The sequence below is a fragment of the Pseudomonas tremae genome, assembly GCF_001401155.1.
In the GTDB taxonomy this organism is placed as follows: Bacteria; Pseudomonadota; Gammaproteobacteria; order Pseudomonadales; family Pseudomonadaceae; genus Aquipseudomonas; species Aquipseudomonas tremae.
Window position 1 is genome coordinate 225799 of the sequence record NZ_LJRO01000458.1, and the last position, 46947, is coordinate 272745.

37 protein-coding genes and 3 pseudogenes (1 of these 40 only partly in view) are annotated in these 46947 nt (G+C 58.3%); 12 read left to right on the forward strand and 28 right to left on the reverse strand.

Features of this window, described 5'->3' with window-relative positions; all coding sequences use genetic code 11:
• From ALO43_RS25220 to ALO43_RS30825, 17 genes are all read right to left on the reverse strand, one after another.
• A protein-coding gene (locus tag ALO43_RS25220) for an RraA family protein (protein WP_054998306.1) crosses the window boundary here: on the reverse strand, positions 1-70 show its beginning. It extends 554 nt beyond the left edge of the window; only the first 70 of its 624 coding nucleotides appear in the window; its start codon is at positions 68-70; the stop codon falls past the left edge of the window.
• Positions 67-846, reverse strand: coding sequence for an IucA/IucC family C-terminal-domain containing protein (locus ALO43_RS25225; protein ID WP_054998307.1), 780 nt, complete (start codon positions 844-846; stop codon positions 67-69). Before ALO43_RS25225 ends, ALO43_RS25220 begins: the two co-directional genes overlap by 4 nt.
• Entirely contained in the window at positions 843-1634 is a 792-nt protein-coding gene (locus tag ALO43_RS25230; RefSeq protein WP_054990935.1) for an ABC transporter ATP-binding protein, read from the reverse strand. The genes ALO43_RS25225 and ALO43_RS25230 overlap by 4 nt, the downstream gene beginning before the upstream one ends.
• A 10-nt stretch (positions 1635-1644) precedes the next feature.
• A complete protein-coding gene (locus ALO43_RS25235; protein WP_054998308.1) occupies positions 1645-2676 on the reverse strand; it encodes a FecCD family ABC transporter permease in 1032 nt (343 codons plus the stop codon).
• A complete protein-coding gene (locus ALO43_RS25240; RefSeq protein WP_054998309.1) occupies positions 2669-3658 on the reverse strand; it encodes a FecCD family ABC transporter permease in 990 nt (329 codons plus the stop codon). The genes ALO43_RS25235 and ALO43_RS25240 overlap by 8 nt, the downstream gene beginning before the upstream one ends.
• Positions 3655-4575, reverse strand: coding sequence for an ABC transporter substrate-binding protein (locus tag ALO43_RS25245; protein WP_054998310.1), 921 nt, complete (start codon positions 4573-4575; stop codon positions 3655-3657). The genes ALO43_RS25240 and ALO43_RS25245 overlap by 4 nt, the downstream gene beginning before the upstream one ends.
• The gene (locus ALO43_RS25250; protein WP_054998311.1) at positions 4565-6451 is read right to left on the reverse strand and encodes an IucA/IucC family protein; all 1887 of its coding nucleotides are present in this window, start codon (positions 6449-6451) and stop codon (positions 4565-4567) included. The genes ALO43_RS25245 and ALO43_RS25250 overlap by 11 nt, the downstream gene beginning before the upstream one ends.
• Positions 6452-6455: 4 nt before the next feature.
• Positions 6456-7229, reverse strand: coding sequence for an HpcH/HpaI aldolase family protein (locus ALO43_RS25255; RefSeq protein ID WP_054998363.1), 774 nt, complete (start codon positions 7227-7229; stop codon positions 6456-6458).
• A complete protein-coding gene (locus ALO43_RS25260) occupies positions 7229-9082 on the reverse strand; it encodes an IucA/IucC family protein (protein ID WP_054998364.1) in 1854 nt (617 codons plus the stop codon). The genes ALO43_RS25255 and ALO43_RS25260 overlap by 1 nt, the downstream gene beginning before the upstream one ends.
• Before the next feature lie 21 nt (positions 9083-9103).
• A complete protein-coding gene (locus tag ALO43_RS25265; protein ID WP_005886949.1) occupies positions 9104-10510 on the reverse strand; it encodes a DHA2 family efflux MFS transporter permease subunit in 1407 nt (468 codons plus the stop codon).
• Positions 10507-11715, reverse strand: a complete 1209-nt coding sequence (locus ALO43_RS25270; RefSeq protein WP_054998312.1) for a type III PLP-dependent enzyme — start codon at positions 11713-11715, stop codon at positions 10507-10509. Before ALO43_RS25270 ends, ALO43_RS25265 begins: the two co-directional genes overlap by 4 nt.
• Positions 11708-13498, reverse strand: coding sequence for an IucA/IucC family protein (locus tag ALO43_RS25275; protein ID WP_054998313.1), 1791 nt, complete (start codon positions 13496-13498; stop codon positions 11708-11710). Before ALO43_RS25275 ends, ALO43_RS25270 begins: the two co-directional genes overlap by 8 nt.
• A gap of 189 nt (positions 13499-13687) precedes the next feature.
• Entirely contained in the window at positions 13688-15064 is a 1377-nt protein-coding gene (locus ALO43_RS25280; protein WP_024671537.1) for a diaminobutyrate--2-oxoglutarate transaminase, read from the reverse strand.
• Between the two features lie 319 nt (positions 15065-15383).
• Positions 15384-17786, reverse strand: coding sequence for a TonB-dependent receptor (locus ALO43_RS25285; protein WP_024671536.1), 2403 nt, complete (start codon positions 17784-17786; stop codon positions 15384-15386).
• Positions 17787-17853: 67 nt separating this feature from the next.
• A complete protein-coding gene (locus ALO43_RS25290; protein ID WP_024671535.1) occupies positions 17854-18819 on the reverse strand; it encodes a FecR domain-containing protein in 966 nt (321 codons plus the stop codon).
• Positions 18816-19325, reverse strand: a complete 510-nt coding sequence (locus ALO43_RS25295; protein ID WP_005886962.1) for a sigma-70 family RNA polymerase sigma factor — start codon at positions 19323-19325, stop codon at positions 18816-18818. The genes ALO43_RS25290 and ALO43_RS25295 overlap by 4 nt, the downstream gene beginning before the upstream one ends.
• A 206-nt stretch (positions 19326-19531) precedes the next feature.
• Positions 19532-19684, reverse strand: coding sequence for a hypothetical protein (locus ALO43_RS30825; protein ID WP_162235625.1), 153 nt, complete (start codon positions 19682-19684; stop codon positions 19532-19534).
• Between ALO43_RS30825 and ALO43_RS25300 the strand changes: the two are divergent.
• A pseudogene (locus ALO43_RS25300) lies at positions 19633-20439 on the forward strand (helix-turn-helix transcriptional regulator); the annotation flags it as partial. The gene ALO43_RS30825 and the pseudogene ALO43_RS25300 overlap by 52 nt on opposite strands.
• A gap of 70 nt (positions 20440-20509) precedes the next feature.
• Here ALO43_RS25300 and ALO43_RS25305 read toward each other — a convergent pair.
• The 3 genes from ALO43_RS25305 to rpiB form a co-directional block, all read right to left on the reverse strand.
• The gene (locus tag ALO43_RS25305; RefSeq protein WP_054998314.1) at positions 20510-22870 is read right to left on the reverse strand and encodes a membrane-bound PQQ-dependent dehydrogenase, glucose/quinate/shikimate family; all 2361 of its coding nucleotides are present in this window, start codon (positions 22868-22870) and stop codon (positions 20510-20512) included.
• A 72-nt stretch (positions 22871-22942) separates the two neighbouring features.
• Positions 22943-23923, reverse strand: a complete 981-nt coding sequence (locus tag ALO43_RS25310; protein ID WP_005886971.1) for a sugar-binding transcriptional regulator — start codon at positions 23921-23923, stop codon at positions 22943-22945.
• Positions 23924-23986: 63 nt separating this feature from the next.
• Positions 23987-24448: a ribose 5-phosphate isomerase B gene (gene rpiB, locus ALO43_RS25315; protein WP_024671533.1), complete on the reverse strand. Its 462-nt coding sequence runs from the start codon at positions 24446-24448 to the stop codon at positions 23987-23989.
• 281 nt (positions 24449-24729) lie between these two features.
• On the opposite strand from rpiB, the gene ALO43_RS25320 reads away from it, so the two are divergent.
• The 7 genes from ALO43_RS25320 (at position 24730) to dhaL (ending at position 32029) form a co-directional block, all read left to right on the forward strand.
• The gene (locus ALO43_RS25320; protein WP_054998315.1) at positions 24730-26217 is read left to right on the forward strand and encodes a sugar ABC transporter ATP-binding protein; all 1488 of its coding nucleotides are present in this window, start codon (positions 24730-24732) and stop codon (positions 26215-26217) included.
• Positions 26214-27191, forward strand: a complete 978-nt coding sequence (locus ALO43_RS25325; RefSeq protein WP_005886979.1) for an ABC transporter permease — start codon at positions 26214-26216, stop codon at positions 27189-27191. The genes ALO43_RS25320 and ALO43_RS25325 overlap by 4 nt, the downstream gene beginning before the upstream one ends.
• Positions 27192-27243: 52 nt before the next feature.
• Positions 27244-28254 carry a substrate-binding domain-containing protein gene (locus ALO43_RS25330; protein ID WP_054998316.1) on the forward strand — a complete coding sequence of 337 codons (1011 nt, stop codon included), beginning with the start codon at positions 27244-27246 and terminating at the stop codon, positions 28252-28254.
• 178 nt (positions 28255-28432) lie between these two features.
• Complete coding sequence (locus tag ALO43_RS25335) at positions 28433-29188, forward strand: SDR family oxidoreductase (RefSeq protein ID WP_005886983.1); 756 nt, start codon at positions 28433-28435, stop codon at positions 29186-29188.
• Positions 29189-29217: 29 nt separating this feature from the next.
• A complete protein-coding gene (locus ALO43_RS25340) occupies positions 29218-30333 on the forward strand; it encodes an MDR/zinc-dependent alcohol dehydrogenase-like family protein (protein WP_024671530.1) in 1116 nt (371 codons plus the stop codon).
• A gap of 40 nt (positions 30334-30373) precedes the next feature.
• Positions 30374-31375, forward strand: coding sequence for a dihydroxyacetone kinase subunit DhaK (locus tag ALO43_RS25345; protein WP_005890848.1), 1002 nt, complete (start codon positions 30374-30376; stop codon positions 31373-31375).
• Positions 31376-31378: 3 nt separating this feature from the next.
• Positions 31379-32029, forward strand: coding sequence for a dihydroxyacetone kinase subunit DhaL (gene dhaL, locus ALO43_RS25350; RefSeq protein WP_005890849.1), 651 nt, complete (start codon positions 31379-31381; stop codon positions 32027-32029).
• 33 nt (positions 32030-32062) lie between these two features.
• Here the strand turns inward: dhaL and ALO43_RS25355 are convergent.
• The 3 genes and pseudogenes from ALO43_RS25355 to ALO43_RS25365 all read right to left on the reverse strand — a co-directional run.
• Positions 32063-32566: pseudogene (locus ALO43_RS25355) on the reverse strand (aromatic ring-hydroxylating dioxygenase subunit alpha); the annotation flags it as partial.
• 52 nt (positions 32567-32618) lie between these two features.
• Positions 32619-32987, reverse strand: a pseudogene (locus tag ALO43_RS25360) (metallophosphoesterase family protein); the annotation flags it as partial.
• Between the two features lie 37 nt (positions 32988-33024).
• Positions 33025-34080, reverse strand: coding sequence for a GGDEF domain-containing protein (locus ALO43_RS25365; protein WP_024671528.1), 1056 nt, complete (start codon positions 34078-34080; stop codon positions 33025-33027).
• A gap of 354 nt (positions 34081-34434) precedes the next feature.
• On the opposite strand from ALO43_RS25365, the gene yghX reads away from it, so the two are divergent.
• Entirely contained in the window at positions 34435-35322 is an 888-nt protein-coding gene (yghX, locus tag ALO43_RS25370; protein WP_024690573.1) for a YghX family hydrolase, read from the forward strand.
• A 116-nt stretch (positions 35323-35438) separates the two neighbouring features.
• Here the strand turns inward: yghX and ydiJ are convergent, their stop codons facing one another.
• Positions 35439-38486: a D-2-hydroxyglutarate dehydrogenase YdiJ gene (gene ydiJ, locus ALO43_RS25375; protein ID WP_053932590.1), complete on the reverse strand. Its 3048-nt coding sequence runs from the start codon at positions 38484-38486 to the stop codon at positions 35439-35441.
• A 153-nt stretch (positions 38487-38639) separates the two neighbouring features.
• Here ydiJ and ALO43_RS25380 point away from each other — a divergent pair, with 153 nt between their 5' ends.
• On the forward strand, positions 38640-39581 hold the full coding sequence (locus ALO43_RS25380) for a LysR substrate-binding domain-containing protein (protein ID WP_051126723.1): 942 nt from the start codon (positions 38640-38642) through the stop codon (positions 39579-39581).
• 7 nt (positions 39582-39588) lie between these two features.
• On the opposite strand, the gene ALO43_RS25385 is transcribed toward ALO43_RS25380, so the two are convergent.
• Together ALO43_RS25385 and ALO43_RS25390 are read right to left on the reverse strand one after the other, a co-directional pair.
• Positions 39589-40488: a polysaccharide deacetylase family protein gene (locus ALO43_RS25385; RefSeq protein WP_024671524.1), complete on the reverse strand. Its 900-nt coding sequence runs from the start codon at positions 40486-40488 to the stop codon at positions 39589-39591.
• Entirely contained in the window at positions 40485-41648 is a 1164-nt protein-coding gene (locus ALO43_RS25390; protein WP_005890866.1) for a GNAT family N-acetyltransferase/peptidase C39 family protein, read from the reverse strand. The genes ALO43_RS25385 and ALO43_RS25390 overlap by 4 nt, the downstream gene beginning before the upstream one ends.
• Positions 41649-41741: 93 nt before the next feature.
• On the opposite strand from ALO43_RS25390, the gene ALO43_RS25395 reads away from it, so the two are divergent.
• The gene (locus ALO43_RS25395; protein ID WP_054998317.1) at positions 41742-43328 is read left to right on the forward strand and encodes a RimK family protein; all 1587 of its coding nucleotides are present in this window, start codon (positions 41742-41744) and stop codon (positions 43326-43328) included.
• A 4-nt stretch (positions 43329-43332) separates the two neighbouring features.
• Complete coding sequence (locus ALO43_RS25400) at positions 43333-44262, forward strand: magnesium transporter CorA family protein (RefSeq protein WP_054998318.1); 930 nt, start codon at positions 43333-43335, stop codon at positions 44260-44262.
• Positions 44263-44826: 564 nt separating this feature from the next.
• On the opposite strand, the gene ALO43_RS30520 is transcribed toward ALO43_RS25400, so the two are convergent.
• Together ALO43_RS30520 and ALO43_RS25410 are read right to left on the reverse strand one after the other, a co-directional pair.
• Complete coding sequence (locus ALO43_RS30520) at positions 44827-44976, reverse strand: hypothetical protein (protein WP_155490481.1); 150 nt, start codon at positions 44974-44976, stop codon at positions 44827-44829.
• Positions 44973-46586 (reverse strand): hypothetical protein, encoded by a 1614-nt coding sequence (locus ALO43_RS25410; protein ID WP_054998320.1) that lies wholly within the window; start codon positions 46584-46586, stop codon positions 44973-44975. Before ALO43_RS25410 ends, ALO43_RS30520 begins: the two co-directional genes overlap by 4 nt.
• Between the last annotated feature and the right edge of the window lie 361 nt (positions 46587-46947).

The window sequence follows — 46947 nt, forward strand, 5'->3', positions numbered from 1 at the left end:
AGATGCCCTGAAATTGGGCTATGACCGCGTCACTGAGCTGTTGCTGACGGTGTGAAATCTGTTTGTTCATCGACATTTCTTTGGCCTCAACAACGGGCAGGTAGAGCAATATTCGACCGGGTTGCTGGCGTCGTAATAGAAGCAGCAGGTGCGCCGGAAACGGACAACCTTGCCTTCGGGTTCGAGCAATGTAGGGGGGCGTCTGAAGTGTTTCAGCGGGTTATAAGTCAGCCCGAACATTGCAGGGTCGGCCTGATTCAGCAGCCAGTCGAAATCGGCTTCGTAACGCTGGCGAATAATCGGGTCTTCAACCTTTTCCATGCGTTTGTCGTACAGCGAATAGACGCGTACGGCGGTGTTCTCCCAGAGAATGCGTCGAGAAATACCGCTGACCCGGTTGAAGGTTTCCCACAGCGGCTGGAGCATGTCGCGAAACAGCGTACTGGCGATCATTTCACGCCACGCTTCGCGCGTACCCGGTTGATAGCCAACAGGCGCAACGTCGAGCAGCGGCATCGAAGAGGTCCACAGGCCGTCATCGTGCGCGTATTCGATCAGGCTATTGTCCAGAGACAGGATCAAGCCTTTGTCGTAGATCGACATGGCGTACAGGCAGGCACCCGTGCTCAGGAAAGAAAAGCGCTTGGCCAGTAACGATGCTGTGATCGCCAGCGTCGGCGAGCCGATGATGGGGCCCAGTGTGGTCAGCAACTGCTCACAGGCCTCTTCGTCCAGCAATGCCCTTGCGGGCAGTGAGCGAGGGTCGCGCTCATCCGCCTGTTTTAGTCGCAGCCCGCCGGACAACAGCGCCCATTCTGCTTCGCTGAAGGCGTGTGCCAGAATCATTGCGGCAGTTCCCGGCCAAACGGAATGCACAACGGCGTACCGAAGAATGGGTCGGCGATGATCCGGCAGTTGAGGCCAAATACCTGCTTGACCAGCGCTTCGCTCAGGATATCGGCTGGGCGTCCTTGAGCAAATGCTGTGCGTTCGTGAACGGCGACCATGTGATCGGCATAGCGGCAGGCCAGGTTCAGATCATGCAGGACCATAACGATGGTCTTGCCCTCTTGGCGATTCAGGTCGCGCAACAGGTCCAGCACTTCGATCTGATGAGCGAGGTCCAGAAAGGTTGTCGGCTCGTCCAGCAGCACGATGTCGGTGTCCTGCGCCAGGGTCATGGCGATCCAGGCGCGTTGACGCTGGCCCCCAGACAATGCATCCACTGGGCGCTCGGCCAAGGCCTGCATGCCGGTCTGCAACAGGGCGCGTTCTACCATCGCTTCATCCTGTTCGGACCATTGCTGCATCCAGTTTTGATACGGGTAACGCCCCAGCGCAACCAACTGACGTACGCTGATGCCCTCAGGGGCACTGGGCATCTGCGGCAGAATCGCCAGTTCGCGGGCAACCGTGGCGGTGGATTTCTGATGGATATCCGCGCCATTGAGCACAACGGTGCCCTGCTGTGGCTTGAGCAACCGCGCCAGCGACTTGAGCAAGGTACTTTTCCCGCAGCCGTTGCTGCCGATCAGCACGGTGACCTTGTTCTCGGGCAATTGCAGATTGAGGCTGTCGATGATCACCTGGCGCTGGTAACTCAGGGTCAGGTCGTGGGTTGCGATTGACGCCATCCGTAATTCCTTAGTGCCGCTGGTTGATCAATAGGTAGAGAAAAAACGGTGTGCCCAGCACCGCGACAAAAATTCCTGCAGGCAGGTCCAGCGGCAGGAACAGCGTGCGTCCGGCCAGATCGGCGAGCATCAACAGATTGGCACCGATCAGGGCGGCCATCAGTGCCTGACCGGTAAACCCCGGTGGCATCAGGCGTTTGGCAATGTGCGGCGCAATCAGCCCGACAAAGGCAATTGCTCCGCCCCAAGCGACCGCGAGACCCGCCAGCGCCACGCTTACCAGTAACAAGCCGGCACGCAGCCATTGCACGCGCACGCCAATGCCTTGGGCAAGGTCGTCATCCAGTTGCTGCATGCGCACCTGACGAGCAAGCAGCACCAGCAGCGGCAGGGTCAGCAACAGCCAGCCGGCCAGGGCACGCGGCTCCGGCCAACTGGCACCATACACGCTCCCGGTCAGCCAGACGTAGGCCGACAAGGTGGTGGTCAGCGGGCTGAACACAAGAATGAAGGTGGTCACCGCCGCCAGCAGCGCCGACACCCCTACCCCGATCAACACCATGCGCAAGGGCGAAGCGCCCTGATTCCAGGCCAGCAGGTAGATGACCAGCGCCGCAAGGCCTGCGCCGGAAACAGCTGCAAGCGGCAGAAATTGCGCACCCAGGGCAGCCGAGAAAAATGACAGATACAACACCGCCGCCGCGCTGGCACCGCTGGTGATGCCCAGCAAGTCCGGTGAGGCCAGCGGGTTGCGAATGATGCTTTGCAGGATCAGCCCGGACACCGCAAGTGCGGCCCCCACCAGCGCGGCGAGCGCCAGACGCGGCATGCGCAGTTGCTCGACGATGAACACCAGGCTTGCGTCGGCATGGCCGGAAAACACACCCAGCAGAGTGGTTGGCGACAGATTGATCTTGCCCACGGCCAGCGACCCCATCGCCACCAGCGCCGTCAGCGCCACGGCAATGGTCAGGCGCCTGATTACGATCAGGTTGAACTGCCTGGAGAAGCCGCGATAACGCAGCGTCAGGTGCTTATCCATAACGTGCGCCTCGACGAACCAGTGCAATGAAAAATGGCGCGCCGAACAATGCGGTCATGACGCCCACCGGGACTTCCTGAGGCAATATAACGACCCGTGCCAGCGTATCGGCAAGCAGCAACAGCGTGGCACCCAGCAGCGCGCAGCCGGGCAGCAGCCAGCGATGATCGATGGACAGCGTCTTGCGTACCATGTGCGGCACCAGCAGCCCAATGAAACCGATGCTGCCTGCCAAGGCAACGGCACTACCGGCCAGAACGATGATCACCAGGCTCATCAGCAGTCGAATCAAACCGGTGCGCTGGCCCAGTGCGGTGGCGATGGCTTCGCCGGTGTTGAGCACATTGACCTGCCCGGCGAGTATCCATGCCCCGGCCAAAGCAAGCACGACGCAACCCAGCAGCGGTGCAGCGGTGGCCAGATCCCGTTCCGACAACGAGCCGGCCAGCCAGAACAGCACGGTGTCCAGACCGTCCTGATTGACTACCAGCAGTGCCTGACTGAAAGCGGTGAACAGCGCGGTGATCGCAGCACCCGCCAGCACGATACGTAACGGGTTGAGACTGCCCTGCCCCCGGTTGCCGATCACCCAGACAAGGGTCCCTGCCACTGCCGCCCCTGTAAACGCGCACCACAGCCATTGGCTCATCGAGGTCAGAGCAAACAGTGACGAACAGGCGATGATCGAGAACGTGGCCCCTGCATTGATGCCGAACAGCCCCGGCGAGGCCAAAGGGTTACGCGTCAGCGCCTGCATCAGCGCACCGGCAACCGCCAGGCTGGAGCCCACAGCAACGGCCATAAAGGTGCGCGTCAGTCGAGTGTCTAGCAAGACGTGCTGAACAGGGCTCAACACGTCTGGATGCCACAGGCTTGCAACGATCGCTGATGGTGAAATCCATATCGCCCCGGTCGCCAGACTTAACCCCATACACGCGACCAGCATCAACAGTCCCAGGCCCATCTTCATCACTGCCGTCATGAGGCGCTTTCCGCCATTGCCACTCGAGTTATTTCATCGAGCATGCGGTTGGCGCCGAGAATGCCTCCTGACAGGCTCCAGGCAACCGCATCGACGCGCCATACCTGTTTATCCTGCGCGGCGCGTAATTGCTGCCAGAACGGGTGCTGGACCAATTTGTCGTAATTTTGCTGCGCGGCCTTGCTGTCCGCACGCTGGAAGATAAAGAAAAGGTCGGCATCGACCACAGGGAGACTCTCTTTGCTGCTGAGTTTAAGGGAGACGCCGCTGGCCTGGCGGGCAGCGGGTGTCCAGTCAAAGCCCAGCTCGGTGAGCACCGAGCCGGCAAAACTGGCAGGCAGATAACTGCGGATATGGTCCTCGCGAATATCGAGCACCGACACAGTGATCGGCCAGCGACTGGCGAATTTTGCCTGTAGCTGGCCGCGTAACGTGGTTATACGTCGTTGCCATTCACCGAGCAGTTGCATGGCCTGCTGCTGGCGATTCATCGCCGCGCCCATCATTGCCAGCGTGCGCTTGAATTCGAACACTTCTTCCAGCATCAGGACCGGGCAGATCTGCTCCAGCAGCGGTGCGATGCGCTGATGGCGAAAGCGTGAAGCGACGATCAGGTCGGGCTTGAGCAGCACGATGTCTTCCAGGCTCGGCTGGGTTTCCAGGCCCACGTGCGGCACCGCTGCCAGCGCCGGGCGCAAGTAGCGGTACATCGGTTTTTCGCTCCAGGAGTCGACCACACCGCACGGCGTCACTCCCAGTGCCACGGCGCTGTCGGAGGCTCCCTGAAACAGAGTGACAATTCGCAAAGGCTCTGTGCGCAACGACGCTGCCCGGACAATGCCGGGCAGCGCCAGTACCCCCAGCAACAGGCGCAACACCGCGCGCCGCGAGGGGTGCAGGGTTCGGTCAGGTGTCACGGCGCAACCTGTGGAAGGGGTTGACCACCTGGCCTTTGCCGAACGGCATGCTGCCCGGTCCGCCAGCGCGCTCGATCATCGGTGTGAGCAGCAGTTTTTGTGGCCAGTTCGGTGCTTCGAACAGTTGATGCCTGATCATGGCACGTGCCTCGTCGTCGAATTCGATGGTGGTGATGAGATTATCCAGAACATCGCGCAGTACAGTCCACAACGCAGTTACCGGCAGCTCGTAAACCTGGGCAAGTGTATCCATGATTGCCCGCACGTTGACCTGAATACCCAAGGTCTGCAGCCAGAACAACAGGTCTTCGGGGCGGTCATGATAAAGGGTATTGGCATGACCTTTCTTGATTCGATATTCCGGGTCGTGCATGCCATTGCGCTCCAGCCAGGGCATGAAGATACGCAATGAGTCGTGGTCACGCAGCAACAGCCCCTGTGCCTGACCTGCTTTCCAGACCATCACCGCATTCTGGCCATGCACCTCGCCGAGCATACCAAGACGGAACATGCGCAGGTTGATGTCGAAGAAGCTGTGGCTCAGCTCACGAAACAGGGTCAGCACCGACGCCTGATTGCGTGGCAGGTCGCGGTAATCCATCCATTCATCGAAGAAGTGCCGATTACTGCCGGGCAATGGCGTGCCCAGCGCGGCCATTGGCAGCAGGCGGCAGTCCGGATCATCCAGCAAGGCCGGCGGGTAGCCGCGGACCATCGCCGACAGGTGCCGTGGCGCCTCGTCAAAAAGTGTGGCCTGCTGCGGCATGAACGCCCACCATTTACGTTCGTCGCACAGGTGCAGCGAGCGGCTCAGGGTTTCGTCCTTGTCTACCACCTCGCGCAGCAGTTTCTCGCTCAACTCGCCGTTGATCATCTTGACCGCAGGCAGGTACCGGGACGCTCCCAGGGAATAAATCGCCATCGGCAGCTTGAGGTAGTCGGCGCTGTCGAAGCACGGCGTCATCGAGCGCAGCGATGAGGTGGCATACACCGTTGCCGCGCTGAACGTCAGGCGCTGACACTCGCCTCTGGCAAATACTTCGCCCAATTGTGTCTCCAGAACATGCTCGAACTGCCAAGGATGGACCGGCAGCGCTACGTGACTGTGCGCGATACCACGTTGTTGCAGCTCCTGGTCGAGATCGGCTTGCAGGTTTTTCGGCAGCAGATAATGCGCCGGGAACGATGTGTTCACATCCCCTACTCCGCCCCCGCATTGCAGCAGGGCCTTGTCGACGGCAACCCAGTTCAGCGCGACCGGCTTGGCGAACTCTGCCTGATACTGTTGGTATTCCTGCTCGTTCAGGCCCTGTTTGGCCTTGGCCAGCGGGTGATAAGGTCGATCACGCAGCGACGCCCACTGTTCCATGGTGCGGAAAAACGTCGCACCGTCCTGGGCCATCAGGTTTTCGTGATCTACCTCATGATTCAGTGACAACGCGGTCTGCCAGACGCTGATGCGCAGAACATCTAGAAACAGTGCGATACCTTTTTCGTTTTCCTGACGCTCGCTGTCCTGCAGCTGGGTAGCCTTGCCGGCAAACACCCACTTGAGGAAGTCCTCCGGAGACAACTGCGTCCAGCGCTCATCCTGGCGGCCCAGTACCGGAGTGCCGGGCACCTTTTCCCATTGTTGAGTGATGCCGGGGCGCAACGCGATACTGATGAAGCGTTGCTCCGACGCATCGCAGCACCATTCCCAGACCTGTTGAGCCGGGCTTTGCTCTGCCAGTTGCGGCGGAGCCTCTGGGTGACGCGATTGCCAGTGAGCGGTGTCCTGCAGGCTCAATGGCTCGCGGCCAAAGAAGTCTTCAGCCAGCAGGCAATCGACCAGATCCTGCATGACCATGTCAGCGGCGAGTGAAGTGACATTCATCGGGTTATTTTCCTTCTGCTGAAATTTGGGTCAGGCGGGCATGCAGCGCACGAAAAGCGATGCCGCGCTCATCCCCGAGAACAAAAGCCTTGACCCCGCGGGCTAGCCAGCGGGCGGCATCGCCGGGTTGCCGGGGAATGGTGCAATAGGCAACGCCTGCTGCCTGGGCGGCCTGCCAGGTATCGGACAAGGCTTGTTGCACATCGGGCTGATCGATCTGCCAGGGCATGCCCAGTGACTGCGACAGATCGGCCGCACCTTCGAGAATCATGTCCAGCCCCGGCACAGCGGCGATCTCGGCAGCGCGGCGCACGCCTTCAGCGCTTTCGATCATCGCCACAACCATGATTTGCTGGTTGGCGGCTTCGACGTACTGCGCCAGGCTGTGTTTGCCGAACGAGCCGGGACGCCCGGCATTCAGGCTACGGCGGCCCAGCGGGTGGTACTTGCAGGCTGTGATGGCGTCCGCCAGTTGCTCCGGGCTCTCGATCATCGGCAAAACAATGCCCTGCGCGCCGCCATCGAGCAGGCGCAGCAGGGTTTTGGGATTAAGATCGGCGACCCGTACCAGCGGCGTAAGGCCGTAGCTTTCTGCCACACGGATCATGTTTTCCACGGTTTCCGGGTTGATCAGCACGTGCTCCATGTCGATGATCACGAAGTCGAAACCGGCCTCGGCGATCAGTTCGATGGCTGCCGGCACTGGAATCGAACTGATCAGTCCGTACACGGGTTGGCCGTTGCCGAGTTTGCTCTTGAGCGTATTGGTCCTCAGCATCATTGTGGCCTGTGCGCATGCAGCGGGTTGGGCACCGAGCGGAAACGCCGCTCGCCATCGCCCAGCAGGCGGCGCTTGGTCAGCTCTTCCACTTCATAGGTGGGCGCAAACACGTCGAACAGCGCAAAACGCTCACGGTGTTGCGGGTGCGCCTGCTGGTACTCGATGATCGCATCAGCGGTCATCTGCCAGAACACGGACTCGTCCAGCTGATATTGCTGGCGCAGGAAAATCGCCATTTCTGCCAGGCAGATGAAGAAGAAACAGTCGCAGGAAAAATCACGCACTGCATTCACGTCATCGGTGATGATGAACGAGTTGCGATTGAGCTTCGCGTGGCTTTCAGGCAACGGAACCAGTTCGGGACACAGTTCAGGGCGCCCCAGATGAGCCGGCGAATAACGTACGCCGTCATGGAAGTCCTTGAGGGCGATACGCTGCGGCCAGCCCTGCTTGACGATCAGCACGATGTTCTGGCCGTGGGACTCCATGCCGATGCCTTCGGCATAAAGCATGTGAATGATCGGTGGCACGGTAACTTGCAACAGTTGACGGGTCCATTCCTTGAGGCCGTACTGGCTGATCCAGGCATCAATGAAAGGTGCCTGCTCGCCGACGCCATAGCGGTTTTCCACATGGCTCAGGCCATTGAACGGTACCGCCTGTTCATCGTCCTTGAGGTACTGGTGCAGGCTTTCGCGCCATATCGCGCCCAGCGTGCCGTAAGTCTGCGCCGAACGTGACTCCGGCAGGTGGCGATAGTCGTAACTGACACCCGCTACTTCGCCAAGAATCACGAAGTCCAGCGCTTTTGCAGTGTTGTCAGTGGCGATCAAGTGGTGCAGCCAGTCAGTGATGATCGGCCCGTTCAGCACTGTGTGCCGCGCCAGGATCCGTGTGCTGGAGGTGTTGGTCATGCTCATCGCCAGCTTGACGTAGGGCCGCTTTGGCTGGCTGGCGTTGGCCAGCGTGCGGATCGATTGCTGCGCTTTGTAGAGGTCGGCCGAAGTGCCCAGATAAATCAGCTCGTCGCTGGCCAGTTCCGGGAAGAAGGTCGACACCGTCGTGTTGTCCCACTGCCACGGGTGGACCGGCATCAACTGATAGTCATCGATCGATTTGCCCCGCGCAGACAGTTCATTGGCAAACTCCTGCCATTGCTTCGCCCCCAGCTCGTCGCGAATAAACGCCTGCAAATCCATACGTCGCGAATGCCCAACCGAAGCGCTCGACCTGGCAACTGCCAGCCATACCACGGCGAAAGGTGTAGCAAATTCAGGCCCGTAATTGCGGTTGTCGGCCAGGGAAAATCCGATTCGCGACTTGTAGCACGGGTGGTAGCTATGGGCGTCCATGAAATGCTGTTCCAGCGCATCCACGTCCAGCTCATGGGCGGGTCTGTCGGGGTGATAACCCTGATTGCGCGCTTGCAAGTCCTTGAGCTGGGTCTGTTCTATTTCCTGAATGAAGCGCGCCAGATGCGGGCTGCCCTTGAACGGCGCGAGCAACTCGCTTAGGGCCAGGTGCAGGTCCGGTGTCGAGCGCTGGCCTGCACTGTCGAAGCGCTCAAGACTGGCGTGATCCAGACGGATCAGTTCGAAACTGGTGCTGAGCAGGCCTTTGCAGCGGTATTCCACGCCATCATCAAGCGGGACGACGAAGCGATGTTGATGCTCGCCCAGCGGCTCGCAACGGTAAGGCAGCGCTGCTTCGTACAGCAGGGTTTGCAGCAGTTGCCCGATAACCCGGCGCTGTACTTTTTCGTAACGCGCGGTGTCGATATCGGCCAGCCAGGCGCCGGTGGCCTTCGTAGTCGGTGCGGTGTGACGTTGCAGCGGTAATGGGGTCGCCATGTTCATACCTCGAACGGAAAATTATCGGGGTTCAAGCGCGTCGGGCCTGGCCTCGATGCGCTCGTCGTTAAGGGGGAAACGCCAGGCACAGGGCAGTGCCAGCAGGATCAGTACGCCGGTGACAATGAACACTTCACTGATGGCCGACGGCGTGGCGCTCGGCCCTGCCGAATTGAGGCGAAATTCCAGCCAGAGAGAGGCAATGACAATTGCCAGCGATGCAACAAGGCGGCGAGAGATGTTGTTCATCGCGGCGCCCTGAGTGACCATCGGTTCTGGCAATGCATTCAGCCCCGCAGTCGTCACCGGCATGTAGGAAAGCCCGAGGCCTGCGCCACGCACCATCATCAGCATGAACACTATGCCAATCGATGCATCGGCATTGAGCATGCCCAGCGCCAGAGTCGCCAAACCGGTGAGCAGCAGACCGATCGCGACCACCGCGCGCGGGCCGTGCCGGTCCAGCGCCTTGCCGCCCCACTGCCCGAACAGGCTGGCGAACGCAGCGGTGCACAGCAGAGCCAGGCCGGTCCAGATCGGGTTGTAACCGAGTACGCTCTGGACCAGCAGTGGCAGCAGCACCAGACACTCGAACATGCCCACCGATTGCACCACAGCAACGATCACGCTCAACCGGTAGCCGCGCAGGTTGAACAGACGCAGATTGAGCAGCGGCGCTTCACGACGCAGTTCCAAGCGGACAAAAGCAATCAGGCAGCCCACGGCGACCAGCGCCATGCCCTGATTGAGTGGGTCAAGCAGCGCTTCGGCGTGGTGCATGCGGCTGATGGCGATCATCAACAGGCCAATACCCGACGCAATCAGCAGGTAACCGATCAAATCAAACGGCTTGCGTTCGGCTGGCTCCGAGTCAGGCAGCACGCCGACGCCCATCAGCAATGCAAGCAGGCCGATGGGCACATTCATCAGGAACAGCGAGCGCCAGCTAAACCATTCCAGCAACAGGCTGCCGCACAGCGGACCGAGCGCAGGCGCAAGCATCACCGCTGCGCTCCACAGCCCGGTCACTCTGCCCCGTTCGTGCTTTTCGTAGACCGAGAAAATGATCGCCAGCGACAAGGGAATCAGCAGCCCGCTGGCTACACCCTGCACCACCCGAGCAGTGATCACCAACGCGATGGAGCTCGCCAGCGCACCCAGCAAAGAGCCACCAACGAACAGCGCCACACCCCAGAGGTAAAGGCGTTTGCGCCCGATGCGCTGACTGAGAAAGCTGGTCAGCGGCATGGTCATGCCCATACTGGTCATGAACCCGGCGACGATCCAGGTGGCCAGCAACGGGCCGATCTGAAACGCCTCCATAAAGGTTGGCAGCGCCGGGTTGAGCGAGCTGTTGCTAAGGCTGACCGTCAGGGTACCGAACAGTACGTTGATCACCACCCAGCTGCGGGGGACGTTCAGACTCATTTGCTGACCCGTTGGCCGTTACGCACGAAGTGCTGTAGCGGTCGTGGATGGCAGAGAAAGTCGGCGTGCGAGATGTTGTAGCCATAGGCACCCGCCATCGGCAGGACCAGCAGGTCGCCGATATTCACGTTCTTGAGGGGCTGGCGTCTGCTGAGCACATCCTTTGGCGTACACAACTGGCCGACGACGGTGTACGCCTGTTCGGACGGCGCCGCTGTCGGTGGTACGCTCGGTAAATGAATGACTGGATGATCGTGGCCTTGCGCGACCGGCAGACGAAACTGGTGAGTACCGCCCCGGCATACCAGAAAATGCTCGCCGTGGCTGGTTTTGCTGTCCAGCACCTCAATAACGTAGTAGCCGCAGTAGGCGCTGATGAAGCGTCCCGGCTCGAAACGCAGGATCGGCGCGTCGCTGTGCTCGGCCAGACGTTTTTCCAGGTAGCGACACAGGCGCTGCCAGTCGAACTGCTGACTGTTCAGGTAATCGACGCCAATGCCGCCACCGACGTTGAAATGGGTCAACTGATCAGGGTAGCGGGCCAGAGCTTTCCAGGCCTGCCAGCGCTGCAGGTAGAAGTCCAGCAACTGCTCGTGGCGTTCGACCGACATCTGATGTGACATTGCGTGTACATGAAAGCCTTTGAGCGTCAGGTGCGAGGCACTGTCCACAAGGCTTACGGCCTGGGCCAGGTCCGCCTCGTCGATACCGAACGGGGTTGCTGTACCGGCCATCGCCAGCTTGCTCGATTGCTCTGCCGGCAGGTGTGGATTGATACGGATGAACACCGGCTGCACGCGACCTGTCTCTTCAGCCAGATGTTGCAGACGCTGGATTTCGTTGAGGCTTTCAAGGTGAACGGCTTCAACCTTGTTGAGCAGCGCCGAACGCAGGTCCGAATCGAGTTTGCCAGGGCCGGAAAACACGTAGGGCTTGCGCGTCGGGCAAGCCATGACCCGCTCGATCTCGCCTCCTGAGGAAATCTCGAAACCGCTGACCAGCGGCGCCAGGGTTTCCAGCATCAACGCTTCGCTGTTGGCTTTGATCGCGTAATACAACTCCACGCCAGCGGGTAACGCCGCCATGACCTCGCGGACATGCTGCTGCAGCGCGTCCAGATCGTAAATGAACGTGGCCAATGGGTCGCTTTCGAGCCCTCGGACTTCGTGAATGGCGGCCAGCACGGTTTCCGGCAATTTATGCATAGCTAGCCTCCTTGTCCTTGCCCCACGGTGACGCAAGGCGCACGTAATTGGCCTCGCGATCAGCCTTGGCGGCCAGACGGACCTTGAGGTTGGTCTTGCAGGCAATCGACTGCCCCGCGATCAGTGCGTCCAGCTCTGGCGCAGGCAGCACCAACTCGTCACGGATGCTTTGTAACTGCTGTTCGACTTTGTGCCACATCAGCGGCGCCAGATGTGGTCGCTCCCAGCTCAGGGCCAGTACGGCTTCCGACAGGTTGTTGATCAGCAGGCAATACGTGATGCGGTTCCAGCCTTGTTCGCGGGTATAGAGCAACGACTGGCGAATGCGTGGGTGCAGGCCGACCTGAATCGCCTTGATGCCCAGTTCGTCGGTCAGCTTGACGCCTTCGAAGTCACGCAACAGCAACTGCTGCGGCTGGCCGTTATCGTGAATCAGTACTGCGTTCTGCAGATGCGGCTCCATTACCACGCCATGATTGAAGAACAACGCCATGACCGGGCGCAGCAACAGCGCCTGATAGGCGTCGAACCAGTTCAGCAGATGCTCGTCCTCAAGTTCGCCGCCGTTGAACGTCTGGAGAAAGTCATGCACCAGCGGGCGTGAGCGCAAATCGCGCGCAAACAGCGTGCCTGCCATGACGCTGCAATCAGCTCCGGAGCGACGGCAGAAATTCTCCCGCAGGATCGCGCCGGTCTGCTCTCGAAACCAGTGGCCGTCAGTCTCGCTAACCCCTTTTGGCGCCCAGCTCATCGAACCGGGTTCGGCGACGGTAGACAGTCCGCCCAGCGTATCCGGGCAGGTCTGCTGCAGGCGCTGAAACAAATCGTCGATGATCAGCGTGCTTTCCAGCTCGTACCAAGCGTTCTTCCTGACACAGTTGGTAATGCGCACATTCAGCGACCCCTTGATGAAGTAGTCGTGGCCCTCGATGTACCAGGTGCGCATGGATGCGGTCGGGCTGGCCAGCAAGCCGCTGGCGCCGAGATCCGAGATATCTCCCAGTTCGAGCAAACGCTGCACGCGACGGTCCTGCATGAACAGCTGCGCCTGCACCGGATGCATGCAGATCAACGCATGGCCGGGCCGGGCCCGTGACTGATCGGCAAAGCCTGCCATGACCTGCGCTTCACTCAGGCCATTGGCGGTGATCCGCAGCCCCTCCAGCGGGACTTCAAACAGGTGCAGCGCGGTCTGCGCCTGGAATTCCGGCGCGTAGGTTTCCTGTGCCAGGTGTGCAGGCCAGAGCCTGGCCTTGGGCGCCGGATGGTTAGGGTGGCCGAACCACAAGCCCTGCTCGCTGGCCAGATAGCCGCTCAATGGCGCCGGGTGCTGCCCCGTCATGTTGTGCGCCACGATGGCAGCGGTCAGGTGCTGGCTTTGCAGGACCTGGTCCAGCAGCTCATCATTGCTGGCCCGGGTCATGTGCTCGCACGCGCTGAGCAATTGCTGGACGAATTCGGCAAAAGCCAGGCAGCGCCAAGTGCTGTTGCCGTTCCGGGCGTAGACGTCGGAAAGGTAGCGATGACTGCCCAGACGGTCGCGGCGGTCAACCAGCACGAAGAACTGCTGTTGGTTGGGCAGGCTGATGGTGAGCGGAATGCCTTTCCATTGGCCGCCGTCGACGAAACTGCCTGGGGCAATACCCTGCATGCCCTCGGGCCACGTGTAATGAAGGCAGTTCTCGGGCAGTGCAAACTCCTTGATCAGGCAGTTGAGTAATGCACGAGTGGTTGCCAGCTCGCTCACCATGTTTGATAAAACGGTGCGATCGGTATTAGTCATGTCTGCTCCACAGTTGCTTTGCGCTGACTGTTTAAGTGACCTTGTAACTGGGTTGACGCCGCAACAAGTGACGGGGTGTCGATAACCGGACACTCGGACAACTTGTCGATAGAGACTGGCAGGTCGGCATGGCGACCATTGCGAGTCAATGAAGTAAGCACGATGAGTTTCCGCGGCCGAAAGTTGTCTTTATTTACGCAACTGAGACAGTGCAGCCTTCAGGGCTTCTTCAAAGCGCTGGATCACCAGTTGGCATTGCTCTTCGGTAATAATCAGCGGCGGCAATAACCGGATTACATTGCCATTCCGACCTCCGCGTTCAAGCAGCAACCCCTGTTTGAAACAGTGCTGCTGGATGACCACCGCCAATTCCGGGTCCATCGGGAAACTGCCGAGACGATCGGCCGGTTTCCGCTCGTCGACAATTTCGATGCCCAACATCAGCCCGCGTCCCCGCACCTGCCCCATGGCCGGGTAGCGTTGCTGCAAAATACCCAGTTGCTCCTTGAGCCATTGACCGCGCTTTGCGGCCTGAGCCGGCAGGTTTTGCCGTTGCAGCACCTCAAGTGTGGCAAGGCCGGTGGCCATCGCCATCTGATTGCCACGGAAGGTGCCTGCATGATTGCCCGGTGCCCAGGCATCGAACTCGCGTTTGAAACCGAGAACTGCCAGCGGCAAACCACCACCGACCGCCTTGGACATGACGATGACGTCGGGTTCGATTCCCGCGTGCTCGAAGGCAAACATCTTGCCGGTGCGACCAAAGCCTGCCTGTACTTCATCGAGAATCAGCAGAATGCCGTGCTTGCGGGTCACCTCGCGAATCTGTTGCAGCCACGCGGCTGGGGCTGGATTGACACCGCCCTCGCCCTGCACGGCCTCAAGAATCACGGCTGCAGGCAGCGACACGCCGCTCTCGACGTCTTCGATGAATTGCGTGAAGTAATAACTCAGTGCCTCCGCACCTGCCTCCCCGCCAATGCCCAGCGGGCAACGGTATTCATGCGGGTACGGCAGGAACTGCACGCCAGGCATCAGGTTGGCGACCGCATTTTTCGGCGCTGTGTTACCCGTCAGCGCCAAGGCACCGTGGGTCATGCCGTGGTATGCGCCGGAAAAGCTGATGATGTTGTGCCGCCCGGTGGCGGTTTTGGCCAGTTTGATGGCCGCTTCGACAGCATCGGCACCGGACGGTCCACAGAATTGCAGGCAGTAATCGCGACCTTGCCCCGGCAACAGGCCCAGCAGGGTTTCACTGAAGGCGTCCTTGACTGCTGTGGTCAGGTCCAGTGTGTGCATCGGCATGCCCGAGGTCAGGAAGCTGTCGAGACTGGCCATTATCGCTTCATGGTTGTGACCCAGCGCCAGTGTTCCCGCGCCAGCCAGGCAGTCGAGATAGGTGGTACCTTCTACATCCGTGACCCATACGCCATGTGCCTTGGCGATCGCCAGCGGCAACTTTCGCGGGTAACTTCTTACATTGGATTCAAACTTGCTTTGCCTGTCCAGATAATTGGCATTGGTTTTCTGCGACGAAGTAGAGTGCAATAAGCCATCATTCAACATCTGTTAACCCTCGCTAAATTCTGGATGCAAATTATTATCATTTCCGAAAAAGTGCAACCCGTTGTTTCGAAAAAAGATGAAATTTAAATGAACATGGCAACGTCTTTTTAACAAATAGCCGGGCACGCAAATACACCGATATTCATGTCGGTATAATTCAAAATGCCAGCATCAAAACAGCTGTTTTTTATAAGGCATTTATCTATTAAAAGAAGCCAATGGAATAACAGCAACGCTGTAAGGTTTTATTAATTGATCCTGTCACCCGGCCAGTCTAGTGTTTGTCCGGTACGGCCCTTCCCTGGGCCATTTGCTGAAATCAGAAGCCGATGGTCGCCGAGAGCAAGTAGGTTCTCGGCGTCGACAGCGTGAGGCCCGGCTCGCTGTCATCCGACGCTCCGGCCGAACTCCAGTAGTATTTGTTCATTACGTTCTCGACGTTGGCCCGCAGCGTGATGTCCTTCTGATCGACTTTGAAGGCATACCGTGCGCCTACGTCGAAACGTTCGGAAGAATCGATGCTTTTGCTGTTGGCCTGGTCCAGGTATTGCGAACTGGTGTAGATACCCCGTCCGGTCAGGGTTAGGCCCTGAACGCTCGGCACGTCCCATTCCGCACCCAGATTCACGTTGTACTCCGGGGTGGCCGGCGCACGGTTGCCATCAAACGTGCCGTTGACGGTGTTGGTCAGCTCGCTGTCGATGTACATCACGCCGCCCAGCAGGCGGAAGCCCTTGAGTGGTTCGCCGAACATGGTTAGCTCGACACCGTCGTTGCGGCGCTTGCCATTCGGGCCAAAGACCCTGGAAGCAGTGTTGGTTTCGTACGCTGGCTGCTTGATACGGAACACCGCAGCGGTGAAGGCGAACGACCCCAGGTCATACTTGGCCCCGACTTCGACCTGACGGCTGACGAATGGCGGGAATATCTGGTCTTCATTAATAGAGGTCGAAGGAGCGATCTTGCCCTGGCTCAGGCCTTCCATGTAGTTGGCGTACACCGACAGGTCGTCGGTGACCTTGTACAGAATGCCGCCGGATGGCGAGACCTTTTCCTCGTCGTAAGCAGTGTCACCTTTCACGCCGTTGGTCCAGTCGTCGACCTTGACGCGCTGCCAGCGCGCTCCGAGGGTCAGCAAGAGTCGGTCCTCAAAAAAGCCCAGCGTATCGGTCAATGCCACACCGCTGAACCGGTTTTCGGTATAGACCTTATCGTCCAGGCGTGTCGGATTGGCGGGCGTCGGGGTGTCGACCGGGTCATACAGATTGCTGGGTGAGGCTGCATAACGGGCGCCACCATTTTCGAAGTCCATATAGAAATAGCTGGCCGCCAGGTTCACTTCGTGACTTACCGGCCCGGTATTGAACCAGTTGCGCACTCCGGCGTTAGCCGTGCGTACGTTTTCGTCACGGGTGAAGTCGCGCGGCTGGACGCTGAAATCGCCCGCATCATTGGTAACCGATACTGCATGGCGAAGAAACTCGTGGTTACTTTTTCGAGCCCCTACGCCGCCATACAGCATGACCGAATCGCTGACATCATATTCGGCATTGATCGCGCCAAAAGTATCCCTGGTACGTGCCTTGCTCCATGACTGCGCGTAGTTGTCGCGTACGTCATTAGCATTGGGCACCTTGGCGTTGGCGCCGACCTGCACACGCTCCTGCGGGGCATCGGTATCGCGCTCGGTGTGACCGATGTCCGTTGACAGTCGCAACCGCTCGCCACGGAAGTCCAGACCCAGCACAGCCATGTCGCGATCGACGCTCTGGTGATCCCATTCCGTATCGCCAGACTGCTTCACGCCATTGAAACGAATCCCGAACTTGTCGTCTTCACCGAAGCGCCGGGCCACGTCCACAGCTGCACCCGCCTGCCCTTTGGAAGCATAACTGGTGGTAATTTCGGTAATGGGCTTGTCCGTCGCGCGCTTGGGAACCACGTTGATACCGCCACCAACACTGCCACGCGGAGAGATGCCATTGATCATCTGGCTAGGCCCCTTGAGGATGTCTACCCGGTCAGCCATTTCCATGTCGATGGTGTAGGTCGGCAGGATGCCGTACAGCCCGTTGTAGGAAACGTCACTGTTGAACAGGCTGAAGCCGCGAATGGTGAACTGTTCGTAACGCCCGCCTGCCGGGTTGGTGGAACGCACCGACGGGTCGCTGGCGATGAGGTCGCCCAGGGTACGGGCCTGCTGGTTTTTCACCGCCTCCCTGGTGTAGGTGGTCATGCTGAACGGCGTTTCCATGAAGTCCCTGGAACCGAGCATCCCTTGCGAGCCTTTGCGCGCAACCTGGCCGCCGGCATAGTCCTGACCGTCCGTGGAGCCGGTATCGCCCACAATCGAAGTGGGTGCGAGCTGCAGACCAGCACCCTGCGGCGCCGGAATCAGCGTGTATGCCTGATCGCCGACCGGCACCAGTTGCAGGCCGGAACCTTGCAGCAGGCGCGCAAAACCTTCTTCAACGGCGAAGTCGCCGCTCAAACCTGCACTGTTGCGGCCGTTCACCAGTGCAGGGTCTACCGACAGATTGACCCCGGCCTGACCGGCGAAACGGGTCAGCGCGGCACTCAGGCTACCTGCAGGGACTTCATAGGCGCGCTTGCCGGACGACTCCGCCCAACTTGCCGAAATGAACAATGGGCTGGAACTCAATGTCAGCAACAGGCTGAAATGCAACAGCGGACGCAAACGGTAGGGAGAAACTGCGGACATGGAAGGAAGCTCTCATATTTGTTCACTTACCTGAAATGACAGGCGAGACGAAAAAAAGGGACAGGCTTCACGCATTATTTTTTATAGGAATGTTTTTTCGAGGCACCAGCGTGACCCAATAGCGGGTCCGCATCTGGACGTCCACCGGCAAGCTGGCGGCAAGCAGTGAAAGTATCCGGTCAGTGTCGTCAACCCTGAAACTGCCGGTCACTCGCAAGGTTTCAAGCGCCGGTTCCCAGCGCAGCAAGCCGGGCCGATAACGACCAAGCTCAAGCAGGAAGTCGCCCAACGACTGATTTTGAGCGCTCAGTACACCGTCGCGCCAGCCAGGCAACATGGCATCGAAAGCACTGACAGGCCCTGCTCCGTTTTGCTGCAGGTTCAGCTGTTGCCGGGCGCGCAAAGTCAGTGAAGGCCCCTGTGCGGGATGTATCTGTACAGCACCGCTGACAACTGACACCTGGCAGTCGTTCTCGTTGAGCCGTATGCAGACTTCGCTCTGACTGACAACGATACGCCCGTAAGGCCCCTCGACAGTCAATGCTGCCCTGCCCGGCACCGTGAGTGACATTTCTCCACGCACTAGCTTGATTTGCCGGCCAGTCAGATCGACATTTACTGCGCTGTCAGTGTTCAGCTGCAACATACTGCCGTCAGCCAGCGATATGCGTTTGTGCTCACCAATCGAGGTTTGCAGGTCGGCGCGCCATACATCCAGCGGCAACTGTCGCCCCAGCAACCAGACCGCCGGAACCAGCGTGACGGCGCCCAGCGCTCTTTTCAGGGCTGCTCGCCGCGCCTTGTCAGGCCGATCGAGCGTCGCCATGGCCACATGGCTGGGCAGCCCCGAAAAACGTTGCCTGAGCTGTTGCGCCTTTTGCCAGGCGCGTTCGTTGCTGGTCGAGCTGTCGCGCCAGTGCTGCAACATGGCGTGATCTGCTTCGTTGGCACCGCCGGACTCCAGCAGGGCCAGCCATTGGGCTGCCCGGCGTACGACCTCGCGTTCTTCGTTCGAAGGCGCGGAGCGAATCACCAGTCCACCAGCAGACAGTGCTCGTAGGCTTGCGCCATGTAGCGTTTGACAGTGCGTTCGGACACCTGCAGGCGCTCGGCAATTTCGCGGTACCCCAGGCCTTCGAGCTGACTCCAGAGAAATGCACGACGTACCACGGCCGGCAGGCCATCGAGCAGCTCGTCCAGCGCCTGAAGGGTTTCGAGCAGCAGCCAGCGCTGCTCGGGAGACGGCACGCTTTCTTCAGGCAATTGCGCCAGAGCCTCCAGGTACGCCTGCTCAAGACTGCGTCGGGTGTAGAAGTTGCTTAGCAGGCGTTTGCCCACGGTCAGCAAATAAGCGCGCGGCTCCTGCATGTCGGCGATCTGCTGCGAGCTGGACAGCACGCGCAGGAACGTATCCTGACTCAGGTCCGCAGCATCCCAGGCATTGCCCATGCGTTTACGCAGCCAGCTTTCGAGCCAGCCATGATGGTCGCGGTACAGAGAATGCAGGGTTTGCGGAGACAGGGTCGCTGTGTCAATCATGACAAGAGCCTTGAGCGGTGAGTGCGCCAAATGAGACTGATTCTAATTAGTGTTATATCCCGAGTCCATGCTCTTTTTTGCAGAATGCCCATTGCCGTTGCGGAAAACAGGCGTCATTGGACCGCAAGGCGTTGATTCGCGGCGTGTAAGAGCGATCTTTTGAGCCAAAGAAAGATATGCCGCAGGCCCCTGCCGAGCTGCTTGATCTACGCTGAGGCCTGCGCAAAGCTTTGCTCGGCGGCATTGAACTCGGTCAGCAAATGCCTGCGCTCTTCGGCGTAAAGAATCGACAGGTTGTTCAGCGTCAGTGGCCAGTTCTGCTCAAGCGTGTGTACAAGGTGTTCAAGGGTGGTTTGCATCCAGCCCGCAACACTTCGAATACAGCGATGATCCGGCCTTTTACAGGCAACTGGCCCGCCTGGTGTCCTGCACCGGCTGTGCGACCTTCGCCGGTCAGATGCATGAACTGGCCAATGCTCAGGTTCTGATCCATGGAATCGACCTCAGCGAATGGACGCTGGACCTGCATGAAAACGACGTCATCGACATCAAGGTGCTCGTGACTGCCGGACTGCAAAAGGAGCTTCCAGCTGCCCTGAATAATCTATTGCTGCCGAGCATCCTGCACATGCAGGACCTGCGTCTGATACAGCTCAAGAGCCCTCCAAGCAAGCAGCACCCGCAGCGCAGCACTCATCAGTGCAACCTCGTTTCCAGTAGCGCAGACCGCCGCCGAGTGATCTGCTTTCATCGGCTGATGACCGAGCGTGCGTTTTCGCTGGCAGAGCTTTCAGTGCTCAAGAGCCTTTCCGGCATGCTGCCGCTGCTCGGGCAACATGCGCAGAGCCTTGCGCAGCAGGCAAGCCTGCAATACACCGGGAGCGAGACCGAGGCAGGTTCTCTGGATCCGGTTTTCAGCATCAAGCTGGCGCAGGAAGCCGTGACACTTTCGGCACGGGAACAGGAGGTTTGCATAGGGTTGCTGACAGGCGGCACAGTGTCCCAGATGGCTCAGCGACTGAAGGTCAAGAACAGCTCGGTGGAGACCTACCTAAAGCGCGCCACCGCCAAACTGGGTGTCAGCGGCAGGCACGGCCTTGCCCGGTGGATAGCTGAACGTTTAAAGGTACGCCAAGGGTCCAGGGAGGCCCGCAAAGGCCTCTCTCACCGAGCTGATTCAGTTTTCAGTCCAAGCGAAACGCAATCACGCTGTCGCCCAGTGTCGTGCCCAGCGAACCGTGCCCGCCAGCGGCGATAATCACATATTGCTTGCCGTCGCTCCCTCGGTAGGTCGACGGCGTGGCTTGACCGCCGGCCGGCAATTCGTGCTCCCACAGCAATTCGCCGGTATTGACGTCGTAGGCACGAATGAAGTCATCCGCAGTTGCCCCGTGAAATATCACCCCTCCTGCCGTGAGCAATGGTCCGCCATGCGCAACCATGCCCATCGGAAAGCCGATGGGGAAACGCTCCTGCATAAAAGTAGTCTTGAGGTTTTTGGTGGTGCCCACCCGGCGTATCCACTCGGTCTTGCCAGTGCTCAGGTCCACACCGGCCATGCTTCCCCACGGTGGCGCGTTACAGGGGATGCCAAGCCCGGACGCAAGCCGGGAAATACGAACGGCGTAGTCACCCTCGAAATTTTCGTTCCAGTACGGCTTGCCTTCTTGAGTGAACAGACGTTTTTCTCCCGCATCCCCGGGGCGCTTGATCAGGTTATAGACGTACGCCAGATGCACCGGCGCGGCCACCAGCAGCTGGCGGTCAGGGTCGACGGCAACCGCCCCCCAGTTGAACACCCCAATGTTGCCGGGGTATATCAATGAGCCCGACTCGGTGGCTGGCGTCCACGGATTGCCGTCATAGCGAAGCTTGTTATAGGTGATCCGGCAGGCCATCTGGTCAAAAGGCGTCACCCCCCACATGGACTTCTCGGTCAGTGCGGGTGGAATGAAATTGAGTCGGGAAACCGGCTGGGTCGCTGCGAAGCGCTCGCCCGCCACGCCCCCGCCAGTGCCGACCCGCACCTCATCGACAGGCACAATCGGTATGCCTGTCAGTCGATTGAGCACGAAGATGTTGCCGACTTTGGTGGGCAATACCACTGCCGGTTGCCTGCTGTCTTCGGGACCCAGCTCCAGGAGCGAAGGCTGCGATGGGTTATCGCGGTCCCAGAGGTCATTGTGCGAGGTCTGGAATTTCCAGCGAAATGCGCCTGTGTGCAGGTCCAGCGCAACCAGCGCGTCCCGGTATTTCTCGGTATTGCTGCCCGGGTCCCTGCGGGTGCCGGTTTCATCCGGCGAAGCATTGCCAAACGGCACGTACACCAGGCCATTCTTGACATCGGCACTCAGGGTCGCCCAAGCGACCGGCGTGTCCTGGGGATATTGGCGATCAGTTGCCAACGGTCGGGTGTCGTCCGGATTCTGCGGGTCGAAGTTCCAGACCAATTGGCCCGTCAACACGTTAAAGGCGCGAATTACTCCGGACGGATTGCCGGAATCGTAACCGTTGTCCATGACCGAGCTGCCAATCACGATCAGGTCGCCTGCAATCAATGGCGCGGAGGTCTGCATCAGTGCGTGCGGGCGAAGGGTGCCCATGCTGACGCCGAGATCGATGACTCCATCGGCGCCGAAATCGCTGCAACGTTGGCCGGTGTCCGCATCAAGAGCCACCAGCTTCGCGTCGGCGGTGGCCGTGATAATGCGCTTTCCGCACTGAGTCGGCTGATTCGAGCTGCTAGCGGAATAATAGCTGACGCCGCGGCAGGTCTGGTGTTGCTGCAGGTAAGAGCGGGTCTTCTCTGGCACATACTTCCATGCCAACGCTCCGGTCTGCGGGTTCAGCGCATGCACCTCGTTATGCGCGGTACACACGTATACCCGGTCATTGACCTTCAGCGGGGTGGCCTCAAAGGTGTACTCGCCCGCATCCTTGTCCGCATCGCGCAGGTCGCCGGTGTGATACTCCCAGGCAACAGACAGCTTGCCGACTGTCTGAGCGGTTATCTGATCAAGACCAGAGAATCGTTGTCCGGCATTGGTGCCGCCATAAGCTACCCAATCATCCCCTGCCGTTTCAGTACTGCGTGCCGCTGCTGTCGTATTGATCTGGCCCTTGAACGGGTACGGATCATAGATCATAAGTACAACGACGATAATGAACATGACGCCCAGCGTGCCGCCCAGAAACGGATGAAAACGACGGTTATCGAGGGCTGTTTGGGCTTTATAGAGAGGGCGGACCACCCAAGGCATTGCCAGCCACAACCCGATCAGTGCAAACAGGTCGCCGCGGGGAATCCACTGCCATTTGTCGAAGCCGACTTCGTAGACGATCCAGACCAGAACCCCCCACATGAGCGACGCATACAGGGTGAGCGCCGATTTTCTTTTGCAGAACAGCAGAACAGCTGTCGCCAGCAGCCCCAGAGCAATGATCGAGTAGGCCGGGGAGCCTCCAACGGCCACTAGCTGGGCGCCCATGTAGAGAAGAATCAAGCTCAGTATCGCCAGTGCGACACCTGTCACTTTCAGAATCATTGCCGTCGCCCTGTCTTGTTATGAAGTCCCTATTTGCAGTGCTTGCGACAGCCCGTAATTGTGAATGGTTCATCACCCTTTGCGCGTTGCGTCATCCAGCGCAAGGATGGTATGCGCATTGGTGACCGTCGTGGCCAGTGTGTTGATCACTCCCGAGCGCAGTGCCCCCAGCGTGGCGGCAGCCTTGGTATTTTCACTGGCAATGGCCACAACATCCGGAATGCGTAACAGCTCCTGAACGGTCAGCCCTATCACCCTGCCCTGTATAGCGTTGACCGCAGGCTGCCCGTGAATATCAATAAAGTCATAACCCATCATGTCTCCCACGGTGCCGGATAACCTGGCCTGGGCGATTTCCTGCGGCGAGAACCAGCCCATGCGCACCATGTTGCTGTTTTCGCTCATGTCACCGATACCGATCAGGGCCATATCGGCCCGGCGCGCCCGATCGAGGGTCGAGCGCACCGTATCGTTGCTGATCAGCACGCTGCGCAACTCCGGGTTGGCGACCAGCGCCGGGGCGTAAAGGCTTTCACTTTCGCCGCCGAAACGCAGCGCCAGGCGACGGCAGATGTGGTCCGGGTTCATGTATTCGCCTGCTTTGAGCGAACCGCCAATGGCGCAGACAAATGTGCAATTGCGCGTCACCGGCAAAAACACGTTGTCTGCCACTGCGCCCACGTTGCGGCCCATTCCTACCGCGACAATCATGCCGTCGCTCAGGGTTTTGTTGAGGTAATTGGCCACCAGGCTGGCCACCGCCGAGCGCTGGGTATCCGGATCGCTGTGATCAACCGCGATCAGCGCACGATCAAGCTCGAAGCGCTCCACCAGCGCCTGTTCAAGTTCGTTATTCATGGCTGGATGCTGCAGCACCCGCACCTCGACAATACCTTCATCGCGTGCACGCTTGAGCAGACGGCTGACTTTCGCGCGTGACAGGTCGAAACGTTTGGCGATGGCTTCCTGAGTGACGTTCTCAAGGTAGTAAAGCATTGCGACTTCGGTCATCAGATCGATATCGCTGGCCATGCGCTGGGTACTGTCACTCATGTGGAGAGGCTTCCGTTTCGGCATCAAAGGCGCATTCTCCCTACTCCCGCCCTGTCTCGTCCACTACTGATGGCCGTCACGCTCGATGGCATTGATGCGCTCGACCTTGGCTCCGGAGCGTGCAGCCTCGAACTCCGATTCCAGAAATGATTTGACGATGCTTTTCGCCAGCTCCGCACCGATCACCCGCGCACCGACCGAGAGAATTTGCGCATCGTTGCTTTTGCGCGCGCGCTCGGCCGAATAGGTGTCATGGGCCTGAGCGGCACGAATGCCGAACACCTTGTTGGCGGATATGGCCATACCTATTCCGGTACCGCAAACCAGTACACCGAGCCTTTGCTGGCCGGCATTGATGGCCGTTGCGACTGCCAGGGCGATGTCCGGATAAAGCACCGGCGCGGTTGAGTGGGTGCCGAAATCGGTTACCGGGTAACCCAGTGACTCGATATGGCGTTTCAACAGTTCTTTGAGTTCGTAACCCGCTTCGTCACATCCGATAGCCACCGGGAAAGGTGTGTTCATGGCGTCTGGCTCCGCTGCCGTGGTCGCTCAAGCTCGACCAAATGTTCATTCGGTGAAATTCCGATCAGTTATTTCTCGGGCATTACGGTCAGCCTGTCAAGCGAGATTTGCGTGAATACAGCGCTATAGTCGCAAAGACAAGTCAATCGCGGACTTTTCACACGCTATGAAACTTTTAAGTGAAAGAGATTGACTGATCAGAATTTCATTTGATACACATATGCTCACTGAGCAACACTTCAGTTCATCTAATAAGAAATTCACAGCACGAGGACACGCCGATGGCCAAGCCATTACTGCTCCAGGCTGAACAGGTCACTAAGGCCTATGCCGGCATACCTGCCCTGCGTGACGGCCGTCTTTCGCTGCGCGCTGGCAGCGTGCATGCCCTGTGCGGCGGGAATGGCGCGGGCAAATCGACCTTCCTCAGCATCCTCATGGGCATCACTCAGCGCGACTCAGGCACCATCCTGCTCAACGGCGAACCGGTGCAGTTCAATCGCCCCGGCGAGGCTCTCGCTGCAGGCGTCGCGATGATCACCCAAGAGCTTGAACCCATCCCCTTCATGACCGTCGCGGAAAACATCTGGCTGGGCCGCGAACCTCGCAGGGCGGGTTGCATCGTCGATAGCAAGGCGCTTAATCGACGCACCCGCGAGCTGCTGGAAGAACTCGAATTCGACGTCGACGCCACCAGCCCCATGTACCGCCTGAGTGTGGCGCAGATACAGCTGGTGGAAATCGCCAAGGCATTCAGCCATGACTGTCAGGTGATGATCATGGACGAGCCCACCTCGGCCATCGGCGAGCGCGAGGCGCAAACCCTGTTCAAGGCTATCCGCCGACTGACCGCACGGGGCGCGGGGATTATCTATGTATCCCACCGCCTCAGCGAACTGGCGCAAATCGCCGATGATTACAGCATCTTTCGCGACGGAGCCTTTGTCGAAAGCGGGCGCATGGCCGATATCGATCGCGCACACCTGGTGCGAGGCATTGTCGGCCAGGAGCTGCAGCGTATCGATCACAAGGCAGGGCGGGACTGCGCCGCCGAATGCTGCCTGGACGTAGACAGCCTGAGCCGGAACGGCGAATTCCAGGACATCAGCCTGCAACTGCGTCACGGCGAGATTCTGGGCATCTACGGCCTGATGGGCTCCGGACGCAGCGAATTCCTCAATTGCATCTACGGCCTGACCACGCCTGACGCAGGTCGCGTGACCCTGCAGGGCAAACCCATGCCGATCGGCCTGCCCAAAGCGACTATTCGGGCCGGCATGTCTCTGGTTACTGAGGACCGCAAAGACAGCGGCCTGGTACTCAGCGGCAGCATCCTCTCGAATATCGCGCTGTCGGCTTACCGGCAACTGTCGAGCTGGTCGCTGATCAATGCGCGCAAGGAACAGCAGCTGGCAGAAGACATGGTCAAGCGCCTGCAGATCAAGACAACCTCGCTGGACCTGCCCGTCTCATCCATGAGCGGAGGCAACCAGCAGAAAGTGGTGCTAGCCAAATGCCTCTCCACGCAGCCGGTATGCCTGCTCTGTGACGAACCGACCCGAGGCATCGACGAAGGCGCCAAACAGGAGATCTATCACCTGCTGGACCAGTTCGTGCGCGCGGGCGGGGCCGCCATTGTGGTGTCTTCAGAGGCCCCGGAGCTGTTGCGCCTGAGTGACCGTATCGCCGTATTCAAAGGTGGCAGGCTGGTGACCATCAGCAGCGATGCCGATCTTTCCCAGGAAGCCCTGCTGAGTCTCGCCTCATGAATAGCAAAACCATCATTGCGCCCGCCACTGCCGAACCGCGCAGCCTGCTGCGTCTGTCCCTGGACCGTTTCGGACTGCCACTGGTGTTCATCCTGCTCTGCCTGGTGATGACCTTTGCCAGCGAGTACTTCATGACCTGGCGAAACTGGATGGACATCCTGCGCCAGACGTCGATCAACGGCATTCTCGCGGTCGGCATGACCTACGTGATCCTGACCAAGGGCATTGACCTGTCAGTGGGCTCGATTCTGGCCTTCGCCGGGTTGTGCAGCGCACTGGTGGCCACCCAGGGCTATGGCCTGCTGGCGGCGGTCAGCGCCGGGATGTTCGCTGGTGCGATGCTGGGAGTGGTCAACGGCTTTATGGTCGCCAACCTCTCGATCCCGCCATTCGTGGCCACGCTGGGCATGCTCAGCATTGCGCGCGGCATGACGTTCATTCTCAACGACGGCAGCCCGGTCACCGACCTGCCTGAAGAGTATCTGGCGCTGGGCATCGGCAAGCTTGGCCCGATCGGTGTGCCGATCATCATCTTCGCTGTGGTTGCGCTGATCTTCTGGATGGTGCTGCGCTACACCACCTACGGTCGCTATGTGTATGCCGTTGGCGGCAACGAAAAGAGCGCGCGCACCTCCGGGATCGGCGTGCGCAAGGTGATGTTTTCAGTCTACGTGGTGTCCGGGCTGCTGGCGGGGCTGGCAGGTGTGGTGTTGTCGGCACGGACCACGTCCGCCCTGCCCCAGGCCGGCATGTCCTACGAACTGGACGCCATTGCAGCGGTGGTCATCGGCGGCACCAGCCTGTCCGGGGGCACTGGCAGCATCGTCGGCACGCTGTTCGGCGCCCTGCTGATCGGCGTCATCAACAACGGCCTCAACCTGCTGGGTGTGTCTTCCTATTACCAACAGGTAGCCAAGGGCCTGATCATCGTGTTCGCAGTACTGATCGACGTGTGGCGCAAGAAAAAACGCTAGCTGCTTTTCCTCTGAATGACCGACTGACTAAAACAATAACGAGGTGCTCATCATGAAATTCGGTAAATCCCTCGCCGCTGTCGCGGCGCTCTCCCTGCTTGCCAGCAGTATCACCCTGGCCGCCGATGGCAAGACCTACAAGATCGGTGCGGCGGTTTATGGCCTCAAGGGGCAGTTCATGCAGAACTGGGTCCGCGAGCTCAAGCAGCATCCGGCGGTCAAGGACGGCACCGTGCAGATCACCGTATTCGATGGCAACTACGATGCGCTGACCCAGAACAACCAGATCGAAACCATGATCACTCAGCATTACGACGCGATCATTTTCGTACCCATCGACACCAAGGCAGGAATCGGCACCGTGACCCGGGCGATGGAGAGCGACATCCCGGTCATCGCCTCGAATACACGTGTCGCCAGCGCCAAGGTGCCTTACGTCGGTAACGACGATGTCGAGGGCGGGCGGCTTCAGGCGCAGGCAATGGTCGACAAGCTCAAGGGCAAAGGCAACGTGGTGATCATCCAGGGGCCGATTGGGCAGTCGGCACAGATCGACCGCGAAAAGGGCGAGATGGAGGTACTCAAGCAACACCCTGACATCAAGATCATCGAGATGAAAACCGCAAACTGGTCGCGCGCCGAAGCCTTGGCACTGACTGAAGACTGGCTCAACGCTCACCCGAACGGCGGCATCTCGGGGATTATTTCGCAGAACGACGACATGGCGCTCGGCGCCCTGCAGGCGGTCAAGTCCCGCAACCTGAAGCCTGAAGACGTGCCTATCACCTCCATCGACGGCATGCCTGATGCGATTCAGGCGGCTAAAAAGAACGAAATCACCACATTCCTGCAGGACGCCCAAGCCCAGTCCCAGGGCGCGCTTGACGTCGCCCTTCGTGCATTGGCCGGCAAGGACTACAGGCCGAAGTCGGTGATCTGGGATCGCTACGCCAAGGACGTGAAATGGGGTGACGGAACCGACAAGAACTACATCCTGCCCTGGGTGCCGGTCACCGATGCCAACGCCGATGCGCTGTACAAACAGGTCAGTGGCGGCAAGTAACTCAAGCGTCCTGGCGCAGATCTGTGACGCAGAGCGTCACGAAAGGCATTCCCACGCGCCAGCGTGAGAGCGCAGTTCTGGATGCTCTGCGTCCGATCTTGAGTGTGCGGTAAAGCATGGATTTGTGACGCAGAGCGTCCCGAATCATCAATCAACCAGTGCTAAAGGAGTAATTTTCATGTCCGAGTTCTGGAACAAGGCGTTCGATCTCAAGGGGCGCTGTGCTGTCATCACCGGCGGAGCCGCCGGCATCGGTCTGGCCTGCGCGCGCCTGTTGGTCGAGCATGGCGCTCGTGTGGCGCTGCTGGACCGTGACCCTGCGGTGGCTGAAGTGGCTGCCAACCTCGGCAGCGGCCACATCGGTATCGCAGTCGATCTGCGCCAGCTCGATCAGGTCAACAGCACTATCGACACTGTATTCGAGCATTTCAAACGTCTCGATTATCTGGTCAACAGCGCTGGCGTCGCGCTGCTCGACAAGGCTGTCGATGTTACCGAAGACGCCTGGGACACCACCCTCGACATCAACCTCAAGGCCAGCTTCTTCGTTGCTCAGGCGTGCGCCCGACACATGCTGGTCCAAGGCAACGGACGTATTGTCAACCTCGCCTCCCAGGCCGCCGTCATTGGTCTTGACCGACATGTCGCCTACTGCGCAAGCAAGGCTGCGGTGGTCGGCATGACCAAGGTTCTGGCGATGGAGTGGGCACCGCATATCAACGTCAACGCGATCTCCCCCACCATCGTCGAAACCGCGCTGGGCAAGAAAGCCTGGGCCGGTGAAGTCGGCGAGCGCGCCAAAACACAGATCCCGGCGGGACGCTTCGCTCAACCAGAAGAAATAGCCGGGCTGGCACTGTACCTGCTCAGCGACGCGGCCAGCATGATCACCGGTGAAAACGTAGTGATCGACGGCGGCTACAGCATCCAGTAACTCACTTTTCTGTTGCGAGGTTTCTCGTCATGTCCACTGTTACCGAACGCACTGCCGAACAGCTTTCCCCCGTCATACCGACCACCATGCAGGCGGTGGTCTGCTATGGACCGGAAGATTACCGACTGGAAACCGTCGACGTGCCGACGCCTGGCCCTGATGAAATCCTCACCAAGGTCGAGCTATGCGGGATTTGCATGGGCGACATCAAGACCTATCGCGGTGCGCCATCGTTCTGGGGCGATGCCGAGCAGCCGCGCTACGTCAAACCACCGATGATTCCGGGCCATGAGTTCGTCTGCCGAGTGGTTGCACTCGGACCGGGAGCGGAAAAGCGTGGTGTGCAGGTCGGTGACCGGGTTATTTCCGAACAGATTGTGCCGTGCTGGGGCTGCCGCTTCTGCAACCACGGTCAGTACTGGATGTGTCAGAAGCACGACCTCTACGGCTTCCAGAACAACGTACAGGGCGCAATGGCGCAGTACATGATTTTCACCAAAGAGGGCATCGTCCACAAAGTCCCGGACTCTATTGCCCCGGACGAAGCCATTCTGATCGAACCCCTCGCCTGCTCCCTGCACGCAGCCGAACGGGCCGACGTCGATTTCGATGACATCGTGGTCGTAGCCGGGGCTGGTACGCTGGGGCTCGGGATCATCGGGGCGGTTCGCATGCGCAATCCGAAAAAACTCATCGTGCTCGACATGAAACCGGAACGCGCCGCCCTGGCGTTACGCATGGGTGCTGACGAAGTGTGGAACCCGGCCGAAGTCGACGTGCTGGCGAAAATCCGCGAAATCACCGACGGCTACGGCTGCGATATCTATATAGAAGCCACGGGGCACCACAAGGCCGTCAATCAGGGCCTGGCGATGCTGCGCAAACTGGGACGTTTCGTCGAGTTCAGTGTGTTCAACGACGAAGCCACGGTGGACTGGTCGATCATCGGCGACCGAAAGGAGCTGGACGTGCTGGGCTCGCATCTGGGGCCTTACATGTACCCGCGGGCCATCGATTTTATCGGCAACCGCAAGATCGACATGCGCGACGTGGTCACGCACAAGTTCGCCCTGGCGGACTTCAAGGAAGCCTTTGCTGTCATGGAGCGCGGCGACAAGTCATTAAAAGTGGTACTGGAGCCCTGATCCGCATGCGTCTCATAAAAACAACACAGGAAAACGCGTTATGAATCGAGTGATCAATGATCCGGACCAAGTGGTCGAGGACATGCTGCGCGGTATTCTGGTGGCACATCCTGAACTGTCCCAATGCGACAACAACCCGCGTGTCATCGGTAAAGCCGTGCCCTCCCCGCAGGGCCACGTCGGTATTGTGACCGGAGGCGGTTCTGGCCACGAACCGGCTTTTCTGGGCTACGTCGGCCCCGGTCTGGTTGATGCCGTCGCGGTCGGCGAGATTTTCTCCTCACCCACCGCAAAAAGCTTCTTCGACGCTTTTCGGGCTGCAGATCACGGCGCGGGTATAGCCTGCCTGTATGGCAACTATGCTGGCGACAACATGAACGTCAAGCTGGCGATGAAAATGGCCGCCAGCAAAGACCTGCAAGTTCGTACCGTGGTTGCCAACGACGACGTGGCGTCGGCGCCGAAAGCCGAGATTGCCAAGCGCCGCGGCGTGGCCGGGGAAATCTTCATGTGGAAGGTCGGCGGAGCTGCCGCCGCAAAAGGCTACGACCTGAGTGGTGTTATCCGCGTCGCCCAGAAGGCCGTCGACCAGTGTCGTTCAATCGGCATCGGCCTGACGCCCTGCACCATCGCAGCTGTCGGCAAGCCGAACTTCCAGATTCCGGACGGCAAGATGGAACTGGGCATCGGGCACCACGGCGAGCCGGGCATAGAAGTCATTTCCATCGAGTCGGCCGCTGCGATGGCCGAGCGCATGCTGGCGCCCATCCTCGCCGACCGCGACTTCAGCGCCGATGAGGCTGTTGTGGTGCTGGTCTCCGGGCTGGGCGCAACGCCGGTCATGGAGCTGTACATCTTTTATGCCGAAGTGGAAAGCCAGTTGAAAGCCAAGGGCCTGAAGATTCATCGCTGCTACGTCGGCAACTACTTCACCTCGCTGGAGATGATGGGCGTGACCCTCACCCTGCTGGGCCTGGACGATGAACTGAAAACCCTGATCGATCATCCCTGCCGCTCCATCGGCATGACCCAGGCGGAGTAGACCATGAGCCAGCATTTCTCCACACACGAAGGTACGGCGATTGTTGCAGACCTGGTGAGCGTGATCGTCGCCAACCGCGAATACCTGAGCGAAGTCGACGGTGCTATCGGCGATGGTGATCACGGGATCAACATGGCCAAAGGCTTTGCCCATTGCGGCCGAACCCTCGAAGGACGTCAACTGACCTTCGCCGAAGCGCTGGACGAACTGACCCTCAGCCTGATGGAAGGCATCGGCGGCTCGATGGGGCCGCTGTATGGCAGCCTGTTTATCGGCATGGCCGATCAGGTGCGCAACTGCGAGCAAATCGATGCAGCCACCTTTGCCCGACTGCTGCGCGGCGGGCTCACTTCATTGCAGGACATTACCGAAGCCGGAGTCGGCGACAAATGCCTGATGGACAGCTTGATTCCGGCAGTAGAAGCCTTCGAACAGGCTCACGCCTCGCACGCCTCATTCAACGAAGCCCTGGACGACATGAAACGCGCTGCAACGCAGGGGCGCGACTCGACAAAGGACCTGGTGGCAAAAATCGGGCGAGCGAGCCGGCTCGGCGAACGTTCTGTCGGTGTGCTGGATGCCGGGGCGGTGTCTTGCTGCCTGATACTGACGCAACTGGCAGACTCCGTGCAGCCAAGGCTGAAAGACAGTTGAAATACTTGGCCTTCAAAGCTCGAATCGAATCCGTCACTCGCGCCGCTGCGCTTCCGGCAACGCCTCGCCGCGTCTGACTGCGGCGAGCAGTTGCTCGACGCCAACGGGAATGGCATCGGCGGGCACGTTGCAGGCTTTGAAGTTAGCCACATTGTCGAGACCTTCTCGATGCGACCGAATGATATTCACATCCTGCTGAATCACGATGTGCGTATACAGGTGGATAACCGGACGCAGCATTCGCAGCACCCACCTTGGCAGCGGAAAACGATAGGCGATGTACGTGTATACACGCGATTGGCGTTCACTGATCGGGGTGATCTGGCTAACGATCAAGAAGCCTGAACGCGCCCCCCACAGGTAGTCACAAAAAGTCACATTGGGGGCTACAAAACGATCCGTGTGTACCAGCGGCTCGGCATCCGTATTGGTCAGCCACTGCATCATCCCGATCTTATCGCCTTCGTCGTGATAGGCCACTTCGATACTCTGCGCCTTGCAGGCAAGCGCCGCCTCCATTGCACGGCCGCTGCTTGAGCTGTCCTCTGCACGTTCATTCATGAGCTGACTTCATGACACTGTTCATCAGTCAGGCGAAGGTAAAAGGCCCTTCGAAATTGCCAATCGGCACCCAGTGGGTAATCAGTCCTATATCACTTTTCCAGTGATGCAGCAACAGTGCAGGCGGCTCTATGTATGAGGCGTCGCAAGCGTCCGGGTGAAGTTGCAAGGCGATGGCCGTGGTCGTGCTGGGCGCGGTACACATCAGCGTTCCGCCAAAACGAAGCTGCATGAAGCGGTGAATATGCCCGCAGACAATTCGCTCGACCGCAGGGTATCGCGCCACGATCTCGGCCAGCCTTTCGCCGCGCTCACAGCGGTAGGCATCGATGCAGGTGATACCGCTTGAGAACGGTGGCTGGTGCATCATGATCAATGTCGGTTTGTCGGACTCCAGCGAAACACGCTGGCGGAGGTTGCCTTGAGTTGTAGGCTCATCCGGCAACCATAACCCGATTTCTACCCTGCTGTTTACCGCTGTAAAGCGAAGTGTCTGCACGATTGAGCGCGACCTCGAAGGTTTCTCCCATCGCTATTGCGGCTACCGCCAGAGTTGCGGTGACTGCAATAGCACGATCTTCTACATGACCGGCTTCTTCGCAGATGCGCTGCCAGATACGCTCCGCCACCCTTAGCGCATCAGCGGGCGAGGTGTCGGGCATGAGCACCAGAAATTCCTCGCCTCCCCAGCGGGCGGCCATATCGCTGTTGCGCACGCTCGAACTGATGATGTCCGCAACCCGCCGCAAAACCACGTCGCCGGTCTCGTGACCGTGATGATCATTGATCTGTTTGAAGTGATCAATGTCCAGCAGGATCAACGAAGCCGAAAGCCCTCTGCGTCTTGCCTCAAGCTCGCGCACGCGGTGCAGCACTCTCCTGCGGGTAAACAGGTTGGTAAGGCTGTCACGATTGGCGATATGAAACAGGCTCAGTTGCATGGAAGAGGTGAAACGCACTGACAATGCGGTGGCATAAATCGACAGTATGGTCGCGACCAGCACATTGACGATACCGAACGCATCGAGCATGTTCGGCGTCAGGCCAGTCCCCTGCCCCATGTAGCGGCGAAAGGTAAAGCACCCCACCAGCGACAGCAGGATCGCCAGGCTATAGGCAATGCGCCTGACGGCGGCCAGTTGAAAGGTGAAGGCAATCACCGGGATCACGCAAAACATATAGAAGCTGAAATTGCTTTCCCATCCCAGCTCCCACGTCGCGAGCAGCGCATGACCAATTATCTCCAGGCACATCAATTGCCCGGCCTGGCGATAGCGCTGCCTTTTGATCAGGTAAAGGCAATTGACGTAGATCAGTGTGCTGACGATGTTCGCCACCCACAGAACCTTCATGCCCAGCCCCAGAAACACCACGAGCAGAACGCAGTGAATGCCCAGGGCGAAGTATAAGATCGGCGTGATGTGTTTCCAGAACTGGATCGCTGTGTCCTTGAACAGCTGGGTGCGGTCTTCCGCCGGGAGGGTCATCATCACGTTATCTCGAAATGCAGGTGGAATATGACCATGAGCGTAAGGTTGAGATCATGATGTATTGTCGGCCTGAACCGCCGCCGCATGATACAGCGGCTCGATAATATGTTGGGCTGCACGGTAGAAACGCCTCGGGCAGAAACGCCTCGGCATGCCTAAAGTGAGTCGAATGGACACCACTCAGCGCAAGTAGTGCAATCGAATGACTGGCTTTTCCGGTTTGTGGGCAAATTTGCAGTGGCGATTCCGGTTTTCCGGAAATACTATCGGGGCTGGGGATTGTGTTGATCGTGCAATGCTCCTCAGCCCGTGAGCGCGCGGGTCGTCCGGAATGATTCAGAAGGATACGTACCGATGGAACGTCTCACTGCGAAAGATTTTGCACCTGAACTGCTCGAGCTTTACGACTATTACGCGCACGGCAAGATCAACAGGCGCGAGTTTCTTGACCGGGCGGCGCTGTTCTCGCTGGGCGGTCTGACCGCAGGCGCGTTGCTTGCCTCACTCAGCCCTGACTATGCGCTGGCCACACAGATCGAATTTACCGACCCGGACATCATTGCCGAATATGTCTCCTACCCTTCCCCCAAGGGTCATGGACAAGTTCGGGGCTACTTGGTGCGTCCTGCAAAAGCTACCGGCAAAGTACCTGGCGTGGTGGTGGCGCATGAGAATCGCGGTTTGAACCCCTATATAGAAGACGTCGCACGTCGCGTGGCCAAAGCCGGGTTCATCGCCCTGGCACCGGACGGTCTTTCATCGGTTGGTGGCTACCCGGGCAACGATGACAAGGGCCGAGAATTGCAGCAGAAAGTCGATCCCGAAAAGCTCATGAACGACTTTTTTGCCGCCATAGAATGGCTGATGACGCACGACGCGACCACCGGCAAAGTCGGCATCACCGGGTTTTGTTACGGCGGTGGCGTCACCAATGCAGCAGCGGTCGCTTACCCGGAGCTTGGGGCTGCGGTCTCGTTCTACGGACGCCAGCCAAACGCTGAAGACGTGGTGAAGATCAAGGCACCGGTCATGATTCACTATGGCGAGCTGGACACCCGCATCAACGAAGGCTGGCCGCCGTACGAGAAGGCATTGAAGGCGGCAGGCACGACCTACGAAGCGTACATCTATCCAGGCGCCAACCACGGCTTCCACAATGACTCCACCCCCCGCTATGACGAGGCAGCCGCCAAGTTGGCATGGGAGCGGACACTGAGTTGGTTCAACAAGTACCTGGTGTGAGGGCTCATCCTGAACAGGCGGCGCAGCACTGATATGTAACGCAGAGCGTCACGCAAGGCATTCCCACGCTGGAGCGTGCGGAACGATAACCTCAGGTGCGACGCTCTGCGTCAGGGTTACAGTGCCCTCATCCGCTCCAGCATCACTTGCAACGGATGCTGCACCACTTTGCCATCCTGACGTTTGACCTGGCTGCGGCATGAATAGCCGTCGGCGACCAGTCGGCCGTCACCGCCGTGACGCGCCACCAATGGCTGCCAGGACTGGCGGTAGATAGTCTCGCTGGTCCTGGCGTTTCTGGTTTCATGCCCATAGGTGCCCGACATACCACAGCAGCCGCTGGCCAAAACCTCCAGCTTCAGGCCGGCGCGGGCAAAGACTTTCTGCCAGAGGCCGACGCTGCCTGGTTCATTGGTTTTTTCGGTGCAGTGCGGCAGGAAGTAATAAGTCTCGTCCGAGATAGCATCGGCTTGCTCTTCAAGCTCGGTTGCGAGCCATTCCTGCGGCAGCATGACGCTTGGCACGTTCTCGCTGCCCAGAGTCTTGCTGTATTCCTGGCGATAGACCAGGGTCATGGCCGGGTCCAGGCCAATCAGCGGGATGCCGTAGTTCGCCAGCTTGCCCAGCGACTGGCTGTTGAAGCTCGCCGCCTTCTCGAATGCCCCCAGAAAACCCTGCACCTGCAGAGGTTTGCCATTTGGCGCAAACGGGGCAAGATAAACCTGATAACCCAGCCGCGAAATCAGCTCGAGCCAGTCAGCGGCCAGCGGCGTTTCGAAATAACGGGTAAACGCATCCTGCACCAGCACCACCGTACGTTTGCGCTCTTGATCGGTCAGCGCGGCCAGCCGCTGGGGCGTGGCTATGCCGACGTTCCAGCGCGCGCAGGCGGCGCGGAAGTCCATCAGGCTCAGCAATGGACTGTCGACCATACCGGCAACGTGCTCAAGCAGGTAGCGCACGGGCCTTGCACGCATGATGGCGTTGTACAACTTCGGAAAGCGCGCCAGATGCGGGATGCTGAATTCCAGCGAGCCAATCAGGTAATCCTTGATCGGTCGCAGATAGCGGCTGTGGTAAAGCTCCAGAAAACGCGAACGGAATTCCGGCACATTGACCTTTACCGGGCATTGCCCCGCGCAGGACTTGCAGGCCAGGCAACCGGCCATTGCGTCATAGACTTCGTGGGAAAAATCCTTCTGCCCCGCGACTCTGGCTACGCTATTGACGGTCCGCTCGGCCAGACTTTTCAGCACATTGGCAGTACGCGCCCTGGCGCTGGCGGTCAAGACGTCTACATCCTGCTCGCCTTGCAGACGCAACCACTCCCTGACGAGTGAAGCACGGCCCTTGGGTGAGTGAACGCGGTCACGAGTGGCCTTCCACGACGGGCACATGGCGTCGTCGGTGTCATAGTTGTAACAGGCGCCATTGCCGTTGCAATGCAGCGCGCTGTCGTAGCTCTTCCAGACCCGCTCGTCGATCCTGCGATCCAGGTCACCGCGCAACGTCACTTCGTCCACCAGCGTCAACCGTGCATCAGGAACCGTTGCAGGCGTGGCGATTTTTCCGGGATTAAGCTGGTTATGGGGGTCGCAAGCCGCCTTGAGCGCCTGCAGCGAGGGGTATAGCTCGCCGAAATATTCCGGCACGTATTGTGAGCGCAGGCCCTTGCCGTGCTCGCCCCACAACAGACCGCCGTAGCGCTTGGTCAAGGCGGCAACAGCGTCGGAGATCGGCCGAATCAACGCAGCCTGCGCCGGGTCTTTCATGTCCAGAATCGGCCGCACGTGCAGTACTCCCGCATCCACATGGCCAAACATGCCGTATTGCAGGTCATGACTGTCCAGCAATGCGCGAAACTCCTGAATGTAGTCGGCCAGATTTTCCGGTGGCACGGCGGTGTCTTCCACAAACGGCTGCGGCCGTGCTTCACCTTTGACGTTGCCGAGCAACCCCACGGAGCGCTTGCGCATGGCATAGACCCGATTCACCGCAGCACTGCCGATGGCCAGCGTATGGCCCAGGCGCACTACCGAAGTATCTGCCTGCAAGTGTTCGACGAAGGCATGGACACGCTGTTCCACTTCGCTCGATTCGTCGCCACTGAACTCGATCAGGTTGATGCCCAGTGTGGGCGTTGCAGGGTCCTGAGGAAAATACTCAGCCACGCCGTGCCAGACGATGTCCTGCATCGCCAGCATCAGCACCTTGGAGTCCACCGTTTCAATGGACAGCGGCTTGTGCGCCATCAAGGCTTTGGCGTCGCGCAAAGCGTCCATGAAGCCTGCGTAACGCACGTTGACCAGAATCGAGTGCCTGGGGATCGGCAGCACGTTGAGCCGAGCCTCGACAATGAACCCCAACGAACCTTCGGACCCACACAACACGCTGTTCAGGTTGAAGCGCCCGTCGCCTTCGCGCAGGTGCGCCAGGTCGTAACCGGTCAGGCAACGGTTAAGCGGTGGGAACACATCTTTGATCAACTGCGCCTGGGTATCGGCGATCTGCTGCGCGCAACGATACACATCACCGGCCCGGTCCGTGCGCGCCTGCTCACTGGCCAATTGTTCGGCATCGATTGCCTGGCTGTGAACGTACGATCCGCCGAGCAACACGGTGGTCAACTCCAGCACATGGTCACGGGTTTTGCCGTAGGTGCAACTGCCCTGCCCGCTGGCATCGGTATTGATCATGCCGCCCAGCGTGGCCCGGTTGGAAGTCGACAGTTCAGGGGCGAAAAACAACCCGTGCGGTTTGAGCGCCGCATTCAACTGATCCTTGACTACGCCGGTCTGCACCCGCACCCAGCGCTCCTCGACGTTTATTTCGAGGATGTTGTTCATGTGCCGCGACAGATCGACCACCACGCCGTCGGTAAGCGACTGGCCATTGGTGCCGGTGCCACCGCCACGCGGGGTCAGCACCACCTGTTTGTGCTCGGGCCGCGCTGCCAGCCGGGCGACGATCGCCACGTCATGACTGTCCATCGGGAACACTGCCGCCTGCGGCAGGCGCTGATAGATGGAGTTATCGGTAGCCAGCACCGTGCGCGATCCATGATCCCTGGCGATTTCGCCGCGAAAGCCCCCCTCGGTCAGGGCATCGAGAAAACGGTCGTAGGCACCGCCCTGTGCGGAGGTCGGTTTCAACAGCGCAATCATGGTGGTCTTCCTGCTGGCTAGGCGTTTTATATGCAAAGCACGTATGCTTCCAAACGCTCGAATACGTGGCGTCATCAACGGTTACCGGGATTCTCCCGCCTGTCATCCTCCAGCGCAAACGTAAAACCTGCCGCTTTTTCATGAGTGTTATGAATGAACACCCGAAGACTGACACCCTCCATGTCACTCCTGCTCGCTTTCGAGGCCGCCGCTAGGCATGGCAGCTTTACCAAGGCCGCAGACGAACTTTCACTGACCCAAAGCGCAGTCAGCCGCCAGGTACAGGCGCTGGAAGCGCAACTGGATGTCGAGCTGTTCAAGCGTGACGGCAGGCGTATCGAGCTGACCACCGCAGGCGCTTTGTATCAGCACGAATTAGCCGCAGCGCTGGGCCGCATCCGCAGCGCGACCTTACAGACCATCGCCCACAAATCCGAGGGCGGTACGCTGCACTTGGCCGTGCTGCCGACATTCGGCTCCAAATGGCTGCTGCCACGGATGAATGATTTCTATACTCGCCACCCGGGTTACGTGGTGCATATCCACTCGCGGATCGTCAACGCCGACCTGACACCGGTGGCCAGTGAAATGAACGCGATCATCTGCGCGGGCCATGGCAACTGGCCGGGTTACATTGCCCATATGCTGGTCAGCGAAAAGCTGGTGGTCATCGCCAGCCCGAAGGCACTGCCCGGCTACCGGTCCATGAGTACGGCCGAGGTAGCCCTGCAGTCGTTGCTGAGCGTCGTTTCCCGGCCCAATGCCTGGTCGGACTGGTTCGACAGCAACCAACTGGCTCACCACGTCATGCGTCCCGGCCCGAGCTTCGAGCTGACCTCGCACCTGATTCAAGCCGTGACAGCGGGGATCGGCATCGCGCTGGTGCCACGCATTCTGGTGCAGGACGAGATCAGCAGCGGTGAGCTGGTCACGCTGTTCGAGCCGCTGGACAGTGGGCGCAATTATTACCTTGCGTACGCCACGCGCTTTCAGAACCTGCCGTCGCTGTGCGTGTTCAGAGACTGGCTGCTGTCGACGCCCTTTCCAGACACGTTGTTTCAGGATGGTCGGGCGCGCAAGAACACTCTTTCTTGAGCGGTCTTCAGTGAGCGTTGCGGTCCCAGATCCAGTTCCATACGCCGGGTAAGCGCACAGGCTGATCGGCGTTCTTTACGGTGCGAGCCAAGGCAGCGCGCTGCAATTGGGTGCTGTCATCGTAAAACGGCTTGGCGGCCAGTCGAACGCCAGTCTGTGCGGCGCTGTCGACCAGTATCTGCAAATATTCTCGCGCATGCCTCGCGGTATAGCGGTTCAGGTCATGAAAGGTCACCACCACGGGAATTACGCCGTCTACCGCGGGCAATTCTCCGGCAGCAATACGCTCGCGAACCTGGGAAAGCTGGCTGACCAGGTTCGAACGACGCCGCAGGCTGAAGTTGTAACCCCAGATTTTGCCGTCGTTGGCGCTCAGGTCGGTCAGCAACACATGCAGGTCATGCCGCTGATAAGCGCTGAAAGTGCGCTTGTCGTAGTTCCAGAACGGCGGCCGCAGCAAGACAGTCGGTGCGCCGGTGATAGAGGCCATGATGGCGCAGCCCTTGGTCAGGGATTGCTCCAGTTCGTCATCGCTCAACGAACGATGATTGGTGTGGTGCGGCGTGGCGGTATGGAAACCCAGCAGATGCCCTTGCTCATGCTCGCGCTGCATGATCGCCCGGCCCTGATCGCTGTTGCCCGCACCGGTGGCGCCGGTCTGCACGAAAAATATGGCCTTGATGCCCGGTTGCACAGGGTTGTCGGCCAGGCTGTCGAGCACGGTGATACTCGGGTTGTAAAATGTCGAAGCACTCGGGCCGTCGTCGAAGGTCAGCAAAAACCGCACAGGAGGCTGCTGACGCAACTTCTCGGCAGTGCCTGCCGTCAGCGGGACCGGCGCACTGATGCAGGCAGACAGACTCACAGCGATGCCGAAGATCCACAGGGTTCTGAAAAGCGGTTTCATCGGGGGGCTGGGTCCTTTGAGTGGGCTGCTGAAGCCTTGTGTAACGCAGGCGAATGATCATCCACAGGCGGCGCAAATACAATCACTGCAGCCCTGAGTTTGTCGGCCCCGAAACAACTCATACGGTTGAAGTCGGCATGACTGACCGGCATATGCTGGCAGTCGATTGCCTGACGATGCAGGCTGTGATCGATATCGGGGTCATGCAGGTAGACAAAGTCGCTGTCGCAATCGGTGACCATTACCCAATGCGGGGCCTTGGAGCGCGTCAGGCGATAGCTGCTGATCAGCACCAACGGCTTGCCGCCGCCTGCAAGCACCCCCGGCAAATTCAGCGAGCGGTTGGGCAACGACTGCACACCTGCCGCGTCAAGCTCGCGACAAAACTGTTCGTGAACCAGGCGGATCACCTGCTTCTTGTTATCACTGCGCACCCCGGCCAGAAACAACGGGCCCGACATAGACACCAGCAGCTTCACTGCAAAGCCGCGCCGCCATGCAGCCAGCGCAAGCCCCTGTGGGCTGCAGCCGCCATGCCCAGAGGTCATGAACACCGTGGTAGCCTCGCGCCAGATCTGCAACTCTTCAGCGCGCCCCATCAAGCGCGCTGGCTGCAAGGCTTTCATGGCCATCAACAGACAGGCCGGGCCACAGGTGAAATCCAGCGTTTGCTGGTAGTAAGGCACCGAGCGACTGTCGTGCCTGACGTGTTCGACGATGCGCTTCTCGTAACGCAACGCCGGAGCATGATCCTGATAGTAGTCGTCCACCTGAGCGAAGCGCCGGTACCCGCTGCGCTCGTACAGTGCGATGGCTGCGGCGTTGTCAGGTCGCACTTCGAGGCGCAAATAGGCGCAATCGCGCTCGACGGCCTGTTGCTCGGCGCGCTGCAATAACTGCTTGCCCAGACCCTGCCCTCTCGCAGAGTCGGCAATCGCCAGTGAATAAAGACGCCCCAGCGAAGTGCCGCGATGGAACAGCACCAGCGCGTAACCGGCAAGTTGCCCGGCGTGCTCTGCGACGATCAGGCACGCGTTCGCTCGGCGGATCATCCACTGAAAGCTGCGTGCCGTCAGTCGATCGCCTTCAAAGCAGCTGTCCTCCAGAACCAGCAGCGCATCGACATCACCTGCCACTGCACCACGAAATATAAAGTCCATCTGCACCGCCGTAAAAGTTGTGTAACGAAACGGGACATTTCAAAAAGCACATGCTTAATAGAAAGGACTTGTTTCCCATCGGACCTATTACACATGTCAGCGGCACAGGTGAAGATGAACGAAGTATCGACCCAACTTGCACATTCAGCAACATCCAACCGTGCATTTCCAATAACTTCCTTTGCAGCGCAGAGGCCACTGTTGATTATTGTCGAACGGCTTGAAGACTGGGCATCCTACTTCCCCAGCGAGGATCTGATCAGCGCGCAGGACTACTTTGAAAAACCGCTCGAGTCCACCGCAGGCAAGCGCGTGCAGGTCATAAACCTGTGCCGGAGCTACAAGTACCTCGGCCACGGTTATTACTGTTCGCTGCTGGCCGAGGCTCGGCAGCACCATGTTATTCCGTCGGTCAAAACCATCAGTGAACTGACCCGCAAATCCGTCTACGGCCTGGCACTCGATAACTTGGACAAGTGCCTGGAAACAGCACTTCTGGATCACCCCTATAACGACACGGACGGGTTTACCCTGACACTGTATTTCGGTCAGACCACACTTGAACCATTGAAAGACCTGGCCCGCCAAGTGTTTGAAGCCTTTCCCTGTCCAATCCTGATGGTCGAGTTTCGCAAACGCGACACGTGGCACATTGCAGGCATCAAAGCCGGCGCCCTGCCGCGTTTGCGTGATGATCAGCAGGATGAGTTTGCCGCTGCACTGGACGGCTTCAGCCGCAAGATCTGGCGGCAACCCAGCTCGCGCCGCCTGGCGCGCTATGACCTGGCCATTCTCCACGACCCGCATGAGCAGTTGCCTCCCTCTAACGCGCTGGCGCTGTCCAACTTCATTCGCGTCGGTCAGCGCCTGGGCATTGACGTCGAGCTGATCGAAAAGAAGGACTACGCCCGCCTGGCCGAGTACGACGCCCTGCTGATCCGTGAAACCACCAGCGTCGACAACCACACCTACCGGTTTGCCAAAAAGGCCGAAAGCGAGGGCCTGGTGGTCATGGATGATTCCACGTCAATTCTGCGCTGCACCAACAAGGTGTACCTGACAGACCTGCTCAAAAGCCATGACCTGGGGATGCCAAGAACCGAAATTCTCTACAAGGACCGCCCCGAAGAGCTGCCACATGTCGCGACACGGCTGGGTTTTCCGCTGGTGCTGAAGATCCCTGACGGCTGTTTCTCCAGAGGCGTCATCAAGGTCAGTACGCCCGAAGAAATGCACACCGCGACGGCCCAGCTGTTCGAACACTCGGTGTTGCTGCTGGCTCAGGAGTTTTTCTACACCGAATACGACTGGCGCATCGGCATTCTCAATCGCAAGCCGATTTTTGCCTGCCAATACTTCATGTCCAAGGGGCACTGGCAGATCTATAACCACAAGGCAGTGGGCGCCGAGGTCAATGGTGAGTGCCGCACGCTGGCTGTACACGAAGCGCCAAGTGCTGTGGTCGAACTGGCGCTCAAGACCGCCAACCTGATTGGCGACGGGCTTTACGGTGTTGATTTGAAGCAATCCGGTGAGCAGGTAGTGGTTATCGAAGTCAACGACAATCCGAATCTGGATGCCGGTATCGAAGACGCTTACCTGCAAGACGATCTGTACAGCCTGGTGCTGGAAGAATTCATTCGTCGCCTTGAACTCAAACGCCTCGGTCAGACATGGTGAGACGATGATTCAAGGTCTGGAACTCAATGACGGTCGGTTGCAAGCGTGCAATCCGCAAAAGGCTCAGGTGCTGTGGTTCAGCAAACCCGATGCCGGGGAATGCAGGCTGTTGCTGGAGCAATTCCACCTTGATGAGCATGCGGTCGCTTCGGCGCTCGATCCGGATGAAATATCACGCATCGAGTTCCACCCCGATGCGCTGTTTCTGATCTGGAAACGCCCCGAGAACTATTCGGGCAAGGACAGCTTTTCGTTCGATGTGTCCTCATTCGGCGTACTGCTCAGTCAGGATCAGCTGGTGCTGATCTGCGATGACGATCAGCCATTTGACGCGCTGGGGTTTCATCGTCCGTTGCGCCAGCCGCTGGATATCCTTCTGGAAATGCTGTTCAACAACATCCATCACTACCTCGGGCATCTGAAGGTCATCAAGATGGTCGCCCGGGAATTGCAGCAGAAATTCAACTCATCGCTGGAAAACCGCCACCTGGTGCAGATGTTCAACCTCAGCGAGAGCCTGGTCTATTACATCAACGCCATCCACAGCAACGGCGCGGTGCTCACTCGCTTGCGCAATCATGCGCAGGGCAAGCAATACGCGACTGCAAGCCTGGCGCTGATCGACGACATGATCATCGAGAACGACCAGTGCTACAAACAGGCCGAGATCTATTCCACTGTGTTCGCCGGGTTGATGGACGCTCGGGGCAATCTGGTCAACAACAGCACCAACAACCTGTTACGCAAACTGACATTGATCAACGTGGTGTTCCTGCCGCTGAACCTGATTGCCGGAATCGGCGGCATGTCCGAATTCAGCATGATGACCGCCCCGCTGCACTGGTGGGTGTCTTACCCGGCCTTGTTGCTGGCAATGCTCGGGCTTGGGGCATTGATGGTTCTTGGACTGCGCAAAATGGCCCGCTCGACCTGACCCGTCATTGCTCCCACTCAGCCTTGGCCGCCTGCAGACCATGCAGGCCTTTATAGGCGGCACGCTCGGGAGACTGCCAGCCCTTCAGCAGCGAAGCGTCGAGGTCATAGATCTCGACGCCCAAGGGCCGACATACGCCTAGCGGGTCCTGCGCTTCCGCCCCCACATTGGCAGTGACAGGTCACTACGCAGCAATTACTGCCTGATACAAAAAACTCAAAGTTTCTGGATTGTAGTTGAATTATTACGACAAAAATTACAAATCGACAGACAAGGCGGCCAAATCATCGCCGAAGGGAACTGTGACATAAATGGTGCCATCTTCCATAAGCCAAGGACATATCTGGAAAGTCCATAAAATGCGTTCAACATGCCTACTAAGTGAAAAAATATTTTTAGTCGTGAACTGGCCCTCAGTATCATACAGTTTTCGAAGATCGCGCCCAAAGAGCTCTAGCCAAAGATTTAACTCAAGGACTTCTAAATCATCCAATAATTTCGACCCAGGAAAAAACTCAGACTCCGACAGACCGTCTCTGTGGCCCAACCACTAAGCCGCATGAGTCAAAAAAATGACAATTGAGGTAATGCTGTATTCAGTAACACTTCAATGTTATCGCTTACTCGATAATCCATCCTTGCTGAACAAATTTTTTCTTTAGCAGATGCATAGCTATCCTTGACTAAAGCCGCATAACTTTCACCAGCATTCATATCGAAAAACGCACTTTTTCTCGCGCAAAAAAATAACTAATCGGCGCATGCGATACGCTGGAAAACAACATTTTACTTATTCCATCTATTTCTGCATTGCGGTCACTTTCAAGAAGAGGCTCGTAGAAGCTTGCATGCAGCACTTCAGAAAGCTGGGCAAGTAACAGATGAATTGAATATGACACATCTTCTTTATTAGAAAGTAAAAGATAAGCAATTAAGGCATCAACAACTAAATGAACTTTTACTTTTCCTTCACGAATCACTCTTACAGACTTGGCTACCGGCCGGCCATAATCTCTTGGCTGGCTTTTACTTACGAATGCACCCCCCCTATCAATTTCTAGAATTGCAGCTGGGTAATCTTGCGAAAAAGTAACACCATCAAGCGCTGAAATCGGTATATCTTGACCCAGCTCCCCGATAACAGCTTGTAAAATATTGCCTATCCCCTTAACCATCTCAGCATCGCCAAAATCTTTGAATGTCAATGAGAAAGAACTTGAAGAATCACTTGCCGCTTGAATGGATTTAGAGGGCAGAGAATTGTCATTATTCTTTTCATGCTCAGCTAGCCGAAAGCTAAAAACAGCCTCTTTAACAGCAGCATCAATTGTATTGGCAGATTTTTGCCCTATATACTGGGAAAGTCCCTCTCCATCTTCATTTCGATGAGAAATAAAAAAGCTGTCACTACAAGTTGCGCTTGCAACATTAACAGTTTTTATATCTATAGCATTATGATTATCAGCCCGACCTATAAGCAACCGATTATGACTTATAGGAAAAATCACAAGATCAATATTTTTCGCGCCATTAAAAATTAGAGGTAAAAGCTCCTTACCTACTACGCGGGCAAGCGCAACACAATCAGGAAGTATAGCCCCGACTACCTCTTGAACACGCCAAGACAACTTTGACAGCTCATCCTCCCAAACAGTTTGCTTTGATGCTTCCAGTATTTTGTTGTGCGCATCTCGAATCTGGTCTTGCACAGGCAACAGAATATCTTTCAAAACCTGAATAATAGTTGAATTTTTTTCTTCAAAAAAACTTTCGAAGTTTTCACGAACTCTAAACTCAACTATGCGACACACCAACGGCACTGGCATGGAAAGCTCTTCACCGCTCAGTGCACAAAGAGCCTGATCAATCATTTTTTTTAGCTCTACCCTCCCGCCCGAATCATCTAGATTAATATGCCTGCGAATTATATCCGAATCAGAAAAAATAGGTATAGCCGCGTCAAAAGCCTTCACTGCACCTTGCTCAAACAGAGATCGCAAGTGAGCGGTTCTAAGCACTAAATGCACCGTAAGGCGAGCAGCCGCTTTTGAGTCTACAGCTTCGCCTTCCCGAGCATTCTTAAAAGCAGAGAACTCATGTAAAATATCCACCTCAATTTCAGTAATAATATCATCCAGAGTTTTCGCACCATCACTTCTAATCTTTGAATAAAAATTTTCACTTACTCCGATGCTTTTGGTCGCCACTAGCAGAGCCGACATATTGCGCCGATGCAACCAAGTTCGCTTGGCCTTGTGGTACGGATCATCTAAAAAGCCAGACTGCAAAAATCGTGGAATATAGTGCTGACGTTTTCCGGCCATGGATTTACTCCTTTTTTATTAGAAAACAACTCTAGCATGACACTAAAGTGACGATACTTACGAGATATTTCTGAGAAATAAAAAGCTAAATATCACTACTATTAAACGAACTCATATTTAGCACCAGTCGCCAGGCATGGGTTACACGACTATCGTGCAGTGCTGAAAATTTTTCCGCAAAGCACCCAAGGCCATATGCCAATGCCAATGCCAATGCCAATGCCAATGCCAATGCCAATGCCAAACATTGGCACGTAGTGAGTTGGACTTGTATGTACAACAATAATTTTTGGAGCTTGGGACGGCGCAAAATGCACCCGTTCGGCCTGAGCACTTACTTTTCCCACTCAGCCTTGGCCGC

Bases quoted from the DNA above. Each gene is read 5' to 3' on its own strand.
- ALO43_RS25225 (WP_054998307.1), bottom strand. From the start codon at position 846: ATGATTCTGGCACACGCCTTCAGCGAAGCAGAATGGGCGCTGTTGTCC.
- ALO43_RS25230 (WP_054990935.1), bottom strand. From the start codon at position 1,634: ATGGCGTCAATCGCAACCCACGACCTGACCCTGAGTTACCAGCGCCAG.
- ALO43_RS25235 (WP_054998308.1), bottom strand. From the start codon at position 2,676: ATGGATAAGCACCTGACGCTGCGTTATCGCGGCTTCTCCAGGCAGTTC.
- ALO43_RS25240 (WP_054998309.1), bottom strand. From the start codon at position 3,658: ATGACGGCAGTGATGAAGATGGGCCTGGGACTGTTGATGCTGGTCGCG.
- ALO43_RS25250 (WP_054998311.1), bottom strand. From the start codon at position 6,451: ATGAATGTCACTTCACTCGCCGCTGACATGGTCATGCAGGATCTGGTC.
- ALO43_RS25255 (WP_054998363.1), bottom strand. From the start codon at position 7,229: ATGCTGAGGACCAATACGCTCAAGAGCAAACTCGGCAACGGCCAACCC.
- ALO43_RS25260 (WP_054998364.1), bottom strand. From the start codon at position 9,082: ATGGCGACCCCATTACCGCTGCAACGTCACACCGCACCGACTACGAAG.
- ALO43_RS25265 (WP_005886949.1), bottom strand. From the start codon at position 10,510: ATGAGTCTGAACGTCCCCCGCAGCTGGGTGGTGATCAACGTACTGTTC.
- ALO43_RS25270 (WP_054998312.1), bottom strand. From the start codon at position 11,715: ATGCATAAATTGCCGGAAACCGTGCTGGCCGCCATTCACGAAGTCCGA.
- ALO43_RS25275 (WP_054998313.1), bottom strand. From the start codon at position 13,498: ATGACTAATACCGATCGCACCGTTTTATCAAACATGGTGAGCGAGCTG.
- ALO43_RS25280 (WP_024671537.1), bottom strand. From the start codon at position 15,064: ATGTTGAATGATGGCTTATTGCACTCTACTTCGTCGCAGAAAACCAAT.
- ALO43_RS25285 (WP_024671536.1), bottom strand. From the start codon at position 17,786: ATGTCCGCAGTTTCTCCCTACCGTTTGCGTCCGCTGTTGCATTTCAGC.
- ALO43_RS25295 (WP_005886962.1), bottom strand. From the start codon at position 19,325: ATGATTGACACAGCGACCCTGTCTCCGCAAACCCTGCATTCTCTGTAC.
- ALO43_RS30825 (WP_162235625.1), bottom strand. From the start codon at position 19,684: ATGCAAACCACCCTTGAACACCTTGTACACACGCTTGAGCAGAACTGG.
- ALO43_RS25305 (WP_054998314.1), bottom strand. From the start codon at position 22,870: ATGATTCTGAAAGTGACAGGTGTCGCACTGGCGATACTGAGCTTGATT.
- ALO43_RS25310 (WP_005886971.1), bottom strand. From the start codon at position 23,923: ATGAGTGACAGTACCCAGCGCATGGCCAGCGATATCGATCTGATGACC.
- rpiB (WP_024671533.1), bottom strand. From the start codon at position 24,448: ATGAACACACCTTTCCCGGTGGCTATCGGATGTGACGAAGCGGGTTAC.
- ALO43_RS25320 (WP_054998315.1), top strand. From the start codon at position 24,730: ATGGCCAAGCCATTACTGCTCCAGGCTGAACAGGTCACTAAGGCCTAT.
- ALO43_RS25325 (WP_005886979.1), top strand. From the start codon at position 26,214: ATGAATAGCAAAACCATCATTGCGCCCGCCACTGCCGAACCGCGCAGC.
- ALO43_RS25330 (WP_054998316.1), top strand. From the start codon at position 27,244: ATGAAATTCGGTAAATCCCTCGCCGCTGTCGCGGCGCTCTCCCTGCTT.
- ALO43_RS25335 (WP_005886983.1), top strand. From the start codon at position 28,433: ATGTCCGAGTTCTGGAACAAGGCGTTCGATCTCAAGGGGCGCTGTGCT.
- ALO43_RS25340 (WP_024671530.1), top strand. From the start codon at position 29,218: ATGTCCACTGTTACCGAACGCACTGCCGAACAGCTTTCCCCCGTCATA.
- ALO43_RS25345 (WP_005890848.1), top strand. From the start codon at position 30,374: ATGAATCGAGTGATCAATGATCCGGACCAAGTGGTCGAGGACATGCTG.
- dhaL (WP_005890849.1), top strand. From the start codon at position 31,379: ATGAGCCAGCATTTCTCCACACACGAAGGTACGGCGATTGTTGCAGAC.
- ALO43_RS25365 (WP_024671528.1), bottom strand. From the start codon at position 34,080: ATGATGACCCTCCCGGCGGAAGACCGCACCCAGCTGTTCAAGGACACA.
- yghX (WP_024690573.1), top strand. From the start codon at position 34,435: ATGGAACGTCTCACTGCGAAAGATTTTGCACCTGAACTGCTCGAGCTT.
- ydiJ (WP_053932590.1), bottom strand. From the start codon at position 38,486: ATGATTGCGCTGTTGAAACCGACCTCCGCACAGGGCGGTGCCTACGAC.
- ALO43_RS25380 (WP_051126723.1), top strand. From the start codon at position 38,640: ATGAACACCCGAAGACTGACACCCTCCATGTCACTCCTGCTCGCTTTC.
- ALO43_RS25385 (WP_024671524.1), bottom strand. From the start codon at position 40,488: ATGAAACCGCTTTTCAGAACCCTGTGGATCTTCGGCATCGCTGTGAGT.
- ALO43_RS25390 (WP_005890866.1), bottom strand. From the start codon at position 41,648: ATGGACTTTATATTTCGTGGTGCAGTGGCAGGTGATGTCGATGCGCTG.
- ALO43_RS25395 (WP_054998317.1), top strand. From the start codon at position 41,742: ATGTCAGCGGCACAGGTGAAGATGAACGAAGTATCGACCCAACTTGCA.
- ALO43_RS25400 (WP_054998318.1), top strand. From the start codon at position 43,333: ATGATTCAAGGTCTGGAACTCAATGACGGTCGGTTGCAAGCGTGCAAT.
- ALO43_RS30520 (WP_155490481.1), bottom strand. From the start codon at position 44,976: ATGAATGCTGGTGAAAGTTATGCGGCTTTAGTCAAGGATAGCTATGCA.
- ALO43_RS25410 (WP_054998320.1), bottom strand. From the start codon at position 46,586: ATGGCCGGAAAACGTCAGCACTATATTCCACGATTTTTGCAGTCTGGC.